Source organism: Butyrivibrio sp. INlla14 (assembly GCF_900102515.1).
GTDB lineage: Bacteria > Bacillota > Clostridia > Lachnospirales > Lachnospiraceae > Butyrivibrio.
In genome coordinates this window covers 1-57671 of record NZ_FMVS01000019.1, presented here as the reverse complement: position 1 = coordinate 57671, position 57671 = coordinate 1, and the positions used below count along the sequence as shown (strand labels likewise).

Annotated in this window: 56 protein-coding genes and 1 pseudogene (1 of these 57 running past the window's edge); 53 read left to right on the top strand and 4 right to left on the bottom strand. The window is 38.8% G+C overall.

Annotated features, from left to right (window positions below; genetic code table 11):
* From BLO53_RS12845 to BLO53_RS12750, 20 genes are all read left to right on the top strand, one after another.
* Nucleotides 1-111, top strand: the 3' end of a protein-coding gene (locus BLO53_RS12845; RefSeq protein ID WP_092062351.1) for a polyprenyl synthetase family protein. The gene continues 831 nt to the left of window position 1, outside the view; 111 of the gene's 942 nt are visible here — the last part of the coding sequence; its start codon lies beyond the left edge, outside the window; it ends in the stop codon at nt 109-111.
* A gap of 23 nt (nt 112-134) precedes the next feature.
* Nucleotides 135-1988, top strand: coding sequence for a 1-deoxy-D-xylulose-5-phosphate synthase (dxs, locus tag BLO53_RS12840; RefSeq protein ID WP_092062348.1), 1854 nt, complete (start codon nt 135-137; stop codon nt 1986-1988).
* 9 nt (nt 1989-1997) lie between these two features.
* Nucleotides 1998-2900: a TlyA family RNA methyltransferase gene (locus BLO53_RS12835; protein WP_092062345.1), complete on the top strand. Its 903-nt coding sequence runs from the start codon at nt 1998-2000 to the stop codon at nt 2898-2900.
* A 2-nt stretch (nt 2901-2902) separates the two neighbouring features.
* Complete coding sequence (locus BLO53_RS12830; RefSeq protein ID WP_092062342.1) at nt 2903-3751, top strand: NAD(+)/NADH kinase; 849 nt, start codon at nt 2903-2905, stop codon at nt 3749-3751.
* A 44-nt stretch (nt 3752-3795) separates the two neighbouring features.
* Nucleotides 3796-4245 (top strand): arginine repressor, encoded by a 450-nt coding sequence (locus tag BLO53_RS12825; RefSeq protein WP_092062339.1) that lies wholly within the window; start codon nt 3796-3798, stop codon nt 4243-4245.
* 59 nt (nt 4246-4304) lie between these two features.
* Complete coding sequence (gene recN, locus BLO53_RS12820; RefSeq protein WP_092062336.1) at nt 4305-5996, top strand: DNA repair protein RecN; 1692 nt, start codon at nt 4305-4307, stop codon at nt 5994-5996.
* Nucleotides 5968-6675: a DUF1836 domain-containing protein gene (locus BLO53_RS12815; RefSeq protein WP_330388912.1), complete on the top strand. Its 708-nt coding sequence runs from the start codon at nt 5968-5970 to the stop codon at nt 6673-6675. Before recN ends, BLO53_RS12815 begins: the two co-directional genes overlap by 29 nt.
* Before the next feature lie 31 nt (nt 6676-6706).
* Nucleotides 6707-9304: a UvrD-helicase domain-containing protein gene (locus BLO53_RS12810; protein WP_092062333.1), complete on the top strand. Its 2598-nt coding sequence runs from the start codon at nt 6707-6709 to the stop codon at nt 9302-9304.
* A 123-nt stretch (nt 9305-9427) separates the two neighbouring features.
* A complete protein-coding gene (locus BLO53_RS12805) occupies nt 9428-9691 on the top strand; it encodes a hypothetical protein (RefSeq protein WP_026488321.1) in 264 nt (87 codons plus the stop codon).
* 181 nt (nt 9692-9872) lie between these two features.
* A complete protein-coding gene (gene rlmD, locus BLO53_RS12800; RefSeq protein ID WP_092062330.1) occupies nt 9873-11276 on the top strand; it encodes a 23S rRNA (uracil(1939)-C(5))-methyltransferase RlmD in 1404 nt (467 codons plus the stop codon).
* 546 nt (nt 11277-11822) lie between these two features.
* Entirely contained in the window at nt 11823-12617 is a 795-nt protein-coding gene (locus BLO53_RS12795) for a hypothetical protein (RefSeq protein ID WP_092062326.1), read from the top strand.
* A gap of 13 nt (nt 12618-12630) precedes the next feature.
* Complete coding sequence (locus BLO53_RS12790; protein ID WP_092062323.1) at nt 12631-13407, top strand: metallophosphoesterase; 777 nt, start codon at nt 12631-12633, stop codon at nt 13405-13407.
* On the top strand, nt 13401-13838 hold the full coding sequence (locus tag BLO53_RS12785) for a DUF4869 domain-containing protein (protein ID WP_092062320.1): 438 nt from the start codon (nt 13401-13403) through the stop codon (nt 13836-13838). The genes BLO53_RS12790 and BLO53_RS12785 overlap by 7 nt, the downstream gene beginning before the upstream one ends.
* 199 nt (nt 13839-14037) lie before the next feature.
* Nucleotides 14038-14982, top strand: a complete 945-nt coding sequence (locus BLO53_RS12780; protein ID WP_092062317.1) for a hypothetical protein — start codon at nt 14038-14040, stop codon at nt 14980-14982.
* Nucleotides 14976-15722, top strand: coding sequence for a hypothetical protein (locus tag BLO53_RS12775; protein WP_092062314.1), 747 nt, complete (start codon nt 14976-14978; stop codon nt 15720-15722). Before BLO53_RS12780 ends, BLO53_RS12775 begins: the two co-directional genes overlap by 7 nt.
* A 315-nt stretch (nt 15723-16037) precedes the next feature.
* Nucleotides 16038-17429 carry an MATE family efflux transporter gene (locus BLO53_RS12770; protein WP_092062311.1) on the top strand — a complete coding sequence of 464 codons (1392 nt, stop codon included), beginning with the start codon at nt 16038-16040 and terminating at the stop codon, nt 17427-17429.
* Nucleotides 17430-17612: 183 nt separating this feature from the next.
* Nucleotides 17613-17927 carry a MerR family transcriptional regulator gene (locus BLO53_RS12765; protein WP_092062308.1) on the top strand — a complete coding sequence of 105 codons (315 nt, stop codon included), beginning with the start codon at nt 17613-17615 and terminating at the stop codon, nt 17925-17927.
* Nucleotides 17906-18310, top strand: coding sequence for a hypothetical protein (locus BLO53_RS12760; protein WP_092062305.1), 405 nt, complete (start codon nt 17906-17908; stop codon nt 18308-18310). Before BLO53_RS12765 ends, BLO53_RS12760 begins: the two co-directional genes overlap by 22 nt.
* A 244-nt stretch (nt 18311-18554) precedes the next feature.
* Nucleotides 18555-18980 (top strand): hypothetical protein, encoded by a 426-nt coding sequence (locus BLO53_RS12755; protein WP_092062302.1) that lies wholly within the window; start codon nt 18555-18557, stop codon nt 18978-18980.
* A 30-nt stretch (nt 18981-19010) separates the two neighbouring features.
* Complete coding sequence (locus BLO53_RS12750; RefSeq protein WP_242875375.1) at nt 19011-20807, top strand: ABC transporter ATP-binding protein; 1797 nt, start codon at nt 19011-19013, stop codon at nt 20805-20807.
* A gap of 4 nt (nt 20808-20811) precedes the next feature.
* Here the strand turns inward: BLO53_RS12750 and BLO53_RS12745 are convergent, their stop codons facing one another.
* A complete protein-coding gene (locus BLO53_RS12745; protein ID WP_092062299.1) occupies nt 20812-21969 on the bottom strand; it encodes a PqqD family protein in 1158 nt (385 codons plus the stop codon).
* 288 nt (nt 21970-22257) lie between these two features.
* On the opposite strand from BLO53_RS12745, the gene BLO53_RS19270 reads away from it, so the two are divergent.
* The 13 genes and pseudogenes from BLO53_RS19270 (at nt 22258) to BLO53_RS12680 (ending at nt 35589) form a co-directional block, all read left to right on the top strand.
* Complete coding sequence (locus BLO53_RS19270) at nt 22258-22434, top strand: hypothetical protein (RefSeq protein ID WP_176757279.1); 177 nt, start codon at nt 22258-22260, stop codon at nt 22432-22434.
* Nucleotides 22410-22622, top strand: coding sequence for a helix-turn-helix domain-containing protein (locus tag BLO53_RS12740; protein WP_026527516.1), 213 nt, complete (start codon nt 22410-22412; stop codon nt 22620-22622). The genes BLO53_RS19270 and BLO53_RS12740 overlap by 25 nt, the downstream gene beginning before the upstream one ends.
* Nucleotides 22616-23053 carry a DUF4869 domain-containing protein gene (locus tag BLO53_RS12735; RefSeq protein ID WP_026527517.1) on the top strand — a complete coding sequence of 146 codons (438 nt, stop codon included), beginning with the start codon at nt 22616-22618 and terminating at the stop codon, nt 23051-23053. Before BLO53_RS12740 ends, BLO53_RS12735 begins: the two co-directional genes overlap by 7 nt.
* Nucleotides 23054-23226: 173 nt before the next feature.
* On the top strand, nt 23227-23829 hold the full coding sequence (locus BLO53_RS12730; RefSeq protein ID WP_091821196.1) for a DUF6088 family protein: 603 nt from the start codon (nt 23227-23229) through the stop codon (nt 23827-23829).
* A 1-nt stretch (nt 23830) separates the two neighbouring features.
* Nucleotides 23831-24055 (top strand): annotated as a pseudogene (locus BLO53_RS19955) (nucleotidyl transferase AbiEii/AbiGii toxin family protein); the annotation flags it as partial.
* Between the two features lie 14 nt (nt 24056-24069).
* Complete coding sequence (locus BLO53_RS12720) at nt 24070-24831, top strand: nucleotidyl transferase AbiEii/AbiGii toxin family protein (protein ID WP_092062293.1); 762 nt, start codon at nt 24070-24072, stop codon at nt 24829-24831.
* A 640-nt stretch (nt 24832-25471) separates the two neighbouring features.
* Nucleotides 25472-27244 (top strand): MATE family efflux transporter, encoded by a 1773-nt coding sequence (locus tag BLO53_RS12710; RefSeq protein WP_092062287.1) that lies wholly within the window; start codon nt 25472-25474, stop codon nt 27242-27244.
* Nucleotides 27245-27312: 68 nt separating this feature from the next.
* Nucleotides 27313-28812: an ABC transporter substrate-binding protein gene (locus BLO53_RS12705; protein WP_092062284.1), complete on the top strand. Its 1500-nt coding sequence runs from the start codon at nt 27313-27315 to the stop codon at nt 28810-28812.
* Nucleotides 28813-28857: 45 nt separating this feature from the next.
* Nucleotides 28858-30621, top strand: a complete 1764-nt coding sequence (locus BLO53_RS12700) for an MATE family efflux transporter (RefSeq protein WP_176757278.1) — start codon at nt 28858-28860, stop codon at nt 30619-30621.
* Between the two features lie 32 nt (nt 30622-30653).
* Nucleotides 30654-31547, top strand: a complete 894-nt coding sequence (locus tag BLO53_RS12695; RefSeq protein WP_092062278.1) for an ABC transporter permease subunit — start codon at nt 30654-30656, stop codon at nt 31545-31547.
* Between the two features lie 31 nt (nt 31548-31578).
* Nucleotides 31579-32490, top strand: a complete 912-nt coding sequence (locus tag BLO53_RS12690) for a carbohydrate ABC transporter permease (RefSeq protein ID WP_176757277.1) — start codon at nt 31579-31581, stop codon at nt 32488-32490.
* Between the two features lie 72 nt (nt 32491-32562).
* Nucleotides 32563-33306, top strand: a complete 744-nt coding sequence (locus BLO53_RS12685; protein ID WP_092062272.1) for a zinc dependent phospholipase C family protein — start codon at nt 32563-32565, stop codon at nt 33304-33306.
* Between the two features lie 297 nt (nt 33307-33603).
* A complete protein-coding gene (locus tag BLO53_RS12680; RefSeq protein WP_176757276.1) occupies nt 33604-35589 on the top strand; it encodes a methyl-accepting chemotaxis protein in 1986 nt (661 codons plus the stop codon).
* A gap of 19 nt (nt 35590-35608) precedes the next feature.
* Here the strand turns inward: BLO53_RS12680 and BLO53_RS12675 are convergent, their stop codons facing one another.
* The gene (locus tag BLO53_RS12675; RefSeq protein ID WP_092062268.1) at nt 35609-36391 is read right to left on the bottom strand and encodes a MerR family transcriptional regulator; all 783 of its coding nucleotides are present in this window, start codon (nt 36389-36391) and stop codon (nt 35609-35611) included.
* A gap of 120 nt (nt 36392-36511) precedes the next feature.
* Between BLO53_RS12675 and BLO53_RS12670 the strand changes: the two genes are divergently transcribed.
* The 19 genes from BLO53_RS12670 (at nt 36512) to BLO53_RS12580 (ending at nt 55305) form a co-directional block, all read left to right on the top strand.
* Nucleotides 36512-36946, top strand: a complete 435-nt coding sequence (locus BLO53_RS12670; RefSeq protein ID WP_092062265.1) for a chemotaxis protein CheW — start codon at nt 36512-36514, stop codon at nt 36944-36946.
* 11 nt (nt 36947-36957) lie between these two features.
* On the top strand, nt 36958-37422 hold the full coding sequence (locus BLO53_RS12665; RefSeq protein ID WP_092062260.1) for a chemotaxis protein CheW: 465 nt from the start codon (nt 36958-36960) through the stop codon (nt 37420-37422).
* Between the two features lie 602 nt (nt 37423-38024).
* The gene (locus tag BLO53_RS12660) at nt 38025-38780 is read left to right on the top strand and encodes a YveK family protein (protein ID WP_092062257.1); all 756 of its coding nucleotides are present in this window, start codon (nt 38025-38027) and stop codon (nt 38778-38780) included.
* Nucleotides 38780-39652: a class B sortase gene (locus BLO53_RS12655; protein WP_176757275.1), complete on the top strand. Its 873-nt coding sequence runs from the start codon at nt 38780-38782 to the stop codon at nt 39650-39652. Before BLO53_RS12660 ends, BLO53_RS12655 begins: the two co-directional genes overlap by 1 nt.
* Nucleotides 39653-39658: 6 nt before the next feature.
* Nucleotides 39659-40672: an LCP family protein gene (locus BLO53_RS12650; protein WP_092062251.1), complete on the top strand. Its 1014-nt coding sequence runs from the start codon at nt 39659-39661 to the stop codon at nt 40670-40672.
* A 66-nt stretch (nt 40673-40738) separates the two neighbouring features.
* Nucleotides 40739-41476, top strand: coding sequence for a hypothetical protein (locus BLO53_RS12645; protein ID WP_092062248.1), 738 nt, complete (start codon nt 40739-40741; stop codon nt 41474-41476).
* A complete protein-coding gene (locus tag BLO53_RS12640; protein WP_092062244.1) occupies nt 41469-42311 on the top strand; it encodes a tyrosine-protein phosphatase in 843 nt (280 codons plus the stop codon). Before BLO53_RS12645 ends, BLO53_RS12640 begins: the two co-directional genes overlap by 8 nt.
* The gene (locus tag BLO53_RS12635; protein ID WP_092062241.1) at nt 42298-43017 is read left to right on the top strand and encodes a CpsD/CapB family tyrosine-protein kinase; all 720 of its coding nucleotides are present in this window, start codon (nt 42298-42300) and stop codon (nt 43015-43017) included. The genes BLO53_RS12640 and BLO53_RS12635 overlap by 14 nt, the downstream gene beginning before the upstream one ends.
* A gap of 172 nt (nt 43018-43189) precedes the next feature.
* Nucleotides 43190-44545, top strand: a complete 1356-nt coding sequence (locus BLO53_RS12630; protein ID WP_092062238.1) for a glycosyltransferase family 4 protein — start codon at nt 43190-43192, stop codon at nt 44543-44545.
* A complete protein-coding gene (locus BLO53_RS12625; protein ID WP_092062235.1) occupies nt 44475-45056 on the top strand; it encodes an acyltransferase in 582 nt (193 codons plus the stop codon). The genes BLO53_RS12630 and BLO53_RS12625 overlap by 71 nt, the downstream gene beginning before the upstream one ends.
* A 16-nt stretch (nt 45057-45072) precedes the next feature.
* Nucleotides 45073-45969, top strand: a complete 897-nt coding sequence (locus tag BLO53_RS12620) for a glycosyltransferase family 2 protein (RefSeq protein ID WP_092062232.1) — start codon at nt 45073-45075, stop codon at nt 45967-45969.
* On the top strand, nt 45966-47102 hold the full coding sequence (locus tag BLO53_RS12615; protein ID WP_092062229.1) for a glycosyltransferase family 4 protein: 1137 nt from the start codon (nt 45966-45968) through the stop codon (nt 47100-47102). The genes BLO53_RS12620 and BLO53_RS12615 overlap by 4 nt, the downstream gene beginning before the upstream one ends.
* 19 nt (nt 47103-47121) lie before the next feature.
* A complete protein-coding gene (locus tag BLO53_RS12610) occupies nt 47122-48228 on the top strand; it encodes a glycosyltransferase family 4 protein (RefSeq protein ID WP_092062226.1) in 1107 nt (368 codons plus the stop codon).
* Nucleotides 48225-49388, top strand: a complete 1164-nt coding sequence (locus BLO53_RS12605) for a glycosyltransferase (protein ID WP_092062223.1) — start codon at nt 48225-48227, stop codon at nt 49386-49388. Before BLO53_RS12610 ends, BLO53_RS12605 begins: the two co-directional genes overlap by 4 nt.
* Before the next feature lie 28 nt (nt 49389-49416).
* Nucleotides 49417-49971, top strand: a complete 555-nt coding sequence (locus BLO53_RS12600; protein WP_092062220.1) for a serine O-acetyltransferase — start codon at nt 49417-49419, stop codon at nt 49969-49971.
* A gap of 30 nt (nt 49972-50001) precedes the next feature.
* Nucleotides 50002-51486: an O-antigen polysaccharide polymerase Wzy gene (gene wzy, locus BLO53_RS12595; protein ID WP_092062217.1), complete on the top strand. Its 1485-nt coding sequence runs from the start codon at nt 50002-50004 to the stop codon at nt 51484-51486.
* Between the two features lie 44 nt (nt 51487-51530).
* Complete coding sequence (locus BLO53_RS12590) at nt 51531-52520, top strand: glycosyltransferase family 2 protein (protein ID WP_092062214.1); 990 nt, start codon at nt 51531-51533, stop codon at nt 52518-52520.
* Nucleotides 52521-52527: 7 nt separating this feature from the next.
* Nucleotides 52528-53961, top strand: a complete 1434-nt coding sequence (locus BLO53_RS12585; protein ID WP_092062212.1) for a lipopolysaccharide biosynthesis protein — start codon at nt 52528-52530, stop codon at nt 53959-53961.
* Nucleotides 53962-54072: 111 nt separating this feature from the next.
* Entirely contained in the window at nt 54073-55305 is a 1233-nt protein-coding gene (locus BLO53_RS12580; RefSeq protein WP_092062209.1) for a nucleotide sugar dehydrogenase, read from the top strand.
* Between the two features lie 65 nt (nt 55306-55370).
* On the opposite strand, the gene BLO53_RS12575 is transcribed toward BLO53_RS12580, so the two are convergent.
* Nucleotides 55371-56234, bottom strand: a complete 864-nt coding sequence (locus BLO53_RS12575) for an Rpn family recombination-promoting nuclease/putative transposase (RefSeq protein WP_092062207.1) — start codon at nt 56232-56234, stop codon at nt 55371-55373.
* A gap of 248 nt (nt 56235-56482) precedes the next feature.
* Here BLO53_RS12575 and BLO53_RS12570 point away from each other — a divergent pair, with 248 nt between their 5' ends.
* A complete protein-coding gene (locus BLO53_RS12570; protein WP_092062204.1) occupies nt 56483-56914 on the top strand; it encodes a VanZ family protein in 432 nt (143 codons plus the stop codon).
* 135 nt (nt 56915-57049) lie between these two features.
* Here BLO53_RS12570 and BLO53_RS12565 read toward each other — a convergent pair whose 3' ends face one another.
* The gene (locus BLO53_RS12565) at nt 57050-57316 is read right to left on the bottom strand and encodes a hypothetical protein (RefSeq protein WP_092062201.1); all 267 of its coding nucleotides are present in this window, start codon (nt 57314-57316) and stop codon (nt 57050-57052) included.
* Nucleotides 57317-57671: the final 355 nt, after the last annotated feature.

The following is a 57671-nucleotide window of genomic DNA, read 5'->3' as shown; positions in this document are numbered from 1 at the left end:
TCCAAGGTAAAAGAGCTATCGGATGAGGCTATGAATATTTTAGAGGAGCTTGGATTTAAGGGAAGCTTTCTTGATCAGCTCTTTAACTACCTCATCTATAGACAAAAGTAATACGAAATGAAGGGAGCGGAGAAATGCTTCTTGATCAGATAAATAAAACCGGGGACATCAAGGATATTCCCAAGTCGAAATATCCTGAGCTTGCCCAGGAGATAAGACAATTTTTAATAGAAAAGCTATCTGTCACAGGTGGACACCTGGCATCTAATCTTGGAACTGTAGAGCTTACTATGGCTCTCCACGTTGCACTTGATCTTCCTGAGGATAAGATAATCTGGGACGTAGGACATCAGTGCTACACTCATAAGCTTTTAACTGGCAGAAAGGATCAGTTCGACCACCTGCGCCAGTTTGGCGGCATGAGCGGCTTTCCTAAGAGAAGCGAGTCAGACACCGACTGTTTTGATACAGGACACAGCTCTACCTCTATTTCTGCAGGTCTTGGAATGGTCAAGGCCAGAGACCTTAAGGGAGAGGATTATACAGTTGTTTCTGTTATTGGAGATGGCTCTCTTACTGGAGGCCTTGCTTATGAAGCTCTCAACAACGCAGCCAAGCTTGAGACCAACTACATCATAATCCTCAACGACAATGAAATGTCTATTTCTGAGAGCGTTGGCGGAATGAGAAGATACCTTGATTCTGTCCGTACTGCAGAAGGCTACCTTAACCTTAAGTGGGATGTTTATGAACAGCTTCGTAATTCCAATCCCAAGATGGTTGACAGCATCAGACGTGCCAAGAACAGCTTTAAGCAGCTCTTTATACCAGGAATGGTCTTTGAAAACCTTGGAATTACTTATCTGGGACCTGTTGATGGACATGATACCCAGGCTCTTGTCAGAACCATAAAGGAAGCCAAGAAGGTCAAAAAAGCTGTCATGATCCACGTTATGACCAAGAAGGGCAAGGGCTTTGAGCCTGCAGAGAGGCACCCTGCAAGATTCCACGGAACAGAGCCTTTCCTTATAGAGAACGGGCTTCCCAGAAATCCCAGGACTACTGCTAATTACCAGGATATTTTCAGTACTGTAATGTGTAAGCTAGGGGCAAGGGATGACAAGGTGGTTGCCATCACAGCTGCTATGGCAGATGGTACGGGACTTAAGAGATTCCGCAACATGTATCCTGACAGATTTGTGGATGCAGGAATAGCAGAGGAACACGCTGTTACCTTTGCGGCAGGCATGGCTATAGGCGGGTACAAGCCTGTGTTTGCGGTTTATTCATCTTTTTTACAAAGAGCATATGATCAGATATTAGAAGATGTCTGCCTTCAGAATCTTCCAGTTGTGTTTGCTATAGACAGGGCAGGACTTGTGGGAAGTGATGGAGAAACCCATCAGGGAATCTTCGATCTTTCCTATATGTCGACTATGCCTAACATGCATATCATGGCCCCAAAGAATAAATGGGAACTTTCAGATATGCTAAAGTTTGCGGTGGATTTTGACGGACCTATCACAGTCAGATATCCAAGAGGCAACGCTTATTCAGGGCTTCAGGAGTTCAGAGCTCCTATTGTCATGGGCAAGTGCGAGCCTATTTATGAAGAGAAGGATGTATGTCTTTTGGCTGTAGGCAGCATGGTCAAGATCGCTGAAAAGACAAGAGAAATCCTCAAGGAAAATGGCATTAAGTGTTCACTTGTTAATGCCAGATTTGTAAAGCCTATTGACACTGACTATATCCACGCAGCCAGCAAGACTCACAAGTTGTTTGTAACAATGGAAGAAAACGTGGCTACAGGCGGCTATGGAGAGAAAGTCAGAAAGTATATCGATGAGAACAGGATTGATGCATCCGTCTTATCAATTGCAATACCAGATAAGTTTGTGACACACGGAAGCGTAGACCAGCTCTACAAGGAGCTTTCAATGGACCCTGAGTCTGTTGCAAACCGTGTACTTGAAGAAATTAGGAAATAAGGAAAGATTATGGCAAAAGAAAAAGAGAGGCTGGATGTTCTTCTTGTAAACAGAGGACTTGCGCCTTCAAGAGAAAAGGCCAAGACACTTATAATGGCCGGAGAAGTTTTTGTCAACGGACAAAGAGAGGACAAGCCTGGAACAACCTTTGAGGAAGCCAAGATAACAAGCCTTGAAGTCAGGGGAGATACACTTCCCTACGTGAGCCGAGGCGGGCTCAAGCTTGAAAAGGCTGTCAATAACTTTGACTTTTCTCTTGAAAATAAGATTTGTATGGATATTGGAGCTTCTACAGGCGGATTTACTGACTGCATGCTTCAAAATGGTGCATCCAAGGTGTATTCGGTGGATGTGGGCCATGGCCAGCTGGACTGGAAGCTTAGAAGCGATGACCGCGTAGTATGCATGGAGAAGACCAATTTCAGGTATATGGTAAGGGACGACATTCAGGACGACCTGGACTTTGCTTCCTGCGATGTATCTTTTATCTCCCTTACGAAGATTCTGTTGCCAGCAAGAAGGCTTCTTAGAGACAGAGGCGAGATGGTATGCCTTATAAAGCCTCAGTTTGAGGCTGGCAAAGAAAAAGTCGGTAAAAAGGGAGTTGTAAGAGACCCCAAGGTTCATGAGGAAGTTGTCCATAGGATCATTGATTTCGTGGATATAGCCGGTTTTGATGTTCTTCATCTTGATTATTCGCCTATTAAGGGGCCGGAGGGTAATATTGAGTATCTGGTCCACATCAGCAAGAACCCAGAAGCTAATGACAGGGTAAAAGAGCTGACTGAGGCTGAGGGAGAGAAGACACTTAAAGTTGTGGAGGAGCAGGGCGATGGCTTTTCACATAGCCCTGAAATGGAAAAGCTCATTGCAGAAACTGTTGCAAGAGCGCATGGGAGCTTAGATAAATAATTATGGATTGCTTTTGCTTAGTTACTAACAAGGACAAGGACAAGAATCTTGAAATGACTATGCACATCAAGGAATACCTTGAAAGTCATGGCAAGAAATGTGTAATAGCAGAAAACATAGACAAGCAGGAATCAGATAACAAAGTATCTAGAGATTTTTTAAGTGTGATACCAGAAGAGGCAGAATGCTGCATAGTCCTGGGCGGAGACGGAACAATGCTGCAGGCAGCAAGAAGCGCAGCTTACCTTGATGTTCCGCTTATTGGTGTAAACTTGGGTACACTTGGATATCTTGCAGATGTAGAGGTTGGAAATGTTGATGATGCTCTGCGTCAGCTCCTTGCAGGTGACTATGATATAGAAGACAGGATGATGCTCTATGGAGTTGTTGATGACAAACACGACTACGCCCTCAATGACATTATTATTACCAGAGCTGGAGAGTTTTCTATTATCAACTTTGACATATATGTAAACGATATGTTTCTTTGCAATTATCACGCAGATGGAATTGCAATTTCAACTCCGACAGGTTCAACAGGTTACAGCCTGTCAGCGGGAGGTCCTATCGTTGAGCCTTCAGCCAATATGATCCTGATTACTCCTATCTGTCCACATACTATTAATTCAAGGAGTATGGTTCTTTCAGATAAGACCAAGATAACAGTGGTCATGAGAGAGGGCAGAGGTGGAGCTGTGCAGAAGTCAATTGCTTATTTTGACGGAAGCGGAAGGCTGGAACTTCAGACAGGCAGCAGGATTGAAATAGAAAGAGCTAATAAGACAACCAAGATAGTCAAGCTTAACAAGGTAAGCTTTTTGCAGGCTCTTGGTAAGAAATTTGATAAATAAATGATGTAATGATTTACTGGATATTGTGAGTGGGGTACTTTTGTATGAAAAAAAACAGACATGACAAGATAATTGAGCTTATAGCCAAATATGAAGTCGAGACTCAGGAACAGCTGGCAAGTCTTCTTAAGGATGAGGGCTACGATGTTACTCAGGCCACTGTTTCAAGGGATATCAGGCAGATGAAGCTCAGCAAACAGGTAACAGAGGACGGCAGACAGAAGTATGTTTATTCATCTGCAGATCCTGAAGCTATGCAGGACAAGTATGTAAGCGTACTAAAGGCCGGATTTGTTAAGATGGATCTGGCTCAGAATATTCTCGTTATCAAGACAGTTTCAGGAATGGCAATGGCTCTTGCAGCAGCAATTGATGCTATTGAAATGCCGCAGATTGTTGGATGCATAGCGGGAGATGACACTATTATGATAGCTATAAAGACTAACGAGGAAGCCCTGGAAGTAATGGATAAATTCCGTGAAATGCTGGAGTGAGTTAGTTCTTTTTACTATAAATAAGACGGGGTTCTCATTTCGAAAAAGGATGAGGAAATATGTTATACAGTTTACACGTTAAGAATCTTGCTCTAATTAAGGAGCAGGAGATTGAGTTCTCCAAAGGACTTAATATCCTTACTGGAGAAACTGGTGCAGGTAAATCAGTAGTCATTGGCTCTGTGAACCTGGCGCTGGGAGGAAAGGCCGATGCAGGCCTTATAAGAACCGGGGAGGAATATGCTCTTGTAGAGCTTGTCTTTGGGCTTGAGAATGAAGCTCAGAGAAAGCTACTGGAGGCTATGGATATCCAGCCTGATGAGGATGGAACAGTAGTCATACAGAGAAAGCTCATGCAGGGTAGAAGTGTATCTAAGGTTTGCGGGGAAAACGTCACTGCAAGACAGTTAAAAGACATTTCTAATATTCTGATAAATATCCACGGACAAAATGATCATCAGGAGCTCCTTCACAAGAACAAACATCTGGAGATTCTTGATGAATATTGTATGGATGATCTTAAAAATCTTCCGGCCCAGCTTAAAGAAAATCTGCGTGTTCTAGAGGACATCAGAGAAAAACTGGATGAAACTTCCATGGATGAAAATTCCAGGATGAGAGAGCAGGAACTTCTTGAATTTGAGGTTTCTGAGATTTCTGATGCAGAACTCGTTGCCGGCGAAGATGAGCAGCTTGAAGCTAGATACCACAAAATGGTAAATAGTCGCAAGATTTCTGAAGCTGCAGGGGTAGCTCTTTCTATGACTGGTTCTGGAGAGTCCGAGGAGAGCGCATCTGACATGATCGGAAGAGCTGTGAGGGAACTGTCATCTGTTTCTTCCTACGACAGCGAGCTTGAGGATCTTCTAAGCCAGCTTTCGGATGTGGAAAATCTTTTGACTGATTTCAACCACTCTCTGTCTGGCTATATTAGTGACCTTGAGTTTGATGATGAAGAATTTCACACGGTTGAGGACAGGCTAAATGTGATCAACCACCTCAAGGACAAGTATGGTGGCAGTATAGAGGCAGTTCTTTTGGAACTATCAAGGAAACAGGAAAGGCTCGATACCTTATCAGATCTTGATGCCCACAGAAATAAGCTACAGGCAGAGCTCAAGGCCCAGGAAGAGAAAGTTCTTTTGCTGTGTAAAAAGATCTCAGATATCAGGAAGAAGGCTTCTAAGGGGCTTGAGAAAAAGCTTACGGAGGCGCTTATTGATCTGAATTTCCTGGATGTTCGATTTGAGATTTCTATAAAGAGCGATGAAAATAGCGTTACTTCCAAGGGGTATGATAGCGTAGAGTTCATGATATCTACAAACCCAGGGGAGGATCTTCGTCCTCTTGAAAAGATTGCAAGCGGTGGTGAGCTTTCAAGGATAATGCTGGCGCTCAAGACTGTAGTTGCCGACAAGGATGACATTAGTACTCTTATCTTTGATGAGATAGATGCGGGAATTAGTGGCAAGACTGCATGGAAGGTTTCCAAAAAGCTTGGGCAGCTTTCGAGGGAGCACCAGATCATTTGTATCACGCATCTTCCGCAGATTGCAGCCATGGCAGATGAGCACTTTATGATCGAAAAGAGCTTGTCAGATGGAAGGACTGTGACTAATATCTACGCCCTTTCTGAAGAGGCTTCCATTGGAGAACTTGCAAGACTCCTTGGAGGTGACAAGATTACTGATGCAGTGGTGCAAAATGCTCAGGAAATGAGAAATGAAGCTCTTGAGAGTAAGAGAAGTTAAGTTTTTGGGGTGTGCTACGAGGATAGTAATAATGACAATTGATAATGACAATCTAATGAACAGCATAATCGCATCTCTTGGAAGAATCGATACGATTTCTCTTGATGAGATGCCGAACATAGATCTTTATATGGATCAGCTCACGACCTTTATGGATGAGAGGCTTAAAAAGACAACACGTCATCCGGAGACCGACAAGATCCTTACAAAGACTATGATAAATAACTATGCCAAGAATGATCTGCTGCCTCCTCCTGTCAGGAAGAAGTATTCAAGAGACCACGTCATTTTGCTTATTTTTATTTACTATCTCAAGAACATCCTGTCCATAAATGACATTCAGACTCTTTTAGGGCCTTTAAATGACAGGTTCCACAGAAGTGATGACGAGCTGAACCTTAGCAGGATCTATCAGAACGCCTATGAACTTCAGAGTGAGGCTCTAGAGCCCGTTATAGAGGACCTTAAAAAGAAATATGCAAGGGCTCTTGAGACCTTCAAGGACGAGAATATCAGCGATGAAGAGAAAAAGAAGATGCAGATGATCTCTTTTATCATTGAGTTGTCCTATGATGTTTACGTTAAAAAGCTTCTTATCGAGAAAATCCTTGATAATGTGACTGAGACCAAGGCAGCAGCCAAGGAGAAGTCTAAGGATAAGGGCAAAGACAAGAAGTGAGAATTACGGATATAAAGGAATTAAGATATAGATGGGAATTTACGATACACTTAATATGCAGCAGAAAAAGGCTGTGCTTCAGACAGACGGACCAGTCCTTATTCTGGCTGGCGCAGGTTCAGGTAAGACCAGGGTTTTGACCCACAGAGTGGCTTATCTTATAGACGAATGCAATGTTAACCCCTGGAACATCATGGCTATCACCTTTACCAACAAGGCAGCCGGGGAGATGCGTGAGAGGGTAGATAAAATAGTTGGCTTTGGAGCCGAGAGTATCTGGGTTTCAACCTTCCACTCCAGTTGCGTTCGCATTCTTAGAAGATACGCGGACAAGCTTGGCTACGGCAATAATTTTACAATTTATGATACAGATGACTCCAAGACAGTAATGAAGGACATTTGCAAGAAATATCAGCTCGAGACCACAACACTTAAGCTTCGTCAGATCATGAGCAGTATTTCCAAGTGCAAGGACAATCTGGTATCTCCAGAGGAATATGCTCTGGCTACGCAGAATGACCATATAAAGGTCAAGATTTCCAAGGCCTACACTGAGTATCAGGCAGCTCTTAAAAAGAACAATGCCATGGACTTTGACGACCTTATTGTCAAGACTGTTGAGCTTTTTAAGAAAAATCCTGATGTTCTTGACTCCTATCAGGAGCGATTTAAGTACATCATGGTTGATGAGTATCAGGACACTAACAATGCCCAGTTTGAGCTTATAAGGCTTCTTGCGGACAAGTACCAGAATCTTTGCGTTGTAGGTGATGATGACCAGAGTATCTATAGATTCAGAGGTGCCAATATCAGGAACATCCTGGACTTTGAGAAGGTTTACAAGAATGCCACTGTCATAAAGCTTGAGCAGAACTACAGATCAACGCAGCAGATCCTGGATGCTGCAAATGCAGTTATCCAGAATAATTTCGGCCGTAAGGATAAAGCTCTTTGGACTGATGAAAAAGATGGCGACAAGGTTCGTTTGCGCCAGTTTGATACAGCCTATGATGAGGCAGAGTTTATTGCTTCTGATATCGGTAAGTTAAAGAGAAACGGTAAGCTATCCTATGATGAGTGCGCGGTACTCTATAGGACCAACGCTCAGTCACGACTTATAGAAGAGCGCTTTGTTCATGAGGGTATCCCTTATGATATCGTAGGTGGTACGAACTTCTATGCAAGACGCGAGATAAAAGATCTTTTGGCTTACCTCAAGACCATTGATAACGGCTCAGATGATGTGGCTGTAAAAAGAATCATCAACGTGCCAAAGCGTGGTATAGGTGCCACAACCCTTGATTATGTCCAGAACTACGCGGATGAGAGAAGAATAAGCTTCTTTGAAGCTCTCTGCGAAGCTGACCAGATCATGGCAGTTTCAAGAAGTGCTGGTAAGCTTATGGACTTTGTTACAATGATCCGCGCTTTCAGGACCAAGATGAAGACCTATTCTCTGGAAGATCTCCTCAAGGATGTCATTGATGTAGTTGGATATATGGATTATCTTAAGACCATTGATGATGAGGATGACAGCGGAGATAACGACAGAGCCCAGAACGTGGACGAACTTATTTCTAAGATTGCATCCTTCGAGGAAAAGGCAGAGGAAACAGGGGAAGAGGCTTCTCTTTCAAGCTTTTTGGAGGAAGTTGCTCTTATCGCTGATATAGATAAGATTGGTGAAGATAATGAGAAGGTTCTTCTTATGACCCTTCACAGCGCCAAGGGACTTGAGTTTGAGCATGTTTACCTTGCAGGAATGGAAGAGGGAGTATTCCCAAGCCATGTTTCTTTTGACGGAGGAGAAGAGGACCCTGAGGACATAGAGGAGGAGCGAAGACTTGCATACGTAGGTATAACCCGTGCAAAGCGCCACCTCACTTTGTCAGCTGCCAGAATGAGGAAGGTTTGGGGCAGAAATGAGTACCACCAGACCAGCAGATTTGTCTACGAGATTCCGGACGAACTTCTTGACAAGTCAGGCCTAAGAGAAAGCAATAAGCCGGCATTTCTTTTTGATGACGGCGACTCAATCGACGAGTACGAGGGAGTCGAGTCAACATATTCAGATGATTCCGCTTATAGCCGTGGCTACAACAAGAGATACAACACCTACTCTGATGAGATACCAGACAGCGACCTGGGCTATTCGGGAATAAAGCCAGCCTACGCCAAGGGTATCAGAAAGGCCAACGAAACCGCTGCTAAGGGCAGTGGATACGGTACTAGTGTGGATGGTGCAGGCTCTAAATCAGGATATGGTGGAACAGGAAATGGCGGTTCTGGTGCTGGTGCAAGGTCAGGACTGGCTAACACATACAAATTGAAGGCGTCACCTGTAAACAAGCCGCCACTTAAGCGTGCTCAGCCCAAGGATAAACCATACATCTCAAGCGTAGCCAAGACCCACACCAAGGGAAGTCTTGCTGGCCTGTCCAAGGGAATGCCTACAACTATGGGCAAGCCTGAATACAGCGTCGGCGACAAGGTATCACACATCAAGTATGGCGTAGGAGTAGTCACTGGCCTTGAAGAAGGTCCAAGAGACTATAAAGTTACCGTAGAATTTGACGACTGCGGCCAGAAGATCATGTACGCAGCCTTCGCCAAGCTCAAGAAAATCTGAGCCGGAAATGGACCTTGGGACGGAGTCAACGGTTCATTTTGGGATTCCTTGTTTTTTCTGATGAAAATAGGAATCTATGTTATACTTATTACAGAATTATTTTTTTATGAGAAAGGGGTTACCATGGAAGTAAAATCTAAGATTGATGAAATTATTGAATTGACAAGAATCAACGAGTTACTGGACAAGAGAGAAGCGGCTAATGCCAAGAAGCCTTCCAATGTGATCCTCTGGGTATTGGCTGTACTTGGTGCAGCTTCTGCTGTAGCTATCATCTCATTTTTGGTTTATCGCTATATGACACCAGCATTTGAAGATGATTACTATGACGACGATTTTGATGATTTTGATGACGACTTCGATGATGAGGACTTCATCAAAGAGTGACGTGGAAAAAGATAAAATTTGGGGCCAAGTGTGCCGGATGCTTTGGCGCAGCTTGGCTCTTATACTGTTCCAGAATAGCTATTCCTGTGAAACTGGAAACACTACATTTTTTGCTGAGTGCAGATATGTAGATGAGATATGCGAAATTATTTATTTTTGAAAGATAGAAAGATTTTTTACCGTGAAAAAGAAAGAGATTATTGAAGGAATTGTAAAAAGGGTTGATTTCCCCAACAAAGGAATCGTGGAAACTGCTGAGGGTAAGGTCGTTGTAAAGGGCGTTCTCCCAGATCAGAAGGTTTCTGTGCAAATTCAGAAGGTCCGCAAGGACAGGGCAGAGGGAAGGCTTGTTGAGGTACTTGAGGAGCCTACAGATGCTATTGAGAGCCCTTGTATCCACTTTGGCAAGTGTGGCGGCTGTAGTTATCTTACTATGCCATATGTCAAGGAATTGGGCCTTAAAGAGCAGCAGGTCAGAGCCCTTCTTAAGCCTGCCATGGACAGACAGTCTGAGCGCGTTAACTGGGAAGGAATCAAGACTAGTCCGGTTAAGTTTGCGTACAGAAATAAAATGGAATTCACCTTTGGCGATGAAGTTATGGGCGGCCCATTGTGCCTTGGAATGCACAAAAAAGGCAGCTTTTACGATATAGTTACAGTTAGCGGCTGTAGAATAGTAGATGATGATTACAGAGCTATTCTTTCTGCGACACTTGATTACTTTTCACCTATGCACGCAAATGGAGAAATCTCTTTTTACCATAGGATGAAACAGACAGGATATCTTCGTCACCTCCTTGTCAGAAAGGCTGTAAGGACAGGAGATATCTTAGTTGACCTTATAACTACTACTCAGGAGCAGCATGATCTTACTGGTTTTAAGGATGCTCTTTTGTCCCTGACTCTTGATGGCAGGATTACAGGTATCCTCCACACCCAAAATGACTCTCTTGCTGATGCAGTCATAGACGAAGGCACAGAGATCCTCTATGGCCAGGATTTCTTTTACGAGCACCTATTAGGCCTTAAGTTCAGGATTACACCATTTTCCTTCTTCCAGACAAATAGCTTAAGTGCTGAAGTTCTCTATCAGACTGTAAGAGACTACATCAAGAGCCTCTACGACCAGAAGAAGATTAGTAAAGACGGTGTAATCTACGATCTATATTCCGGAACTGGTACGATTTCCCAGCTCCTTGCGCCTGTTGCCAACAAGGTTATCGGTGTAGAAATTGTAGAAGAAGCTGTCGAGGCAGCCAAGGAAAATGCCAAGCTCAATCACCTTGATAACTGCGAATTTATCGCGGGCGACGTACTCAAGGTCCTTGATGACATCCAGGACAAGCCTGACATGATCATCCTCGACCCTCCGCGTGACGGCATCAACCCTAAGGCCCTCTCCAAGATCATTGACTACGGCGTTCAGTACATGATCTATGTCTCCTGCAAGCCAACAAGCCTTGCCAGAGACCTTGAAATCCTCCAGGAAAACGGCTACGTCATGAGCAGAGCCGTTGCCGTGGATCAATTCCCCTGGACAAATCATGTAGAAACCGTCGTCTTACTCACCAAGACAACCGCATAACCATGCGGGTTTGAGGGCAATACCCCAGGAAACAAGTCGACTAAACAGTTTTCTGATCACAAATTCTAACAAGTTATTCTAATAATTGCGGCTGACTAAGCTTTTAGTCTGCCGCAATCTTGAACTTTTGATTCTTAGCAGACGTTTTATTCAAAGCTTGTCTGCTGCAAATCCAATTTTTTTATATAGAACAGACATATTTATTGGTGTTTGTCTGCTTGATGCCTATATTTGGGAATATCAGCAGGCTAGAACAATTGAATTTGTCTGCTTGAATTTGAGGGTGCTGTATTTAAGCAGACCAAATGCCTTCAAATAGCCTGCCTAAATATGCATTTATGCATTTGTCAGCAGACATTAGGGCGCGGGATAGTCTGCCTAAGTGCAATATTTCTAGCGAAAAGGCAGACAGTACGCTGATAAACAGCCTGCCAAAACCGCAAATACATAACGATAGGCAGACAAATAAAGACACACAAGTAAAAGCAACATACAAAAGAAAAACTTGTAATAGAAATAACAAATAGAAGGAGAAGTAACAAGTAAATGAATGGTTTAAAAGAATTACTAAAACATGAGGAGGAGAAACTGCAGGCGGTAAAACTTGTTGTAGATAATAGGCTTAAGGATGTTCCAGATGGTGCATTAAGAATAACATCAACCAGAAAGAGTCAAATACAATACATGCATTGCACTGAGCAGGATAAAAATGGACAATTCATAAAGAAGGAAAATCAAGAACTGGCATTTAAACTAGCTCAAAAGTCGTACGACCAAAAGGTACAAAGGTTAGTAGAAAGGCGCATTAAACAAATCAATAAGCTTAGTGATGAATATAACGACAATGAAATTGAGGATATATATGACCGGTTACATCCAGTAAGACAGAAACTTGTCATTCCAGTAGAGAAGCCATGGGAGAAGCGTCTTGCTGAATGGAAAGATATTACGTACGTAGGAAAAGAGTTTTCTGAGAACATTCCAGTAATCTACACTAAGAAAGGGGAACGTGTCCGATCTAAATCCGAAAAGATAATTGCAGATACATTCTATGATTTAGGCATTGAGTACAAATACGAATGCCCATTGAATCTTAAGGGAGTAGGAACTGTCTACCCTGATTTCACTATTCTTAGGAAAAGAGATGGTAAAGAAGTTTACTGGGAACATGATGGTAGAATGGATGACCCGTCATATGCGGAAAAAGCAGTACGGAAGATCAACTCGTATATTGCAAATGGCTATTTCCCAGGGGATAATCTAATAGTATCTTTTGAATCTTCGGGAAATGTGCTTAACGACAGGATTATAAAAAAGATGATTTTTAAATACATTTTTTGAAAGGATTTGATAAATGAAAGTACTTGTAATTCCTGATATACACTTAAAACCTTGGATATTTGACAGGGCAGAAGAAATCCTTAGGGAAGGCAAGGCTGATATAGCAGTGTGTCTTATGGACATACCTGATGATTGGGGAAAAGAACTCAGTGTGAATCAATACCGAGATACTTTCGATAGGGCTATTTCTTTTGCCAAGGAGTATTCTGAGACTTTGTGGTGTTATGGAAATCATGATGTTAGTTATCCTTGGGGCAAGCTTGAAACAGGCTATTCGCCATACGCTGAAAGAACTGTGATTTCAAAGCTTGATGAGCTAAAGGATTCCTTACATGACAAATCTCAGATTGCATTTATACATAGGATTGATAATGTATTATTTATGCATGGTGGGCTGACTGCGGAGTATGTCAGCAGATTAAATCCTGAATTACTGGATGCAGACATAGAAGAAGTTTTGGAAGCGGTGAACAGCGCATCAGATAAATACATGTGGGATGATGAATCACCGCTTTGGTATAGACCGCAGCATAAAGATGTTGAAGCTTTTAGGAGAGAAGACTTCACTCAGGTAGTAGGTCATACTCCAGTCAAGAATATATATGAGAAAAATGGTTTCATTTCTACAGATGTTTTTTCAACATATAGTGACGGAAGGCAGATTGGAGAATCAGCTATGATCATAATTGATACTGAAACTAGGATATACGAAAAGATACCAGTTATGGGGAAACTTGGATATAAAGTTTGTACGGTTACAGTGGGTGAGGAAGATACAAAAACATGCTAAAAATTATCTTTGGTGAAACAGAAGGGGCAATGCATGTACCGTCATGGTTCAGATTTAATTTCGAAGAGGAGTGGTTTGAGGATCCTCTTGTAGCTGAAATAATGGCTGATGTAGATAAGTCGTATTATAAAGGTAATCAGCTTATTGTAAATGAAGAGCTTGGACCTATTCCGCCAGAAAGGCTTTCAGAAGGTGTACAAACACTCATCTGTATCTATAAAAAGCCTGATCTTATGTATAATGCCACAAAGTGCAGAGAGAATTGTGCCAAGTGGCTTGTTGAGATCGGGCGTAGAGAAGATGTTACTGTTAATTTGAGATATTATTTACCTTTTGATGATTGTGGTGATATAGAACTTGAAATTCTCAACGAGAGCAAGAAGGTATATACTGCTGAGGAATATAGGCATATTGCACTGAAATATGTTTGATGGCACTAGCAAATTGCTGAAAGTGGTTATTTCCATTTTGGAAATAACCACTCATCATAGTAGAAGCAGCAGTTCGTCAAATAAATTATGCAATTTATCTGACGCAAGAGGTAATTGTTTTAATTTGAATTATTTAGTTCATGGTGCTATATTTAAATTGTAAACTAAAATGATTTACAATTTAAAAAGCGAGATAATTATGAAAGATTACCTTGAAAAAGCACTTCATATGAATGTAACTTTGGACGAAGATGAGTCATTATACAAAGGATTACCACTGTTTTATAAAGGCATGTATATTCTTTATCGAGTAAAAACTAATGGCGCTGAATGGATTGCAATGCAACCCAAGAACAGTGTGGGCTTATCACAGATACGTAAGCATAGGTCTTTGCTTGAAAAAACAGTGCAACTTAACTGCGTAGTTTTCTTAGAACAAACCACATATTATTCAAAAGAAAAAATGGTTGAAGAGGGGATACCGTTTGTATTAGAGAATAGAGATGTGTATTTACCTTTTTTAGGTGTGCTTCTTTCCGGTAATGATAGACAACTGAAACCTGTACACGATATCTCTTTTCTGACGCAAAAGATGTTAATTTTGGGAATTATAGAAGGATATGAAAAGGCTACTGTTACGTATATTGCATCTCGTCTAGGCGTTTCCAAGATGGCAATAAGTAAGTGCTTTGATGAAATAGAGTATCTTGGTATAGACGTCTTGGACAGCAAGGGGAGGTACCGTGCTATTACGGTGAATCCTGATAAGAAAGCAGCATGGAGAGCAATAGAACCTTTTTGCAGAAACCCGGTTATTCGAAAGTTCAATTTGGTTGAAAATGTTAAGCTGAGCAAAATGGCAGGAATATCCGCCCTTTGCGAATATTCAATGTTATCAGATAACGCGTATCCAACATATGCTATTACCAAAGAGGATATAAATAAAAGTGGCATAAGGACAATGAAACAGGCAGGCAGAAATGATGAAATTGGATGCGTTGTCTTAGAATTAGGGTATTATATAGATTCAGTTAAAAAGAATATTCAAGACCCTTTGAGCGTTTGTTTATCATTAGATGATGAGAAAAATGATGAAAGGGTCGAATTGTCGATAGAAGAAATGTTAGAGGAGTATGTATGGTAGCAGGGTTAGAAAAATTTAAGCAGCATTTTGAAGGAGATGAGGACAAATACGTCCTTATAGGAGGTGCTGCTTGCGATATAAACTTTTCAAATAATGAAATTGCTTTTAGAGCTACAAGAGATCTGGATATGGTTTTGATTGTCGAAGCATTAACTCCGGATTTTGGAGAAAAGTTTTGGCAATTCATAATAGATGGCGATTATCAGCACAAGGCTACAAGTTCGGGAAAACCACAGTTTTTTAGATTTACTGATCCGCAAAACGCAGGATATCCGGTGATGATTGAGCTATTTGCTAGAACAGAATTTCCGATAAGAGAGCCGAATATTTTAACACCAATACATATAGATGATGAAATATCAAGCTTGTCAGGTATCCTTTTAAATGAAGACTATTATAAGATTCTTCTGGAAGGAAGAACTGTGGTCGAACATTTGTCAGTGCTTAGGCCGGAATATCTCATTTTATTTAAAGCCAAGGCATATCTGGATCTGAAAGCTAAGCGCGATGCAGGTGAAACGGTTCATTCTTCAGAATACAAAAAGCATAAAAAGGATGTTCTAAGGATAATTACTGAGTTGGTTGTTGAAAGGCCACTTTCTTTGCCTGAAACTGTGTATGACGATATTAGTAGGTTTATAGAATTGCTGGATACTGATCCATTTGATGTTAATACATTGATTAATTATGGTGTTACAACCGAAGAAGTTGCACAGAGACTAAGGGAGACCTTTCTATAAGGGGGCAACTATTTCTTAACCCCTTCATCCCAAACTATGTAAAAAGGGGTAAACATACCAAAGCCCAGTATCTACGCAGTATGTTTAAATTGTCTGCAGTAGTACCGCAAATCGAGACGGTAGTTCTTCTGTCGCGAGTCAAGTAATATAGAGCGTAACTGCCCCTTTGACATCAAAAGAAAAAGATGATATTTTAATTGAGTTCAAAAAAATAACGCTATAAATATAGCACTATGAGTTGGAAGACTATACTCCCGTGAGAAACGTACTTCCACCCATAGTGCTTTTTTATTGCTTGAAATGGATGGTGAAAAAATGAAAGAACAGATAACAAAAAATCCTATGGCGACTGAGCCCGTGGAAAAAATACTTCTGAAGATGAGCATTCCCGTTATCCTCTCCATGATGCTGCAGGCCGCATATAACATAGTGGATAGCATGTTTGTTGCCAATATGCCTGACTATGATGGCATTGTGAATGCAGGTGAAATGGCTGTAAATGCGCTTACATTGGCTTTTCCCGTCCAGATGCTATTTGTGGCATTTGGAATAGGTACAGGAGTAGGAATGGGAGCTGCCCTATCGCGAGTTCTCGGAGCAGGAAAAAAAGACGAAGCTGCCCACACAGCTGGCAATGGAATCTTCCTTGGAATAACAATGTATGTAATATTCTTTTTGTTTGGCCTATTTGGAATAGATGCATACTTAAATCTTCAATCTAACAACGAGACAGTTATACAGATGGCAGGCTCTTACTTAAGAATCTGCACCCTGTTATGCCTTGGAAATATAATGTTTGGAATCTTTGAAAAAATGCTCCAGTCTACAGGCAAGACACAGCTCTCAACAATCGCTCAGGTGACTGGCGCACTTACCAATGTAGTGCTGGATCCCATCCTGATATATGGACTTGCGGGGCTCCCTGCTCTGGGAATAAAAGGCGCAGCGATAGCTACAGTAATAGGACAGTTTGTTTCATTTTTCATGGCACTGTACTTGCAGATCTTCAAGAATAAAGAGATTGCCCTCGACTGGAGATATCTGAAGCCCGATGCAAGGATAATTGGTAACATCTACAGTATTGGATTACCGGCTATTATAATGCAGGCGCTCATGAGCTTTATGACATTTGCAGTAAATATGATCTATGTAGGCGTATCGGAATCAGCCGTTACAGCTTATGGAATTTTTTATAAAATACAGCAGTTCATATATTTTGCAGGATTTGGAATACGAGATGCCATAACACCACTAGTGGCCTATAACTATGGTATGGGATCAGAAAGCCGTGTAAAAAAGGCTATAAAATATGGCCTTATTTATATAACCATCGTCATGCTGATTGGCGTAGCCCTAATGGAGTTTGGAGGCGAAGGCCTTGCTTCAATATTCAATCTTGCTGATTATACCGAAAGCCTCTGTGTAAGGGCCATGAAAATAATAGCAATAGGATTTGTATTTGCAGGAATAAATATTGCTCTCCAGGGAGTATTTCAGGCAATGGAAGCAGGAGTTAATTCCCTTATAATATCAGTCCTTAGATTGTTTCTGGTTCCCCTTGGACTTTCCATTTGGTTTGCGAGACTTTCAAATGCTGATTTTGCCATATGGTTTGCATTCCCAATCGGAGAGATAATAGCGGCAATTGTTGCAGTTGCTCTAGTAGCGCGCTTATTCAGGAATACGTATATGAGAGTCGGAATGTAAGTCAGCGACTCAAAGTCTTTTCACTTGAAAAAATAAGAATATATCTGACGACAGATAGAACCATTAAGAGAATGATTGATAATTTCCTGCTATAATACTTAAAGAAAAAAACAAAAAGCCTGTTGACTCTTCCCTTAGGGAACCCCTTAAGGTGGATTTAGAAACAAGAAGGAGGTTCCGAAAATGGAAAAGAAAATGACATCAGGAGAAATGGCAAAGAAAGCGGGAGTATCACAGAAGGCAATACGTCTTTATGATGAAAAAGGGTTACTTAAACCCACCGAATACTCTGAAGGTAACTATCGGCTTTACGATTACGCAGCACTGCAGATTTTGGAAAAGATTGTGGCACTTAAGCAGATAGGGTTTTCCCTCGAAGAAATCAGAGATAATCTAAAGAGTGGTGAAGCCAGTGACATTAAGAGCGCGCTGGAAATTCAGCTTCAGAATATGGAGGAGAAGAAATATCAGCTGGTGTGGCACATGCCGGTAATGTAGTCGCAGAGGATGGTCTGTTTGCTTTCAACGGTGCTAACGTGGCAAACTGGAACAATCTCTTTAAAGAAGCTATTGAAGCTATAGGAGAAGACTCATCATTCATAGATGAAACAATAGCTGGTCAGACAGAGAAGAGAAATCAGTATATATCCATGATGGAGAAATATTTTGCAAGGGTGGAGTCAGTTCTTTTGCCTAATTTTTGGCATTACACAGAGGCAAAAGAAATCGTGGAGAAGATGAAGGATTACTACAGGGCTCATGAGAAAGCTATTGCCGGATATGAGAACAAGCTACTTGCATATTTTGCCGATAAAATTGAAAAAGACGGTGAGTTTGTGCTTGAGGCAAGAAGCCAGTTCTGGCATTGCTACAAAAAGTGACCGGATTCAAGAAGAGTGTCAACATTAAGAGATACATAGCCTTGCTTAAAAGGGGGCATCTTTTTCCAAAACAGAAATAGTTGTACGCTATTTCTTAACCCCTTCATTCTTCTTAAGGAATAACAATCTTTCAATTTTGTTAGATTATCGATATTTCATTGCTATTTTTTCTAAATCATTTTATAATTTCACTATCAAAAAATGGAAATGGATGATATAAAATCCATTTTATTGGGGGGATATAATGAAGACTTTTGAAGTACCACAGTTAATGGAACTTGGCCTCGAATTTACGTCTGAAGGTGTTTTTGGCGGAAGTGGAACTCCTGTTCCGAATCCACCCTGCGCATGGCTTAATGACGATAACAACAATGGCGGATCTCATACAGACGTTAGAGTACACTTCCAGAATCCATTAAATGAGGTTTGGGAGAGATTCAGTATCTATATTGATTCAATAGTACCAATTAAGAGCTTTGGAAGTTCTGAGTATACAATAACAAAAGAATCTGATACATCTTTCCGTATTGATGTTAATAGACATCTTAATGCTAACGAATGGACAGATTTCATATTCCAAGTTATTGTTGAAGGCGGCTCTATTCGTGAATCAGGTACAAGTGGTACAATGACTGAACTTAAAATAAGAGATGTACGGCCTCTTAACTAATTATTAGAGATTTTTATTGGAGCACCACATATGAACGTGGTGCTTCTTTTTTACGATATGGGGAAGATAAGATATTATTTCAACAGAATTAAAGAAGGAAAGCTAAAAGACAAGCTAATGATATTCAAGTGGATATATGGATATGCAATAAACCATATACCCGCTATTGTAATATACACTTTACTTGGCATGACCGGCATAATACTTGGTCTTTTTACAAGCCTTAATTCACGAGACCTGGTAGATATAATCACAGGACATCGCACAGGGGAACTTTTGCGCACATTTATAATCATGATTGTACTTACAGTAGTGAATACTTGTGTTTCGCAGATATCAAGTTACCTTTCCACCAAAATCAGTCTTAAGGTTAATAATGAGATAAAGGCGCAGATCTTTGAAGGAATATTAAGAACGGATTGGCAATCCCTGTCTAAATATCATTCCGGTGACCTTGTTATGAGATGCGGAAGTGACGCTTCCAATATTGCATCAGGAATTTTGACACTTGTACCAAACCTTATAATCTATATTTTCAGATTTGCATCCGCTTTATATATGGTTTGCATATACGATTGGACATTCGCTATTTTTGCGCTTGCCAGCATCCCGATAACACTGATCAGTTCGCGCTATTCTATGAAGATGATGAGAAAGAGCGGAATGGGAACTATGTCAGCATCCGCTAGAATGAACGGTTTTCATCAGGAGACCTTCTCGAATATTCAGACAATAAAAGCTTTTGATATGCTGTCATATCACATAGACAGGCTAAAAGAAATACAAAAAGGATATACAGAAGCTACGCTTAAGTACCAGAAGATATCAATGCTCAATACTTTTATACTGACATTTGTATCTATGCTTGTATCCTACTCTGCACAGGCATGGGGCGTATACAAGGTCTGGAGCGGAGCTATCACATACGGAACAATGACCATGTTTATAGGCCTTTCAAGTTCTCTTACAGGCTCAGTTTCTAATCTTATCAGTTTTGTACCAACATCTCTTAGCTTGTTTAACTCAGCTGACCGAGTTAAAAGCATACTGGACCTTCCAAGAGACGATTATTCCAATGCCGAAGAGGTTGAAAGATTTGGGCAGGAGCATGCAGGTAAGGGAATAGGAGTAGAAGCCAGGAACGTGTCATTTGCTTACGAAGGTGCAGAAAATGTCTTTTCCAAGGCTGAATTTAATGCTAATCCTCATGAGACAGTTGCATTTGTCGGACCTTCAGGCGAAGGAAAGACAACTATGCTAAGACTACTTCTTGCTATAATAAGGCCCGGTGAGGGACAGGTGCGTATAACGACCGGTGATGGGGAACTTGAAGATAGTCTCTATGCAACAGCTGCAACGAGAAGTCTTTTTGCATATGTTCCACAAGGAAATACAATGTTCTCGGGAACTATAGCTCAAAATATGAGAAATGTAAAAAAGGATGCAACGGATGACGAGATCATCAAAGCCCTGAAAATGGCTTGTGCGTGGGACTTTGTCAAGAAACTTCCTGAAGGCATAAACAGTGAGATGGGAGAGCACGGCAGTGGCTTTTCAGAGGGACAGGCCCAGAGGTTGTCTATTGCCAGAGCAATCCTTAGACAGTCGCCTATACTTCTTCTGGATGAAGCAACCTCTGCTCTTGATGTATGGACAGAAAAAGAGGTCCTTAAGAATATCATGGCAGATGAATATCCTAGGACCACTATTATTACTACACATAGACCTTCAGTATTAAAACAATGCGATAGAGTATATGCTATCAGAAACGGCAACTGTTGTAAGTTATCTGATGAGGAAATCAGCGAGATGGAAAGCATCGCCTGAATACTTAAGCTGTTGTACTATCGATTTGGAACTTTATGAATGCAGCTGCATCATCTGAGGTGTTGCAGCTGTAATTCCATACTGGATAGTCAGCGCTAACTTCCTGCGCGAAGCGAATAACGCTTAAGGACATCTCACTATTCCACATCGGAGAGATGATTCGGTTCATAATAGCCAGAGCTTTAGCTTCCGGCTGCAAATGACTTACAAAATTCTTGGGATCCTGACGAAGCAGTACTATTCCTTTAAGCTCATAGTCTTTAGCATCATAGATTCCTGAAGTTCCACACCATGGCATGCCATACGCATATATTTTGCCATCATCACCTTTTCCCAATAGATTCAAATCGCCGTTGATCTGTCTTACGCCGTACAATCTATTCCAAAGCGCTGCATGTGTACTTTTGCCGATTCCGGATCCGGCAGAAAAGAGAAGAGCCTTGTGATCATACTCAACGGAAACCGAATGTATGGCAAATAAGTTATGGATTCTTGCCATATAAAGGAAAGCGTGACGAATAGCCCAGAATACTTCTTCCTTGGCATTATCAGTATCTTTAACAAAAACAGATACCATCTGTCCGTCCGGTGATATATGAAGCTCGTCAACATGCTCCCATAACGGGAAAATGAGAATATATTTATCACATGTTTTTATGACGGATACCTCTTTATCACGAATGATCAGTTCACCGGATTTATGTATTACAGGTGCAATATGATAGACATAAATATTCTGGGTTTTATCAGCTGAGCAAGTGTATTCATCATCAGCAAAAGTCATAAAGCTATCATCAAACAGTTCTTCCTTGCCGAACAAATTTACGCAGATACCGGCAATATTCATGCTGACATATTTCTTGAGTTTAAGTTTTTTATAAAAATCAGTATCTATAACCATTCCTGAATAACAAAGGGAATCCATAAAGCTTTGAATGGAACGCTTTGCGTCAGGGCGATCTGCCTCGTCTATCTCAAAGTGTTCATAGCAACTATCAAAGATTTCTTCAATTGTCAGATCTTTGGAGAGTAAATTCCAGATAAAAACACCGGTATCATTTAGAAATAAGCTTTTCTTCCTATCTGCTGCGCTTTGACCATGCGTTAGCAGACAAGGAGTGTCGCCGATATATTCAAGAGTAAAATCGTTATTTCTGATCATAGGTTCCCCACTCTTAAGAAAATAAGGTTTAATACGAATAATACCAGCATATTATAGCATATTAATTTTCAACAAATTAAATATATGCTTGATGAGGTTAATAAAGAATTTGCTCAGCATATTAGAATTGCATGTCTAACACAGGATCATAAGAATATGCCTATGTGGAATTATTATGCACAGGGACATAAAGGGATTAGGTTCTTGACTAATACCTCCTTAAGAGTGACGTATAGTATGCCCACTACTTGGGACAAAAACTATATGTTCAGATAAGGAGGTATCACAATGACAGAAGCAATGGCGCGCCAGATAACGCAGCTAAGAATGAAAGGTCTTGGTTACAAATCAATAGGTATTGTAGTAGGAACTTCACGTGAGAATGTCAGGTATTTTTGTAAGACACATGGTCTTGCAGGTGATGTTGAAGGAGCATTCTTATGGATGATAAAGCTAAAAAAATAAAAGAACTACGTGAAAGTACTGGCATGAACCGCAAGGAGTTTTGTGAGTATTTTGATATCCCTTATAGAACTGTCACTGAATGGGAACGTGATATGCGCCATGCTCCGGACTATGTAGTAAGGCTTTTGGAGTACTACATAAGAATGGAAAAGCTGTTTAAAAAGGATGAGGACGATAAAACATGCTAAGAATTATCTTTGGTGAAACAGAAGGAGCTATGCATGTACCATCATGGTTCAGATTTAATTACGAAGAGGAGTGGTTTGAGGATCCTCTTGTAGCTGAAATAATGGCAGATGTAGATAAGTCGTATTATAAGGGAAATCAGCTTATCATAAATGATGAGATGGGGCCTATTCCGCCAGAAAGGCTTTCAGAAGGAGTACAAACACTCATTTGTATTTATAAGATGCCTGATCTTATGTATAACGCTACAAAGTGCGGAGAGAATTGTGCCAAGTGGCTTGTTGAGATTGGACGTAGAGAAGATGTTACTGTTAATTTGAGATACTATTTGCCCTTTGATGATTGTGGTGATATAGAAATTGAAATTCTCAATGCGCACAAGAAGGTTTATTCTGCTGAGGAATATAGGCATATTGCACTGAAATATGTTTGATGCCAATAGAAAAATGCTGAAGGTGGTTATTTCCATTTTGGAAACAACCACTCATCATAATAGCCGCAGCAGATCGTCAGATAAACTGCACAATTTATCTGACGAAACAGGGTGTTTGCGTATTGAAAAAGTGTCACGATAATTGTATAATAATCGTGACAGGAGGCGTAAAAATGGCTACGACTATTTCTAATGAAATCAACAATAGAATATTAGAAGCAGAAGATGGCGCTATTTTCCTTACATCTGATTTTTCGGACTTAGCAAGTAATACTACGGTTAGGAAGTGCCTTGGAAGGCAAACGGAAAAAGGCAATATCAAAAGGGTTATGGATGGCGTATATGAAAAGCCACGTTATAGTTCTTTCTTAAAAGAAATACTTCCTACAAATCCAGAGGCAGTTGCTTATGCTATAGCCAGGGGATATCACTGGAATATTTCTCCTGCAGGTGATGTTGCGCTTAATAAGCTGGGGCTTTCTACGCAGGTTCCTTCTGTTTGGGTTTTTGTTAGTGATGGCCCATATAGGGAGTTTGAAATAGAGAATGCGAAGCTTTCGTTTAAACACAGGACTAATAGAGATATCAGCAATATGTCGACCTTAACCGTGATGATTATTGAAGCCTTAAAGACATTAGGAAAAGAAAGAGTAGATGAGAGCATAATAAAAACTCTTAGAAATAAGATTGCTCATGAGGATAAGGAGTTGATCCTTATGGAATCGGCTGACAGCGCGGAATGGATACATGAAACTATAAGGAAGGTTTGTTGTTAATATGAGAAAGGTAGCCACAGCAAGTAATCAGGATAGAAGGGACCTTTTTGAAGCAACTGCTGCAAAGGTAGGAATAAGAGCAGATGCAATAGAAAAGGACTTTTGGATTTGTTTCCTGATAGATCATCTTTTTAATGAAAGCAGTTTTAAGGAAATATTTGTATTTAAAGGTGGGACAAGCTTATCGAAATCTTACCATGCTATAGAAAGGTTTTCTGAGGATATAGATTTAATTCTGGATTGGAGAAAGTCACTGAGGGAAAGGCTGACCCATGGGATAACAGATCCAAAACCAAACAGGATCAATATAATAAGGAACTTAATTCTGAGGCAGCTTCTTTTTATAGAGAAGTGCTGGTACCAACATTGGAAAAAGAACTGTCGGATAAATTTGGAAAGACAGGCGTTATCGCTGTGGACACTGAGGATGAGATGGTTGTTAATTTCTATTATCCACAGCTATTTGATGTTGATTATCTGCGTCCTGTGGTAAGACTGGAGATTGGACCTCTGGCAGAGTGGATGCCATCACACCATACTGAGATTATACCATTTGCGGCAGAAAAGTATCCGGATGTATTTGAGCAGAAAACCACAACTGCATTAACTATAGATATTGAGCGTACTTTCTGGGAGAAGATTACGATTCTCCATAAACTATCTAATTTCCCAGAAGGTAAGCCTTTGCCTGCAAGGTATGCAAGACACCTTTATGATGTATACTCTATGGGAAACTCAGCGGTTAAAGAGTCTGCATTTGGAAGAAAAGAACTATTGGAAAAGGATGTTGCCTTTAAGCAGAAGTTCTATTATTCCAAAGGTGCTCATTATGAAACAGCTACATTAGCAAATGTACAGCTTATTCCAAGAGAAGATATAATGGCGGATGTTAAAGCTGACTATAAAGCTATGGAAAATATGATCTATGGCACAGTTCCTTCTTTTGATGCGATTATTGAGTATCTTTATAAGCTTGAAAAAGAGATACATAGCCTTGTTTAAAAGGGGCAACTTTTTCCAAAATGAAAATAGTTGTCCGCTATTTCTTAACCCCTTCATCCCAAACTATGTAAAAAAGGGTGAATATACCTGGGTCCAGTATCTACGTAGGATGTTTAAATTGTATGCAGTAGTACCGCATGTCGAGACGATGGTCCTTTTGACTAGGACCAAAGGGACGACGTCAGAAGGCTAATGCTGTCCATGCGATAGCTGTTCCAATTGCGATTTAATGATTATATGTGCGGTCCGCCTGTCTGGCGGACTGCTACTATTCTTTCATTCTAAAGATAGGCAGTGATAATTACTTATCTGATTACTGCTGATATTCCAAAGTTTAACTTCATATGGTCTGATTTCTGCTACCTGAGCAATTTTGTCAATAGTGGCAGTTGATTATACGGGGTGGTGTTTGTATGTGTCGAGGCTTTCTGTGAGTATTTCAACAGTCTATTGCCATTTCATGTTATATACTGTGTTATAGATTTTTTCTGTCTACGCTTCGCTCCGGTCGGCACAGAGCAATCGTCCACCGGACGATTTGTGCCATTGCTTTTGCCCTTATGAACATCAGATGATCACATGGGATGATTGCGAGTAATCGTGATATGGTATAATAAATACAGGGAAGGATATAAATGTGATGAGCAAGCGGATTTACATCAGTAAAATACAGCAACGTATGTTTTTTCTGTCTTTCGCAACTGCCTTTATAGCCGCTTTCACGCAAACACTCGCAGTGCTGATCGACAATATCATTGTATGTGCGTTTTATGGAGAAACAGAGATCGCGGCGGTTACTGTTGCCGGACCTTTTTTTTACATATTGGAAATACCCGCGGCAGGTCTTGCTGTGGGAATTCAGACTGTATGTGCGAAAGACATCGGTGCAGGTCAGGTGGACAAGGTCAACAGGCTTTTTAACCAGCTCTTTTTCTTTATAGGTGCTGTGATGCTTGCATTGACCGTACTTTCTTTTCTGTTTACACCTCAGATGGCAGTTATGTTCGGTGCAAGAGGGAATACGGCTGTTCTTTTACCGTTAGCTGAGCAATACATTTATGGCCTTTCATTTGAAATCGTTCCATATGTGTTATTTTGTATCATGACGCCGGTGGTAATACTGGACGATGGAGGGAGGCTTGTGTCCATTGCCTCGGCGTGCGGATGCATTACAGATATAGTTCTCGACCTTCTCAGTGTTCGCTTTGGATGGGGGCTATTTGGTATTGGAGTCGCCTCCTCTGCGGCAGCGGCTGTCTATTTTCTCATAACGATGCTGCACTTTGTAAGTCAGGAGAATGTTATAAAGTTACACTTTGTCAGGATGCAATTTAGTGAATTAAAAGATGTTTTTATTGCCTCTGCGCCAAAAGCTGTTCTTTCATTGGCTGATACGCTTCGGTCTGTCCTTTTTATTTCACTCGTGTCCATAACGGGAGGCGTCGTGGGAGCCTGCGTTTTGTCCATAAACGGTACTATAGCTTATATGGTTATGATCATAGCAAAAGGAATTGCCGGTGCTGTAGGAATTATGACAGGGATCTGCTGGGGAGAAAAGAACGGAGATGATCTGGAAGGAAATGGAGTTCTGGCTCATCGATATACCCTGGTTGCAGTCATTTGTGTTGTTACGGTCCTGTTGATATGTGCTCGCCCGTTGTCATATGCTTTGACGGAAAGCGACGCTTCGGCAGAGCTGTTGAGGTTTGCCATATATTTAATATGTTTAGGGACGCCGTTTTCCATTCTGGTACAAGCCAGAATCAGTTATCTGCAGGCTATTGAACATGTCCGTGAAGCACAGTGGATGGGGATTGCGTCCAATCTGGTCATTTTGACTGTAGCTGCATTGTTGTATGTCGTGCCGTTCGGCGTCCGAGGGGTGTTCATGGCATTTTCTACTGCGCCGATACTGACGCTGCTTGTCAGCTTGGTCATTCACAGAAAACGATCAGGAAAAGCGTTTCCTGCCGGTGCTGACTATCTTGAATTAGACGACAGCTTCTACACCAAACCCGGCGATGTGATTTCCTATCCTCTGGAGTCTATTGAGGATTGTGCCCTTGCCAGTGAGCAAGTCGTATTGTTTTGCCGGGGACATAAGATCGAGGACAGAAAATGTTTCCTTGCCGGCGTATGCTTTGAAGAATTGACAACGAACTCAATAGAGCATGGAATTAAAACCAGTAAGGGAATCAAAACTGCAGATATCCGGGTGGTCATTGACGGTGGTGATGTTATCATTCGTTTGCGGGATGGCGGTCGAGCATTCAATCTAAAGAATTTTGCTGAGCGTATGGAACGAGATGATAATTCGGAATCAGGAATCGGAATAAAGATAATTATGAATTCGGTAAAGAATGTAAGCTATTACAGGACTTACGGAATGAATACGACGATCATTAAAATTTGATCACAAAAGGAAGTGAACTCTTCTTAGAGTTCTTACATGCACTTTTTTTAATACCTTGGGAGCATTATATGAAAAATCAGTTTACATCTATTCTTCTTATTTTATCGGTAATAGCAATTGTGCTTTCAGGATGCGGAAACTTATCGTCAGGTACAGCAGGTAAAGATATTAGTGATTCCTCTGATAATCAGGAAAGTGATAAAGTCGAGATAGAAGTTTATCACTGCACCTTTAATATCGCATCTTGTGACAGTACAGAAGTTCAGGCAATTGAGAATGCAATAAATGACTACATTGCAGACAAGATTGACGTAAAAATCAAGCTCACGGATTTAGGTCAGGGTGAATATGAAGATAAATGTAACCTTGCCATAGCAAACGGTGAAGCTAATCTTTTCTGGACCGCAAGTTGGATGGAAGCCTTATCTACCGATAATCTTGTTTCACGAAAAGCAGTATATGATTTAAGCGAATTAATTGCCGGAACAGATTTACAGGCTTCTATACCCACGGAAGTATGGGATTCTTCCCGATATGACGGAAAAGATTACTTTATCCCCTGTTATAAGGAATCACCTGAAGGATATGATCTGGTTTATCCCGTGGAAAAGGCGTCAAAATACGGATGGGATTTATCCGGAGTGAGGAAACTGTCTGATATAGAGCCTATGCTTGAACAGATGAAACAGGATGGAGTGAAATACCCTCTCCTTACGCAGATGATGCCAGTCTTTAGTAAACTCTACCTTGATGAATATGAATTCATCCTGGGAAGCACGCTTATAGCTGTTGATCGTGATACAAATGAGGTGATAGATTGTCTTACTCTTCCTGAGTACAAGGAGTTTTTGCATCTTATGAGCAGATGGGGCGAAAAGGACTATATAAGTGATGAAGAGGCTACCAAAACTATTCCTGAAAATACAATTAGTACTACTGACTGGGGGTTTGCGCTCTGGTGGGACGTGCCTGTCAACGAGGTGGCTTCCCTAAACTACGGACAGGAATGCGATGTGATCCATATGACAAAGAACTACCTCAACTCCTCCAGCACATTGGGCTCCTGCTTTGGTGTATCATCTGCAAGTACTGAGGAACAGGCAAAAGCTTGTGTAGACTTTATGGAGCTTATGTATACTGATCCAACGCTCGCGGGATTATTTACCTTCGGGATAGAAGGAACCGATTATGATCTTGAAAACGGATTTGTTGTAAAAAAAGGCGGACTCTATGATCACAGCTCTTGGGAATCAGGCTCTATAGCAACAGTGCCTCTTGAGGCAGGTGAGCCTGAAAACAAAGTGGAATTATATGAGACGTTTAACAAAAAATCCGAGGAAGCACTTGCTAACGGCTTCAGATTTGACTTTTCTACTGTAGAAGCCGAATGGGTCGCATGCAACAGCATATACGATCAATACGGCTACGTACTGGAGCAAGGAGGATATGCTGAAAAAGAGGTAGAGGACATATTTGAAAAATACAGATCAGAACTTGATGCTGCCGGATACCAAAAAGTTCTTGCCGAAACCATAAAGCAATATGATGCATGGAAAGCTTCAAAATAAGAGATATCTATATTTCTCATGATATCGTGGAGAGGAAAGTATAGTGTGGCTTCTGATAATGTGGTGATTAAGAAACTTTTTTTTAAACTGTTGCCTGTACAAATTATGCTCATAGGTATGGGATCCATAAACTCCATCATTGATGGAACTATTGCCGGACGTTATATCGATGAGAGGACAGTAGGTGTTATCGGTCTGTTTTTCGTTATAGTAACAATAGTATCGGCTATCAGTTCTGTAATACTCGGCGGGGCTGCAGTTCTAAGTGGAAATTATATTGGAACCGGAGAAATTGAAAAAGCCAATGGAGTCTACTCACTTTGCATTTTCTTATCACTTATGCTTGGCATAATAACAACGGCGGTATGCTTCTGTTTTCCCGAACAAATTGCCATTTTTTGCGGCTCTGATGAGTCCTTAAAAGAGAGTGTTGCACAGTATTCAAGAGGATACTCTCTGGGCTTTATCCCGATGTTCTTATCAGCACCGCTTTCTCATTATCTTCAGATTGAGAATCAGAGCAAGCGAAACTATATCGGTGTAGTTGTAACAATAATCTTTAACATAACGCTGAATGTTATCTTTATTACTGTGCTTGATATGGGTGTGATCGGACTGGCATATGCAACGAGTGCCTGTAATTGGATATTTTTTCTCATACTTTCCTCATACTATTTTTCAAACAAAGCACAACTAACATTCAGTGTCGGCAATATCCTTTGGAAAAAGACAATTGAACTGATCAAGATAGGAAGTCCGGGGGCTCTTTTGGAGTTTCTTTTAGCTGCAAATGGGCTTACTATTAACAGAATTATTCTGAGATATGGAGGAGAGCCGGCTCTTTCCGCGAGGGCTTCTCTGAATATGCTTGGGGGATTTTTTGTCGCCTTGGGAATGGGATGCGGCACAGTCATAAGAACGCTTTCCAGTGTTTATGTGGGTGAAGAGGATCGAGATTCAATTAAGTATCTGATAAAGCTTGCACTGACTAAAGTAATGGCTATGATGTTTGCAATTATGTTTATTATGATGCTGCTTTCCGGACCAATGGCGCTCATATTCTTTCCGGATCATACGTCTGATACTTATATCCTTACGAAACAACAGTATTTGATATATGCACTTGCCTTGCCGCTGATCCTGCTGGTTCAGGTACAGACCAATTATCTGCAGGCAACCAAAAACAACATTGCAGTTCAGGTCTCATCTATTGTTGACGGTTATTTTGGGACTGTCATTCCTGCGCTTATACTGGCTCCGATAATTGGTATTTTAGGCATATGGTGGTCAGATTTTATTGGTGGACTGATAACGGCAATGGTTTACCCTGTTTATGCCGTCTTCTATTGGAAACATATCCCGAAGAATAAAGATGAATGGCTGTTATTTAGGGATGATTTTGGTGTAAAGGATGATGACAGGCTGTGTATTGAAATAACCGGTATGGAAGACGTTATAGGATCTTCCGAGAGAATACAGAAATATGTCACAGATAAGAAATATTCAGGACGGATAGCTTATTTTTCAGCACTTGCCATGGAAGAGATGGCTGGCAATATTGTTAGGCATGGTTTCAACGCCGACAATAAAAAACACGGTTTGGATGTACGGGTTATCCCAACGAAAAACGGCATAATGCTCAGAATTAAAGATGACTGTAAACCCTTTGATCCTGTTGAAATAAGCAGAATCTTCAATTCTGAAGATATGTCCAAAAACATCGGGATACGTATGATATCAAAAATAGCAGATGAATTCACATATCAGAATATGTTTGGGCTCAATGTCCTGACTATAGTAATCAAATAGCGATATTTTTTCAAGTGAGGTACGCAGATTTCATGAAAAAACACAGGAGAAACAGAGCACTCACAGTAATGGCACTTCCGGCATTTCTTACCCTTTTCTTTTTTGATTATGTTGTGATGGGTGGTCTGGTTTTAGCTTTTAAAAATTTTGATTACAGACTGGGTATACTGAAGAGCCCGTGGAATGGATTGGCAAATTTCAAATATCTTATTGCATCCAAATCTACTTTTTTTACTATTACGCGGAACACCATCATGTATTATTTAATTTTTACAGTCGTTGGGATGATCCTTGAAATCAGTCTGGCTATAGCAATGGATCAGCTTATATTTAAAAGAATCAGCAAAGTGATGCAGAGCATACTTATTGCTCCGGTTTTTATTTCTTTTACAGCTGTGCAGTTTATAGTTTATGCATTTCTGAATCCGGATATGGGACTGGTAAATAACATTTTTAACTTGTCGACGAGATGGTACCTTGAGGCAAAGCACTGGCCGTTAATACTGACTGTTGTAAAGATGTGGAATGGCACAGGTTATGGGGCGGTGCTGTACATGTCGGTTCTTGCGGGAATAGATCCGGAATTATATGAATCGTCTCAAATCGATGGGGCAGGAAAGTGGCAACAGATATGGCACATTACACTCCCTGCACTTAAATCCATGGCTACAGTGATGCTCCTTTTATCAGCAGGAGGAATCCTTCACTCGGATACAGGTTTATTTTATCAGGTAACAAGAAACAGTGGATCGCTGTATGAAACCACACAGGTACTTGATTCGTATATTTTAAATGCGGTTTTCCATAGTTCCAATTATGGATTTACAGCCGCAGCATCTTTTTTTCAATCCGTTGTAGGAACTATACTGATCCTCATTGCCAATACTTTCGTGCGAAAAACTGATCCTGACAATTCATTGTTCTGATAAACTCACTGGTCCAATGTTAAAGAAAAGAATGGGTAAAATACACAATACACATAATAAAAAGATAACTGTAGGACAGATCGTCCTTCTTTTGATATTGCTGTTGATAACTATAACTACTGCGATTCCGATTCTGTTTGTTATTGTAGCTGCATTTACCGATGAAAGTGTTTTGCTGAAAGAGGGATTTTGCCTTCTTCCATCAAAACTGTCGCTGAATGGCTTCAAAGCGGTTTTAAAATATGAAAAGCAGCTCTTCATATCCTATGGGGTAACGATATTTATCACAATTGCAGGAACCGCATGGGGATTATTTGTTATGAGCATGTACGGATATGTTTTGACTGTGATGGATTTTCCCATAAGAAAGTTTTTGACAGTCTTTCTTTTGATACCTATGCTTTTTAGCGGCGGACAGCTATCTATGTATATCGTATACACTTCACTTTATCATATGAAAGATAATATTCTCTTACTGATATTGCCTCAAAGCGTACAGACGATGTATGTGATTATTTTCAGAACATATATTATCAGCAGTGTACCGAAAGAGATAATGGACTCTGCCAGGATTGACGGTGCAGGAGAGTATACCATTTTTTTCAGAATGATATTCCCGCTCATTAAGCCGGCACTCGCAGCTGTTGGTTTTATGACAGCAACAATGTACTGGAATGACTGGCAGAATGCTCTGCTCTTCATGGAGAGTGATAAAAAGAAACCTTTGCAGCTTCTTCTTATCAATATACAAAAGAGTATAGAGGCAATTTTATCCAATAGGCATATACCTTCGTCTGCGCTTGCGGCAATGCAGGGAAGGATTCCTCAATACTCTGCAACAATGGCAACTGTGGTCACTGTAATTTTGCCTGTCATTATAGCATATCCGTATTTTCAGAAATATTTTATAAAGGGGCTGACTATTGGTTCAATCAAAGGTTGATTGGCTTTATGGCCCTAGGGGATGGAGTCAGCGGTTCATTTTTGACCGGTATAAAGTAGAGGAGAACTTATTATGGCAGGACAGATCACACATATGGAAATTGCCTACAAACTAATAGACAGACTGGCAATTTCAGAGAATATAGAGGAGTTCATCCTCGGCTCAGTGGCGCCCGATTCGGTGCACTTTGACGAGGATTACCTGAGCAAGAAGATCCATTCCCATTTATTTGAAAATTGCGGACCATGGGGAGATACGCAGAACTACGATAACTGGATATTGAACATAAAAGCCTTTTGGAACAAATACGTGGTAAAAGAAAAAGACAATGTCAAAAGATCTTTCTATATCGGAATAGTTGTGCATTGCCTCACAGACTATTGGAATGATCTATCGATCTGGCGCACCCTGCAAAAAGAGATGATTCCTCCAATGACCATAGACGAATTCAAAGAGGTCTATTACCCTGAATCAACCAGAATAGACAGGTGGCTCTATCAGAACATAGATGACGCTGATGAGATCATGGAACTTCTTGAAAACTCGCATGAAACAGATTTTGAAGACTATCTGAAAGCTGAATGCATTAAGAAGATGAAAAGACATCTCATAGACGTGCAGTACAATCTCCCGGATCCTATTGACGTATCTGCCCACAAATACTATAAAGCTGATATGATGCGAAAGTTTGTAAGGGAAGTCCCTGACAGAATCATTAATCAGATAAAAGAGTTTGAAAATGCCTCTCCGGTGCAGATGCAGCTTGTAAATGATGACTATTCGGTAAATACGAAGACTACCACGCCACAAATATAGCAATTTATGGCCTATACAGGCGTGAACTTACTGCACTCAAAGAGTATGAGAAATATCTGATCATGACAAAAAAGTAAAAAATGGTCCGTGACCCTGTCCCTAGAGATCATCAAAAAAGCCTCTACACTAGATTTTATCTAGCGCGGAGGCTTTTTCTATTGCATAAAATTTATCAATTTTATATTTTTTTTAAAATTTTATGTTGACATGGTGGTAACAACCGGGTTTATAAAAATTCGTGCATGCGTTGAAGAAAATAATAATAACCATAAACACAATTTCGGAGGAATAAGAAACATGAAACTGACAAAGTTCACAAACAGCGTAAAGACAAAGTTAATTTCGCTTATGTTATTGATAGCAATCATACCACTTACTGTTGCAGTAGTTGTTAGCTATAGCAGCTCAACAGCAAGTGCCAAGGAAACAGCAAAAGAAACTATTGAGTGGCAGGCTAAATTCATAGAGTCTGAAGTAGATAAGATGCTCAATAATTCTCTTACAGCACTTACAAGCTTTGCTTCATCTCCACTTACAATATCTTTCCTTAAGGGAGAACTTACAGACGCATCTGCAGTTAAGCAGCAGATGGTAGCTATAAATGAGGCTTTTGAAGATAACAACACAATCGTTATGTCAGATACTACAGGAATGATGGTCCTTAGAAGCGATGACGGAGCACTTAAGAGTATCGCAGAAAGAGACTACTTCCAGAATGCAATCAAGGGAACACCATTTGTTTCTAACGTATTTGTAAGTTCAGTTACAAACTCAAGAAACATCTGCATCGCAGTGCCTGTCGTTGATACTGAAAGTAAGAAAGTCCTTGGTGTAGTTCATAAGACTTTTAATCCTAACGACATTCATGAGCTTCTTTCAGCAGAGGCCGACGAAGCTTTCCTTGTTGATAAAAATGCCGACATGGTAGCTCATTCTGATTTTGAGATTAGTGCAACAGATGAAGCTCAGAACTTCTCATCATCACCATACATGTCTTCAAATGATGAGACAGGCTTCTACATTAGTACAGCCAAGGGATATCCAGTTTATCTGTGCTATGCCAAGAACGCACTTTCAGGATTTACAGTATGTGCAGCTATAAGCGAAGCAGACGTTGTAGCGGCAGCAGCAAAGGGAGCAAACAGAATCATCATTATCGGCGTGATCATGGTAATTATCGTACTTGTGCTTTCTCTTTTCATAGCAAGCAGCTACACAAATCCTATGCTGGAAGTAAACAAACTTCTTTCATCACTTGCAAATGGTGAGTTTAAGAAAATAGATAAATACACAAAGAGAAGCGATGAATTCGGCCAGATGGTCAACAATTCAAACTCTGTTATTGACAAGCTTCAGAGCATTGTTGGACACATCAAGGAGTCTTCAAATACTGTAAACACATCTTCAGAGGAACTTTCTGAGATGGCCAACCAGATTGCTTCCACAACTGAGAGCGTTGCAGAGGCAGTTCAGGACATCGCTTCAGGTGCATCAGAGCAGGCAAAAGAGGTACAGAACTCAGTTGAGAATGCTGGCATGATCACAGAGGCTATTGGAAACGTTCAGGGTTCAGCAAACAGCCTTAACACACTTGCTGACCGTATGAGAAATGCATCAGAGACTTCTAGCGAGTCTTTGTCAAACTTCCACGAGACAAGCGAAGTTATGACTGGCAAGATCGAAGATATTGCCAAGAAAATCGCAGCTACACAGAATGCCGTAGCTGACATAAATGCAAGAGTAGAGGGAATTTCAGGAATCGCTACTCAGACAAACCTTCTTTCACTTAATGCTTCTATCGAGGCTGCAAGAGCTGGTGATGCCGGTAAGGGCTTTGCTGTAGTTGCAGAAGAAATCAGAAAGCTTGCAGATGATTCAGAGAAGCTTGCAAAAGAGATCCATGAGGTAATGGAGACACTTCTTGATGAGTCTACATCAGCTGTTAAGGCTGCTCATGAGATTATTGAAGAGAATAAGTCACAGCAGATCGCCCTTGCAGATACAATCGATGCTGTAAACGGCATGATAGGCGACATTGAAAAGACTGTAGAAAGCGTTACACAGATTTCAGGCGAGACAGATACATGTGTAACCTCAAACCAGAGCGTTTCTAACGCTATGGCATCTCTTTCAGCTATTTCAGAAGAAAATGCTGCTGCAACAGAGACAACAGGCGCATCTGTAGAGGAACTTTCCGCTACTGTAAGCACACTTGCTGAATCAGCTACAAATCTTAAGGATATAGCAGAGAAGCTCAACGAGGAAATGCAGTTCTTTAAGTAATCAGGGGACAAAAGAGGTATCATTCAAGCCTTGAGAAAGTGAAATAATATTGATGATACCTCTTTTCCTTGTCATAGAACCTGGAAATCAAAATAGCGTATATTGTGTCAAACTCCTTTGAATACATCCTGGTTATGGATCTTTTAAAATCAGAGGCAATAGTCTCGTCAATAGGAGTTCGACCAATCACATCCACAATCTGGCAGACAATGTGAGCTTTTTTAATGTGCGTTCCCTTTTTGATCTTAAGGAAATCCGCATATGTCTTTTCTGTAATAAGGCCATAGCAGTCCATATCATGATTCTGGCCATTTATGTAAAGAGCTGTGGAAAAGAACTGTGAATGCTCGAAAGCAGCCCGCATTGATGGGAAATATTCATTGTCAGAGTCAGTTGTGTAGGGGATGAAAAAGAGATCCACCATGTCCGCCTCTGAAATTTCACCAATATGGTTCATGGCACTTTTAAGATAGGGCAAATCCCTTTTTGCTTTATCAAGAAGAAGCTGATACTGCTGTATGAGGTTTGTGTAATACTCAGTATGGTTTTCCATCATATCAACAATTTTTGGAAAATCCATATCGAAAATTGCGTCCTTGGTGTCGGAAAGAGCAAAGCCAAGTGAGCGGTATTTCAGAATATCTACAAGCGTGCTCACATCCCAATAGCTATACTCCCTATAGCCATTATCCGGATTGATGTATGGATCTAAGAGCCCAACACGCTCGTAGTGGCGCAGAGTCTCTCTGGTTATATTGAAAATCTGGCAGATTTGCTTGGTGGAATACTTGGATTTTATCATGTTTTTTCCTCTATTCGGAAACCGCTAATTTACTATGTAAATAGCTAAATCCTTATACAATATACATTATACCGTATTAAATATAAATGAAAAAGAAACAATAAAGGAGCGAGAAAAGAAATGGAACTGTGCGAACTTATGACAATTGATAAGGCCCCTGAGACAGACTCTCAAGCCATAATAGCTCACGTTGGGGGAGAAACCTTTGCAATTCCGCTTTCATCAATTCTTTCAATTGAAAAAATAGTTATAGCCGAAATATCATCAGTAGACCAGGAAGCAGTAATATACCATAGAGGAATGGTTATTCCTCTTGTATACCTTGATAAGCTCTTTGGAATCAAGTCTGATGATACTGATAAAGACCATATCATCGTTGTAGTATGCAGATATAAGGAAACATACTTTGGCTTTGTTGTGGATGGCCTTGAAGGACAGCAGGAAATTGCAAGTAAACCACTTGGAATTCTTGACGATAGTGAGTTCTTTAGCGGCGCTTCTATCCTTGAAGATAAACTTGCCCTGATCCTTAATGTTGGATCATTTGTGGCATAAGGAGGTTTAAAATGTCAGAATTAGCAATATGTGAGAATGTAGCAAAACCTCAGATTCAGGAGGAAAACATATACATAACCTTCATGGTTGGCAACGAATTATTCGGAATAGATGTATCCTGCGTAGATACAATCATCCAGATGCCAGCTATTACAAGAGTTCCTGCAGCTCCTTCATACTTTGAGGGAATCATAAATCTTCGTGGTGAGATTATCCCAATCATGAGCCTTGGCAGGAGATTTAATTCTTCTGAAGATACGATTACATCAAAGTTAAGCGTCATAATCCTTGATATGGGCGATAACAAGCTCATGGGTGTGATCATAGATGATGTAAGAGAAGTAGTGACTTTTAATGAGAATGAGATTGAAGAGCCATCACCATTTCTCAAGAAAGAAATAACCTTTATAAGAGGCGTGGCTAAAAAAGACGACGATCTGATATCAATTCTTGATGTTGCTACACTTATAGCTTGAGAAAAAGGTGTAGATGTCAAAAGTAGATTTTTACATCATATGATATACGAATTGCTCCATGACTAACGTCATTTTCGCAATTCTACAAATATTCGGAAACCGCTAATTTACTACGTAAATTGCTAATTCCTCATATTTGTTCGGGTCATAAAGTCAAAATGCTTAACATGCAAGCATGTACACATTTTTGACTTTTGACACCTATATCATATAATTATAGAAGATAAACCGTCGAAAATATTACAAATTTGTTAGAATATTCAGAAAGCAATATATAAAAGAGTCATCAATCAGTTAATTCAAATCTGATTGATGGCTTTTTTGTTGCTTAAAATCAATGAAAAACTGTAAATATGCATGGTTACGGGAAATATTAATCGAAACTGCATAATAATACATAACATAATTATGCTAAAAATACTAAGATGCATCACAAACAGTAACGAAATACAGTAATATATAATGCTTAAACGCGAATAAAAATACGGTATAAAGGAAATAACTATAAACAAAATATAAAAAATCTATAAAATATTACTTGAAAAATTATTATTTCATATTATCATTAGTTTGATGAAATTTAGTATTGGAGATAGATTTTTATGATTGAAACAAATGCAATTAGCACTATTGAGGATGATGACGAGATTGACTTTGCGGAGCTTTTCTTTGTCCTCAGACAGAAGATTTGGATTATTATTTCATGTGGTTTAATAGGTGCAATAATTGCATTTTTATACACAATGTTCCTAATCAAGCCATTATATCAGTCTTCATCCATGATTTACATCTTTTCTAAGACAACTACTCTTACATCTGCAATTGATCTTCAGCTTGGTAAGCAGCTCACTGTAGATTTTGAGATTCTCGGTAAGAGTAGACCAGTACTTGAAAGAGTAATATCTGACTTGGAGCTTGATACAGATTACGAGTCACTTCTCAGGATTGTTACTGTTGAGAATCCTTCAGATTCAAGAATTATCAAGATAACTGTCAAGAATCAGGATCCACAGCTTGCATGTGATATTGCTAATAGCTTGGCTGGAAATCTTGCATCCAGGGTAGCCGAGGTTACTGGAACCGACAAACCTTCTTCTGTTGAAGAGGCCGTGGTTGCAGCCAGACCTATAAGCCCTAGTAAGAGTAAGAATACTATGTTAGGCGGAATGGTAGGAATATTCCTAGCTATAGCTGTGATTCTTGTTATGTACTACAGCGATATGTCAATCAGAAGTGAGGATGATGTTAGAAAGTACCTGGGACTTGGAACACTTGCAGCTGTTCCATATGAGAAGAGTATTTCTGCAGGACACGAATCAAGATCCTCTAAAAAGAAGAAAGCTAAGAAGAGAAAATGATGAGTAGGAAGAAAAAATACTATTTATGTTTAGCACTTATTTCACTCATCGTCATTGCTGGAATTGGTACATATCTATACGTTGACAGCAGAAATAGCAGGCAGGAGATGAATGAACTTTCATCCATGGCCTACTCTAGCTTAGAACAGAGCGATGATGCTCTGGAGAATTCCTCAGCAGCTGCGTCATCAGACATAAATCTTAATGACAGTTATACTTCAGCTTCAGAAGCTACATCAGAAGCTGCTATAGAGGAAACATCAGAACAAACAAGCAATTCATCTAATATCGACATAGTCAGTCTACAGAGTGTTAATCCTGATATTTTCGCCTGGATCAATATTCCAGGAACCCTTATAGATTATCCGATAGTGCAGCATCCTACGGATGATACCTATTATCTAAGTCACGGACCTGAGGGAATGAACTCTTCACATGGATGTCCATTCATCGAAAGCTGTGATTCCATTTCTTTACAAGACTTCAACACTGTGGTTTATGGACACAATATGAATGATGGCTCCATGTTTGCAGGACTTCATAAGTTTGAAGATAAAGATTTCCTGGCGAGCCATAGAGAAATCACCATCAGCACTGCTGATCACGAGATGTCCTATAGGATTTTTGCTGCGGTCATGTACAGTGATACTTATATACCTTACTACTATGATGACTTAGTAGAGGCAGATAGATTGGCATTTTTGGATTCACTTAGTACCGATTGCGTCTCATCCAGGAGCATAATTCTTGATGATGAGAAGGTCGGCGCTGATGATCATATAATCACGCTCAGTACCTGCGATAGGAAGTTGCGTGATAACAGATTTATAGTGGTTGCTGTTTTAAAGAAAATCGATGGAGTGGATGTTTAAGAGCAGATGAACAACAACAAACCCAAGATAATAGTTGCGGCGTCACTGGTGGTATTAGCTATCTTTGGAGTAATGGCTGCAGAGGCCTACTCCAATAATTTAAAGGCCGACGGTGTAAAGAGATTGAATAGCGATTCTGCAGAAGAAGCAACTGTGGCCGGAGCTAGCAGGCCCTATACTAAGGACGGCTTTGATGGAAGCATTACCTACGAAGGTGTGAGGTATGAACCAAACTCACATATTGATACTGTTCTCTTCCTGGGAATTGATAGTAGTGATCAGGAGAGAGAGGGCATAGGTATTACAGAAGGTGGTAGAAGTGACACCATCATCTTGTTTGTAATAGATAATGACAAGAAACTCATCACACCTCTTGAGATTAACAGGGACACCATGGTTGATGTAGATATTTACGATAACGATGGTAATTATCTAGCTAAGGGAACTGAGCAGCTCACAATGCAGTACGCCTATGGCAACACACCACAGAAGGCCAGTAGCCTCACCAGGGAGAAGGTTTCTGATCTCCTGGGGAGAAAGAGAATAGGAAGTGTGATTTCACTGACCATGGATGGAATCGAGCCAATCGTTGATTCTATCGGAGGTGTAACGTTGAACCTCATGTCAGATGAGACAGATTTAAACCCTTCTTATGTAGAGGGTGCAACAATCCATCTTGATGGTACAGCAGCTAAGGCCTTCGTTCATAACAGAGACGTTACAGTCAGAGGTAGTAATATTTCCAGAATGACCAGACAGACTCAGTTTATGCTGGCGATGTTTCAAACTATACAGAGTCAGGGTAGCTCTATAGTAGAAACCATGGAAGATGCAGCAGGAGATTACCTCTACGAGGATATCGATGCAGACAGTGTTGATCATCTGACTCACTATGAGTATTCAGGAGAGGTGCTAAAACTTCCTGGAGAAAACGTGGAGACAGGTATCCACGATGAATTTTACCTTGATGATGATAAGTTAACCCAGCTTATTCTAGATCTTTTCTATATCAGATCCTAAGCACAGCTTAACTTTCAATCAAATATAAAGACAACAAGATTTAACTTACAGGGAGAGGAAGAAGTTATGAGGAAAAATGTTTTAGTAAGCGCTGCACTTGCAGTAGTAATGATGGCCAATGTGCTCTTTACAGTAGACGCACAGGCAGTTAGTAGAACAACAACTGTTGAAATCACAGGAGTTTCACGTACAGCAGATGGTGCTGGTGATGGACAGGTCCTTGGTGCGCGAAGAGGTGCAGAAGCAAGTACTGGTGTAACAGCTTCAACAATTGTTAATCAGGAGGCTGCAAGTGCAGTTAATAACGTAGAAATTGTAGCAGCTCTTGTAAATGATTATGTAAAAGCAGTGGCTGAAGCTGGTACTGCAGCAGGACAGGCTAGTAATACAGCTGGTTCAAATGTTTCTACTACTGAAGTTAAGGCTGCTGATATTTCTGTAGTAGATGCTATGGAGCTTAAGGTTGATGCAGGAGTAGAAGTTTCTGCAGAAAATCCTTTATATGTATCATTTAGCGTTCCTGGAGTTACTGAGAACACAAGAGCGTGGGTTCTTCATTATGGCGCAAATGGATGGGAAATTGTTCCTACAACAGTAGTTGATGGCAAGGTTATTGGTATGTTTACAAGCCTTTCTCCTGTAGCTATCGTTGTTGATAAGAGCACTTTAAAGGGCGCAGTACTTGGTGCAACTAGAAAAAAGTCTCCTAGAACAGGTGATAACTTCTGGCTTCTGATCATTGCAGGGGCAGGTATTATTTCGGCTTCAGCAGTAGCACTTCAGAAGAAATACTTCAATGATTGATTTTGGGAGGCCTGTTATAGGTCTTGCAGATATTCACTGTCACATAGTTCCATTTGTAGATGATGGAGCTGAGGATTATGAGGAAGCACATGAACTTATCAAAGATGAGTATTCTCAAGGAGTTCGGACGCTGGCAATGACAGTTCATCTTAGATACGGAATGTTTGATACTCCTGTCAGTAAAGCAGAGAAGCACTTTGAGAAGTTAAAAAATTGGCTTTCTGAAACAGATATGAATGACATGGAACTCTTTATTAGTCGTGAGTATTACTGCGATGAGAGATTTGAAATGTTGCTAGATGGATATGCTAATGACAGTGATGAAGTGATCTTTGATGGGGAAAAGCTTGTCCCCAAGGAAGAAATTAGACCTTTTGGTAAACATAAATGCATTTTACTAGAGTTTTCCTCTATCAGAATGCAGGATAGTGAATTTGAAATATTTATCAAGAAAGCTTCGCAGGCAGGACTAACGCCTATAGTAGCACATGCTGAGCGTTGTCCTGCTGTGCAGGATAGACCTACGATTGTTTACAGGATGAAAGAACATGGAGCTTTAGTTCAGGTAAATTGCGAGTCACTTTTATCCAAGACAGATTCCAAAGAGAGCCAGACAGCTCAGGGACTTGTCAAACATAAACTGGCAGATATTGTTTCATCAGACTGTCATAATCTGAGAGACCGTCTGCCTGAAGTAAGGAAATGTTACTTACTCTTAAAAAAGAAATACGGTATCAGCACGGCTGATGATCTTATGAGAGAGAGGGCAGTATCACTAATCTATGGTGATGAAGTAGGCAATTGTAAGGAGTTATTTGTAGATGTTAAAAATTAAGCTTGAAAAAAAAGAACTTCCCTTTGCTATGGCAGAGGAAATCAAAAACCTCAGAACAGGAATCAGTTTCAGTGGTGAGAATTTAAAGACACTGCTGTTTACAAGTTGCACTCCAAATGAAGGAAAGAGCACAATTGCTCTTGAGACAGTAAGATCCTTTGCAGAGCTTGGTAAGAAAGCTCTTTATATTGACTGTGATCTTAGAAAATCAATCTTTAACAGCAGAGTTCTTGAGGGCAGGCCAAAGTTTGGCCTTACTCACTTCCTTACAGGCCAGTGTGATTTAGAAGATATTATTTATAGAAACGAAGATAAGGAAGATGCTATTTACTTTGATTTGATACCTGCAGGTCCTATTAGTAACAGCCCAACAGAACTCATTGCATCTGATAAATTCAAAAATACTCTTAAGGAACTACGTGATGAGTATGACATCGTAATAATTGATACTCCTCCTCTTGCTTCTGTAGGAGATGCTGCAATTATGGGAGCGATAGTTGATGGATCAATCCTTGTAGTTGAAGTAGGTAATGCTGACTACAGACTTGTGCAGAAAGTGAGAGATAAGCTTGCGGCATCAGGAGCAAGAATTCTCGGGGTAGTTCTCAATAAAGTAGATAAGTCTAATAAGAGTTATGGATATTATAAGCGCGGTTACGGTTATGGCTATGGTTATGGCTATGGCTATGGACACAGCGAAAAATGATATTGGTGATTATTCTTAAGAATTTATCCTAATTTGCAAATAAAAAAGTGTTTGTTTTTACGCACATTTTTGTGCGCTGTGTTTTTTGTACTCAAAATAAGGGTATTTAGGGAAAACTGGTGTAAAAAAGAGAAACGGAATAACGACAGCAGAATTATGGGAGGAGATAATTATGAGGAAGCAAAAGAAACAGAAATTACTAATTTATGCTCATTATTATGCACCGGATGTTGCTTCTACAGGGCAATTGCTTCAGGACATGGCAGAAGGTATGCTTGATGTATTTGATGTAACAGTCATTTGTACTGTGCCATCCTATGGTGGAAAAATAGCGCCAGAATATAAGGGTGAAAAATATTATAAAGAAAAAATAAATGGCGTAAAGGTAATCAGAATAGCTGTTCCTGAATTCGCTAAAACCAATAAAGTTTCCCGAATTAAGAATCTTCTTGCTTACTATTTTGGCGCTAAAAAGGCAACAAAGCTTGTTGGTAAGCAGGACTATATTTTTACTATATCACAGCCTCCAATTCTTGGTGGAATGCTTGGCGTATATGGTAAGAAGGTGCTTAAATCATCAGATGGGAAGTCTCCTCTTTTTGTATATTGTATTCAGGATTTTAATCCGGAACAGGTAATAGCAACTGGATATGTAAAATTCAAGTTTATTCTTGATATAGCTAAGTGGCTGGATAATAGAAGCTGCGTCAAGTCTGATCTTGTAGTTACTGTTGGAAGAGATTTGGAGCAGACATTGATTGGAAGATTTGGTAATAAAGCAGTACCAAAGCATACAATCATAAATAACTGGGTCGATGAAAACGAAATACATCCACTTGCTGCTAATAGTGAAGGTGTAGAAGAATTTAATGAGACCTATGGCTTGAAAGATAAGTTTGTTATCATGTATTCCGGAAATATTGGGCTGTACTATGACCTTGATGGACTTATTGAGGTTATGGCTAAGTTTGATGGAGCTAAGACACCTGATGGCAGAGAGGTTGTGTTCGCTTTCGTCGGGGCAGGTGCAATGCTCGGTAAGCTCAAGAAGTATACTGAAGAACATTCTTTAAAGAATATGGTCTTTATACCCTATCAGGATAAAGATAAGCTTATATATTCTCTTAATGCGGCGGATGTACATTGGTGTGTTAGCGCAAAGGGAATAAAGGGAGTATCTTGCCCATCAAAGTTTTATGGGATAGCAGGCGTAGGAAAACCAGTAATTGGTGTTCTTGAAAAGGGTGCAGAGATAGAAATGCTCATAGAGGAAATAGGTTGTGGTAAGCTTGCAGAACCTGGAGATTATGATACTATTGAGGAGATTGTTGACTGGTTTATATCAAATGCTGACAGCTCAGAACTAGTTGAAATGGGAAGGAAAGCTCATGAATATCTCATGGGACATTTGACTAAAAGTTTATCAATCAATAAATATAAGAAAGCGATGTTGACTTATGAACAGCAACTACTTCAAACTCCTGCTCAAGTTACAGAAAGTGAAATACGGGAAGGAATTACTGCTTAAAGGTATTCCAGTAATATTTAATAAGAAAGGCGCAGAAATAGCAATTGGTGATGGATGCACCATCAAGTCCTCATTTCTATCTAACCTTGTAGGATTATACAGTCGAACTATTATTGTAACTCGTAGGCCAGGTGCTTACATTAGGATAGGTAATAATGTAGGTATATCTGGAGCTACGATTTATGCCCGTAAGGGAATAACAATAGGTGATAATACAGCAATTGGTGGAAACGTTAAGATACTTGATAATGATTTCCATCCAATAGAATTGGAAGAGAGAAATAATCTTTTAAATGATAAAAATGGTGGTAATTCTGATTTGGTTCCTGCCAAAGAGATTCATATTGGCAGGAACTGTTTTATTGGATGCAATTCTATTATTTTAAAAGGAACATTTTTAGGAGATGGCTGTGTAGTAGGCGCTGGAACAGTTGTGGCTGGGGAATTTGCTCCCAATTGTGTAATTGTGGGAAATCCAGCAAAAGTAATCAGAACACTTGATACTAATTGATTTAGGAGTAAACAAAATGGTTGACTTAACAGTTGTCATTCTTACGAAGAATGAAGAAAAAAATCTTAGAAAGTGTGTAGAATCCTTTAGGGGAATTGCTAAGAGATTTGTCATAGTTGATAGTGGTTCTACAGATGGCACAAGAGAATTATGTGATAATTTGAACTTGGAATTAAGTAGAATAGGAGCTTCTTTAGATTTCTATTACAATGAATGGATATCATATGCTAATCAGTTGAATTGGGGATTACAGCATACTGGAATCAGCACAGAATGGTCTATGAGAATGGATGCTGATGAGGAATTAATGGAAGATCTAGCTAAAGAAATAGAGAAAAGGCTTCCTACTGTGAAGTCCCCTATAAATGGAATAGTGTTGAGGCGGCGAGTGTATTTTATGGGGCGATGGATTAAACATGGTGGTAGATATCCAGAATTATTATTGAGAATATTTAGAACTGGGACGGCCTTGTGTGAAATGAAAATAATGGATGAGCATATGGTTCTTTCTGAAGGAACAACAATTGAGTTTAGACATGATTTAAAAGATAATAATCAAAAAGATTTGGACTGGTGGACTTCTAAACATAATTGGTATAGCAATCGTGAGGTACTAGATCATCAAATGAGATTAGCTGGAGATGCTTTTGTTGATGCTGGTGGATCTAGTAGTCAGGCTAAGATGAAAAGAATCTTTAAAGATGGTGGTTACTATAGGTTGCCTAAATTTTTTAGGGCACATCTTTACTTTATATATCGTTATTATCTAAAGCTGGGTTTTTTGGATGGACCAGAGGGAAAAATTTTTCATTTTTTACAGGCATATTGGTATCGTTTTCTTGTGGATGCAAAGTTATTCGAGTGTGACAAAAATGGAAATAAAATGAAGGAACAAGGAGCATTGAAAGCGTGAAAACTGTTTTGATATTAAATGGCCAGTATCTTCCTGGGTATAAAGGAGGAGGTCCTATTCAGTCTTGCGTAAATATTATAGAAAATCTTGGTAGTGATTATAAATTTAAAGTATTATGTGCGGATCGGGATTATAAATCGGATAAACAATATGATGGAATTACAGTTAATGCGTGGAATAAGGTAGGTCAGGCAAATGTCTATTATATGAGCCCGGATGTGCAATGCTTAAGTGGATTTTTGAAAATATTAAATGATACAGAGTATGATGCTTTATACTTAAATGGTTTTTTTTCTCCGATTTTCACAATAAAGCCGCTTATTTTAAGAAGTTTGGGTAAGCTGAAAAATAAACAAGCAAAAATCGTAATTACTCCTAGAGGGGATTTTACGGGAGGCTTAGAGAATAAAAAGATAAAAAAATATGGATATATTGCTACGGTAAAGTTATTAGGCCTCTATAGAAATTTACTTTGGCATGCTACAAGTGATATAGAAGAAAGAGATATAAGAAGATTGTTTCCGAATGCGAGAACTTATATGATACCAAATCTTCCAGCTAAGTATTTGCCAAAAAAGATAATGACTGAAAAAAAACCTGGGAAATTAAGATTGGTTTTTGTATCACGTATATTTCCCAAAAAAAATATTAAGTATGCTCTAGAGATATTGCAGCAAATAACAGATGGAGAAATAGTTTTTGATATTTACGGGCCGATGGAGGATAAAGTATATTGGGAGGAATGTTTAGGTATTATAAAAAATATGCCTAGTAATATTAGTGTCAGTTATTGCGGTGAGGTAGCCCATGATAAAGTTTCAGAGGTATTTTCAAACTACCATGCATTTTTCTTTCCTACATTAGGTGAGAATTATGGACATGTAATAGTCGAGGCAATGATGAATAATTGTTTATGTATTTTGAGTAAAGGCGTTACTCCTTGGGATGAATATATTGATTTATTAGATTTGGGGGCTTCGTTGTCGGATACTATTCATTTTATTGAAATTATTACTAGGTTGATTCATGCGGATGAAGTGCATTTTGAAAAAATGATTGGAATTAGTAATAAATTTATTAGTGATAGGATTAATTCTGAACAAGATATTAAGAAGTATAAAGAGCTATTTTAATAACAATTTTGGTGATTAGATGAAGGTTATATATATTACTACAGCACCAGCTCCATATAAAGTGGAAATGCTGGAAATATTAGGAACATATTGTGATTTGGATGTTGTATTTGAAAAAAATAGTGAGTCATATAGGGAGGATAGCTGGTTAAGAACTGATTTTAAAAATTTTAAGGCTCACTTTTTAAAGGGAATTAGAATTAAAGACTCTATTATAAGTTGGGATATAATATCACTTATTAAAAAAAATCGTTATGATTGTATAATTGTAGGAGTGTATTCAACGCCATCAGAATTACTTTCGCAAGTTTATTTTTGGATTCATAAAATTCCGTACGTGCTGAGCTCGGATGGTGGTTTTGTGAAGAAAGAGAAAAGAATTGCGTATTTGATCAAAACATTTTTTATTAGTAAGGCTACTTATTACCTTAGTCCTAATGAAAGTAGTTCAACTTATTTAATGCATTATGGTGCTAGAAAAGAAAATATTTATCTTTATCCGTTTTCTTCTGTTAAAGAATCAGAGATATTAAGTAGCCCTGATAGCTTTGAAGTTCGAAAAGCATTTAAAGAAAAAAACCGAATGAGTGAGAAATATTCTGTTTTATTTGTGGGCCAGATTATACCAAGAAAAGGCATTGATATTTTGATTAAGTCAGCTAAAAGATTAAGTGATATTGGTGTGTATCTCGTAGGTGGAAGTATTACTGAGGAGTATAAAAGGTTAATTGAACAATTTGACATTACTAATATACATTTTATCGGCTTTAAAGATAAGAATAATCTAGCAGATTATTATCGTGCTTCAGATGTGTTTGTTCTCCCTACGAGGGAAGACGTTTGGGGATTGGTTGTGAATGAGGCAATGTCTTTTGGACTTCCGGTTATTACTACGTCGAAATGTAATGCTGGAATAGAAATGATAAAAAATGAAAACGTAGGCACTATTTTAAAAAACAATAACGAAAAGGAATTGGCGGATAGTATATTATCATGGGTTAACAAACGTAATAAAGATAATGATGAGGAAGTATTAAGTATTGCAAAAATGTATACTATAGAAAAATGTGCTTTTGCTCATTACGAAATTATAAAGAAACTATTTGGTGAAGGTAATTTGAAATGAAAAATAATATTAAACAACCATTTCGAGTATTACATATTATTCCTGGTTATGGAGGCGGCATTTCTTCTCTTGTTAGAAATCTTGTTAATGGCATAGATGATAGTTTGGTGCAAATAGATATAGCTGGTTTTACAGACTATCCAGCTAAGTTTGAAAATGAAGTAATTAGTAAAAATGGTAGGCTTTACACTTTACAGAATGTTCGATTTCATAATTTATTTAGATGTGTAAAGGAGTTCTGTAAGATTGTAAAAAATGGAAACTATGATGCAATGCATTTGCACTTAACAGATAAGCAAGCTTGTTATTTTTCATTACTTGCGCGTATTTGTGGAATGAAGAGAATAATTGTGCATGCACATATTTCTGATGCAAAAGGTAGTGATAGTATATGTTTTAAAATCAAGAACAGATTAGATCAAGTGCTGACTGGTTTTGCTGCAACTCAGTATGCATCATGTAGTAAAATTGCGTCGGCATTTAGATTTGGTAATAAAATTGTGAACCGTAATCTTGTTATGCATATACCTAATAGTATAGATGAGAAACAATATTTTATAGATGTTGATGAATCTATAAATAAGCGGTATTTAAAGAAGTTAAAAATTGATGCTGGATCATTGGTCATAGGACATGTTGGCTTTTTTGGTTATCAAAAGAATCATCTTTTCATGTTTGAATTGGCAAAAAAATTAATAGAAAGAAATGTTAATTTTGTTTGGGTTTTTGTAGGAAGTGGATATAATTTTGATGAGTATAAGCAATTGGCCGAAAAAATGGGATTATCTGACTGTATCAGGTTCCTTGGGAGAAGAGACGACGTTAGGAATTTATATAATATAATGGATGTTTTTGTTTTACCTTCATTTTTTGAGGGATTGCCAACCGTTGCTATAGAGGCACAAGCTAGTGGTGTTCCATGTGTAATTGCAGATACTATTTCTGAGGAAACAGATTTGGGACTTGGTTTGGTTAAGCGCTTATCTTTAGATTCTTCTGTAGATCTGTGGTGTGACGAGATTATAAGAATGTCTAAAACGGATGTTCCAGATATTGCGCAGCGTAAAGCTTTGATAGAAAAAAAATGTTTTACAAGAAAAATGGCTGCTAATTTGTATACAGATTTTCTATATGGCAGGCTTAGTTCCTACAATTTGTGATTGATTATTTGAATGGGTTGATTTAGTTATGGGCGCAATTGATTTGATTAAAGCAGATAAATTTAGATATGTAGGTAAAGATAGAAGTTTTTTGCATACATATTTGAGATATGAGGGGTTCAGATTTTCTGTATGGCTTAGGATTTGCCATTCATTAAATAGAAATAAGCTTACAAAATATACCATGTTAATGGCTGCAAGACTAGTATACAAACACTACAAATATAAGTATGGTTATGATATTCCGTATCAATCTGAGATTGGCCCAGGATTATGCATATATCACTTTGGCGGGGTTGTCTTTTCAGCAAAGAGCGCTGGCAAGAATTTGACAATTTCTCAAAACACGACAGTGGGAATGAGAATCTATGATGGAGAAAAGAAATATCCGGTAATAGGAGATAATTTGTATTTGGCGCCAGGAGCAGCAATAGTTGGAAATGTAGTTGTGGGGAATAATGTTGCAATTGGAACAAATGCTGTTTTGCTTGAAAATGCTTGCGACAAGTCAGTATATATTGGTATTCCTGGAAAAAAGGTGTCTTTAAATGGCTCATTACAATATATTAGTAATCCTGTCTAAGAGAGATATAAAGAGAGTAAGGGTGTAGTGATGCTTAAAAGAAGATATATGTTTTTTTTAATATTTCAAATGTTTGTTTGTCTATTTGCTTATTGTATTATTTCGTGGGATTTTCAACAAATCACTATAGAAAAGCAATTAGGGATTATTTCAATAGTAAGCTTGATTGGATACAGCATTTTTTTGAAAAGAAGTAAATTGAATATCTTTACTGTAGGAAACATTTTTATTGTTTTTCTTTATCTTATGAATTTAGGGCTTCCTATCGCAAGATTGTGTGGATGGATAAACACAGAAGATGCGATACGTTTTATGGATAGACGTATTTATAGTATGGGATGTGAAATATTTAACAGATTTATAGTGTATGCTATATGCATTATCTCATTTATAGAATTGGGATATACATACTTTTGTTTGAATGACAAGAATAATAAATGTATTCATTATAGATATATTGATAGTTATGATGATGGAAGCAATTTTGAAAAGAAACTAAAACATATTCATCTAGGAGGAATTATTCTTGTAATTCTAGGATTTGTGCCATATATATATTTAGAATATTACTATATTCTTGGGTCGCTAATATATGGTTATCAAAACGTAGATAATCCATATATTAGTAGTGGAAACGGTATTGGCTTGTTAAGTAATTTGATGACAATTGGACTGATTATGTTGGCGATTTCATTTCAAAAACAAAAGCGGGCATTTGATTTGCTTTTCTTTTTTGTTGTGAGTTATCACTTGATCCGTATGTATTTGACGGGGGATAGAAGTACGGGGCTCATGATTATTTTTGTATGGGCTTTGATGCGACATAAATATATAAATCCTATTAAGGGAAAAAAGATAATACCGATGATTGGGTTAACATATATAGCGATGATGTTTTTGAAAACAATTGAAATGACAAGGTCTCTTGGTGGAATGGATGTTTATGAGGCTATTTCAAAGCTTTCGGATAGCAACATATTGGGAGAAACAGTCTTTGAATATGGGGGGAATGTTTGGAGCGGACTAATGGTTATGTATAGTGTGCCGACTACTTCTTCGTTTAGATTTGGCTTGACTTATTTTGCTGCTGTGATAGGTAAACCTTTTAAAATTCTAGGGATTACAGATAAGATTTGGAAATATGCCGATTTTTCGAACTTTTTAATGCAAGAAGAAAGGGGACCTCTAATAAATTCATTAACTGCAGCTATGGGAGGCTCGTTTATTGGAGAGTTATGGTTTAACTTTGGCTGGGTTGCTATTGTAATAGCTTCGTTTTTCGGAATTTTTTTAGGGTGGCTTTCGATGGCATGTTTTGATAGTGATTCGGATCCATTTTTGTCAAGCTATCTGTTATATATTTCAACATTATTATTATGGTGGACTAGACAGTATTTCACTTCTGTTGCATGGGACGCGTTAGTGTATGGAGCTGTACTATTATTGTTAAAACCCTTGGTTAAACTGATAGAAATAAAGCTTTTAGTGTATTTTGATTATAAAAGTAATCAATAGTAATGGTGATGTGAATGTAGCATTCTTTGAGGAGTATTTATTTAATGAGATTGGCAATTGTTATTCCTGGATATAATTGTGGCTGTTATGTAAAAAAATGTATAGATAGTGTATTATGCCAGGAATTTAAGAATTATAGTATTTTTTTTGTCGATGATGGAAGTTCGGATTCTACTGCAGGTATTGTTAAATCATATAATGATAGCAGGATTATCTATATATGGCAGCCTAATTCAGGCGTGAGTGCTGCTAGAAATAGGGCAATTAATGCTATCAGTGAAAGACAAGAAAGATATGATTATATAATGTTTATGGATGCTGATGACTGGCTTGAGAAGGGTGCGTTGAGCAAAATATTTATGGAATCATATGAACATGAGGAAGACTATATTTTTTTTAATTGGAATGAGTATCATTGTGTAGGCAATGAAATGCTGACTGTTCAACATAAAATTAGTGATTCCTTTTCTTCTGAAGTTTGTGTAGAAGATATTAAAAAACATTTTTTGAGATCGCGAACTGGAGGAAGCCCTTGGGGAAAACTTTTTAAGACGGAAATAATTAAGAATAATATTATTCGATTTGATGTAAATTTGCCTTATGCAGAGGATTATTTATTTAATTTAGAATATTTGAATCATGCTAATACTTGTTTTTATATTAATGAATATTTATATGGATACAATTGTTGTAATGAGGGCGGGAGAGCTAAAATACGAAGAAATTTAATTGATATTACTTCCCATGTTGAACAGCGAAAATATTCCTTATTTGGAAATAATAAACAATATAAGAGGATTATGGATGCCGAATTGATAGAGAGAACAGCTATTGGAATACTTAATCTCAAAAATTTTATGGATGATGAGATAGACAAAAGAGAAGAAATAGGAAAAGCGATAGGATTTTTATTAAAGCAAGAGATAGGCACCAAGGATATTCTTATATCTAGTTCTAGTTTAAAAGCTAAGTTTATATGTTTATTATTCTATGAGATGAATAAATGCTCAAAAAACATATTATTAGACAGATGAGAGGAATTTGCTTGAAAATATAATGAATTATAAAAACAAATTTATTAAGGATTTTTTGGTTATCCTATTAAGTAATGGGATAATTTTAATAAGCAATATATTTACAGGTCTGATTATTCCAAAACTTTTAGGTGTGAATAATTATGGTTATTATAAAATTTTTACTTTGTATTTGGGGTATGCTCCTTTATTCCATATTGGCTTTGTTGATGGAGTTCTGTTAAAGCATGGAGGTGAAAATTATAATATATTGAATCGAGAGAAATTTCGATTTAATACAAGATTTTTTTTCATTATGCAAACTAGTATTTCATTGATTATTGTAATAATGTCGTTATTGGTGCTTGGAGGCATTTATAAATTTATAGCTATTATGGTTGGAGTAGATATCTCAATTACTAATATATCTTCTTACTATCAATATATTTCTCAATGTACTATGCGTTTTAGAGAATTATCATTACGAAGATTTCTACAGTCATTTTTAAAGATATTATTAGTGGTCGTTTGCTATGTGCTATATAAAAAAAAGATATTGCTAGAATTAAGTAGCTATTATTACATTATAGCTTTAGTTTTAATTGATTTATTATTGTTGGTTTGGTATGTCTTTACCTATAGAGAAATAACATTTGGGAATGCTGAGCATTACAATAGTGCAAAGGAAAGAATAATAGAGTACTTTAAAAGTGGAATAATAGTAACAATTGCATTTCAGTTATCAAACTTAGTTTTCTCATTAGATAGGCAATTTGTATCACTACTATTTGATACTAATGTATATGGAACTTATTCATTTGCTTATAGTTTGGTTTCTATGGCCACTGTTATTATTAGTGCCATTTCATTGGTTTTATTTCCTACTTTAAAAAGAAAGTCGGAAGAAAGCATAGTTAGGGATTTTGCTGATAGCATTGCACTCATTTCGGGTTTAGTATTTCTTGCGCTTATTGGCTATTATCCGTTGTCTTCTTTTATTCGGTGGTATTTACCTAATTATGAGGATTCACTATTGTATTTAAGAATTGTTTTTCCGGGGCTAGCAATTTCAAGTTGTATTACTACGATTATTTTTACATATTATAAAGTTTTGAATAGACACTTGAAATATTTTAGGATTTGTTTATTCATTTTAGTTGTTTCTGCATTATTAAATGGATTGGCGTATTATATTTTTAAGACGCCTGCAGCGATATCTTGGGCTTCAATTATTACTTTAGGTATATGGTTTTTGATGGGGCAGGCATATTTCATAAGAAAATATAAAGTGAAGTGGATAAGTAATTTTATATACATGATACTTATGTCATTTGCTTTTTATTTTTCTAGCAAAGAATTATCTTTTTTTTCTTTACTAAAATATTTTGTTGCTTATGTAATAAGCACATTACTAATTCATTTTAAAACAATTAGAAGGATTGCTAGAATGATTGAAAAGTAATTTTTTGCGAATAGAGGATATATAGTAGGAAGTAAACCAAGTAGAAACTCCTAATGCATGGGGAGAAGCCAGACATTAGGAGTTTTTTGATGGCTAGAGGAGGATAATAAAATGAAAATAGCAGTAGCGGGAACAGGATATGTTGGACTGTCACTGGCAGTTCTTTTGTCACAGCACAATGAGGTGACAGCGGTTGATATCCTTGAGGAGAAGGTTGAGAAGTTAAATAACTGGATATCACCTATTCAGGATGAGTATATTGAGAAGTTTTTGAAGGAGCACGAGGAGAGGAAACTTAATTTTAAGGCCACAACAGATGGTGCGTTAGCTTATGCAGATGCTGATTATGTTATTATTGCAGCGCCTACAAACTATGATCCTGCCAAGAACTTTTTTGACTGTTCAGCGGTTGAGGCGGTAATTGACCTGGTTCTTAAGTCCAGCAAGACTGCTACAATGATCATCAAGTCTACAATTCCTGTAGGTTATACCAAGAAGGTAAGAGAGCAGTTTAAGACAGATAGAATTCTCTTTTCACCAGAGTTTCTGCGTGAGTCCAAGGCTCTTCATGACAATCTTTATCCTAGCAGAATTATTGTTGGATGTGATGATGCAAGCCGCGATAAGGCAGAAGTTTTTGCAAATCTCCTGGTAGAGGGCGCTGAGAAAGAGAACATCGATACTCTTTTCATGGGATTTACAGAGGCAGAGGCTGTTAAGCTTTTTGCTAATACATATCTTGCACTTAGAGTCAGCTATTTCAACGAACTTGATACATACGCAGAGCTCAAGGGCCTTGATACACAGAAGATCATTGAGGGTGTTTGCCTTGATCCCAGAATTGGAACACACTACAACAATCCTTCTTTTGGTTATGGCGGATATTGCCTGCCAAAGGATACCAAGCAGCTTCTTGCAAACTTCCAGGATGTGCCGGAGGATCTGATCAGGGCTATTGTTGAGAGTAACCGCACTCGTAAGGATCATATTGCAAATATGGTTTTGGAGAAGGCAGGCTACTACACAGAGTCTTCAATGTGGAATGCTGAGAAGGAGAGACCAATAACAGTAGGTGTTTATAGGCTTACTATGAAGTCCAATTCTGATAACTTCAGACAGAGTAGTATTCAGGGCGTTATGAAGAGGCTTAAGGCCAAGGGCGCAACTGTAATTATCTATGAGCCAACGCTTCCTGATGGAACTACTTTCTTTGGATCACTTGTTGTTAATGATATTGAGAAGTTCAAGAGTGGGTCAGACAGCATCATTGCTAACAGATATGACTCAGTTCTTGATGATGTTCAGGATAAGGTTTACACAAGAGATATCTTTAAGAGAGATTGATGGAATAAGTTTTAAGTGAAATTGAGAATCCCTGCTCGAAAGAGCAGGGATTGCTATATAGGGCTTTATGGCTTAATACCATTATCCTCTAGAAGTTTACGGAGGCGGGCGTTTTCATCAGCAAGGGTTGCGTTTTCATCAGTAAGGGCTGCGTTTTCATCAGTAAGCTCTTTTATCGTGGCTTCTCTTTTGGCCTGATAGCGGAGAAAATCATCACGTTCTCTGGCAATTTTGCGGATGTTCTCATCAGTGTTAGAGAGATATAGTGATTCAACAGCAGAAGACATGCATTCATTATTCTGTGCAATCATTTTAAGTTCCTCCCAGGTTTTGGATTTGAAGAGGCGAACCCACTTTGTTATGCCGTAGTCAATATCATCTTGTGTAGCGAGCTCTTCATGGATTAATTCTATCACAATAAGATTGAGCCTGTCAGTATAAAGGTAATTATCCTTGGCGTTTCGTAGCTGATAAGTTGCATAAAATTCAGGATGATTTTCAAATAGTGTAAAGTCAAGGAAGCCTACATGGTATACAGGAAGAACATTTTTGTAATCATCTCCGCGGTTGATGTTATCGTATTCACGGCAGATGTAGGCTACTGACCTGAACTGCCAGTTACCATAATTATTGAGCTGCATCTCGATGTTTATGATAGTGTCATTATTCAGAGTCAGCAGGATATCCATACGGTATTCTTTGTCGGCGATACTTACGCCGGGTTCAACAACATTTTTTATCTCAATGTCTGTAATTGAATCCTGTTCTAGGTGAAGTACCGATGAGAGAAGGCCTTTGAGAGCAAATTTGTTTTGCTGAAAGACTATTCTGAACATGTAGTCGTTGGTCATTCCGACTTCGACTGGGCCTGTGGCATTTAGGTAATCCGTTCCGGTAAATTCGTTAATGATTTTTGATTCTTGTTGCATTGGTAAATCCTTTCTTTATTTTTTCTACAATGCTTGCAAGCTGCTGTAGGAAAGTACTGGCGATTTGCCAGGTATGATGGCTTATTTGTCAACAGATCTGTTGACTGAAGGTTTAAGCCAGAATCTATGCTAGCACAAAATTTTTAAGATTTACCATCGAAATTTCTTAAGATTTTCTTAATGTTGATTTTTTTGCCTTCAGGTTGTCTAATATTACATAGACAAAAGCAATTGTGGGGATTATATGAATGAATATGCTGGAAAAGAGGATAAGGCAGGTTTTGCCAATTGTAATCATGCTTATCGTGATTGCGGTGCTGACTACGCAGTCTCCAAGTGAGACGATTAGTGTTTCGAGGGAATTGCAGGATTTGTGTAAGGGAATAATTCCAAATGCTTCAGGTAGATGGACTACAGATATGCACTGGTTCAGGTCACTTCTTCATTTGCCGTTGTATTTTGTGCTTGGGATTATAGCCGCTTTTTCTTTTCGCCAAGTGTGGGTATCCCTGGGAATCTGCAGTTTTATTGCATTGGCAGATGAAACGTTGAAAATCTTTCTTCCAACCAGAGAGTTTGAAGTGAGAGACATCATATTTGATGCCTTTGGATTTCTTGTAGGAATCGGGGTGGTCGTATTGTGCAGATGGCTAGGGGATAAGCGTAAGATATGTGAATAAGTGATATCGTAGGTGGTTACCTGCTACTATGAAGGAAGTGTAAGATTTCTTAATTATGATTTTGTGTTTAGTGAAATAGAGGGTATGTAAAAAAATAATCCCTGCTCGAAAGAGCAGGGATTGCTATATAGGGCTTTATGGTTTAATACCATTATCCTCTAGAAGTTTACGGAGGCGAGTAATCTCATCAGCAAGGGTTGCGTTTTCATCAGTAAGGGTTGCATTTTCATCAGCAAGAGTTGCATTTTCATCAGTAAGCTCTTTTATCGTGGCTTCTCTTTTTGCCTGATAGCGGAGAAAATCATCATGTTCTCTGGCGACTTTGCGGATGTTCTCATCAGTATTAGAGAGATATAGTGATTCAACAGCAGAAGACATGCATTCATTATTCTGTGCAACCATTTTAAGTTCCTCCCAGGTTTTGGATTTGAAGGCGCGATTTACGCTTTTGTCTGCAAGTAGTCATTGTTTGTTATGTTCTTTCTTTGTGAATTTCCTCGATAATTAACTATCGAATCGAGAAAATCGGCACACAAAATCTTGAGAAAAGCCGAAAAACGGCGTGAACTTCCTGAAGAAAGTTCCACTCAATGAAAAGTGAGGTGAAACTCGAGAAGGAAAACTCGTAAAAACCGCGTAAAATCGGCATTTTCTGGGCAAAAAAGCTTGCGTACAGCAAGAATGTGAATTTCCTCGATAATTAACTATCGAATCGAGAAAATCGGCACACAAAATCTTGAGAAAAGCCGAAAAACGG

Coding starts and splice junctions, on each gene's coding strand:
- dxs (WP_092062348.1), top strand. CDS start 135: ATGCTTCTTGATCAGATAAATAAAACCGGGGACATCAAGGATATTCCC.
- BLO53_RS12835 (WP_092062345.1), top strand. CDS start 1,998: ATGGCAAAAGAAAAAGAGAGGCTGGATGTTCTTCTTGTAAACAGAGGA.
- BLO53_RS12830 (WP_092062342.1), top strand. CDS start 2,903: ATGGATTGCTTTTGCTTAGTTACTAACAAGGACAAGGACAAGAATCTT.
- BLO53_RS12825 (WP_092062339.1), top strand. CDS start 3,796: ATGAAAAAAAACAGACATGACAAGATAATTGAGCTTATAGCCAAATAT.
- recN (WP_092062336.1), top strand. CDS start 4,305: ATGTTATACAGTTTACACGTTAAGAATCTTGCTCTAATTAAGGAGCAG.
- BLO53_RS12815 (WP_330388912.1), top strand. CDS start 5,968: ATGAAGCTCTTGAGAGTAAGAGAAGTTAAGTTTTTGGGGTGTGCTACG.
- BLO53_RS12810 (WP_092062333.1), top strand. CDS start 6,707: ATGGGAATTTACGATACACTTAATATGCAGCAGAAAAAGGCTGTGCTT.
- BLO53_RS12805 (WP_026488321.1), top strand. CDS start 9,428: ATGGAAGTAAAATCTAAGATTGATGAAATTATTGAATTGACAAGAATC.
- BLO53_RS12795 (WP_092062326.1), top strand. CDS start 11,823: ATGAATGGTTTAAAAGAATTACTAAAACATGAGGAGGAGAAACTGCAG.
- BLO53_RS12790 (WP_092062323.1), top strand. CDS start 12,631: ATGAAAGTACTTGTAATTCCTGATATACACTTAAAACCTTGGATATTT.
- BLO53_RS12785 (WP_092062320.1), top strand. CDS start 13,401: ATGCTAAAAATTATCTTTGGTGAAACAGAAGGGGCAATGCATGTACCG.
- BLO53_RS12780 (WP_092062317.1), top strand. CDS start 14,038: ATGAAAGATTACCTTGAAAAAGCACTTCATATGAATGTAACTTTGGAC.
- BLO53_RS12775 (WP_092062314.1), top strand. CDS start 14,976: ATGGTAGCAGGGTTAGAAAAATTTAAGCAGCATTTTGAAGGAGATGAG.
- BLO53_RS12770 (WP_092062311.1), top strand. CDS start 16,038: ATGAAAGAACAGATAACAAAAAATCCTATGGCGACTGAGCCCGTGGAA.
- BLO53_RS12765 (WP_092062308.1), top strand. CDS start 17,613: ATGGAAAAGAAAATGACATCAGGAGAAATGGCAAAGAAAGCGGGAGTA.
- BLO53_RS12755 (WP_092062302.1), top strand. CDS start 18,555: ATGAAGACTTTTGAAGTACCACAGTTAATGGAACTTGGCCTCGAATTT.
- BLO53_RS12750 (WP_242875375.1), top strand. CDS start 19,011: ATGAACGTGGTGCTTCTTTTTTACGATATGGGGAAGATAAGATATTAT.
- BLO53_RS12745 (WP_092062299.1), bottom strand. CDS start 21,969: ATGATCAGAAATAACGATTTTACTCTTGAATATATCGGCGACACTCCT.
- BLO53_RS19270 (WP_176757279.1), top strand. CDS start 22,258: ATGACAGAAGCAATGGCGCGCCAGATAACGCAGCTAAGAATGAAAGGT.
- BLO53_RS12740 (WP_026527516.1), top strand. CDS start 22,410: ATGGATGATAAAGCTAAAAAAATAAAAGAACTACGTGAAAGTACTGGC.
- BLO53_RS12735 (WP_026527517.1), top strand. CDS start 22,616: ATGCTAAGAATTATCTTTGGTGAAACAGAAGGAGCTATGCATGTACCA.
- BLO53_RS12730 (WP_091821196.1), top strand. CDS start 23,227: ATGGCTACGACTATTTCTAATGAAATCAACAATAGAATATTAGAAGCA.
- BLO53_RS12710 (WP_092062287.1), top strand. CDS start 25,472: ATGAGCAAGCGGATTTACATCAGTAAAATACAGCAACGTATGTTTTTT.
- BLO53_RS12705 (WP_092062284.1), top strand. CDS start 27,313: ATGAAAAATCAGTTTACATCTATTCTTCTTATTTTATCGGTAATAGCA.
- BLO53_RS12695 (WP_092062278.1), top strand. CDS start 30,654: ATGAAAAAACACAGGAGAAACAGAGCACTCACAGTAATGGCACTTCCG.
- BLO53_RS12690 (WP_176757277.1), top strand. CDS start 31,579: ATGGGTAAAATACACAATACACATAATAAAAAGATAACTGTAGGACAG.
- BLO53_RS12685 (WP_092062272.1), top strand. CDS start 32,563: ATGGCAGGACAGATCACACATATGGAAATTGCCTACAAACTAATAGAC.
- BLO53_RS12680 (WP_176757276.1), top strand. CDS start 33,604: ATGAAACTGACAAAGTTCACAAACAGCGTAAAGACAAAGTTAATTTCG.
- BLO53_RS12675 (WP_092062268.1), bottom strand. CDS start 36,391: ATGATAAAATCCAAGTATTCCACCAAGCAAATCTGCCAGATTTTCAAT.
- BLO53_RS12670 (WP_092062265.1), top strand. CDS start 36,512: ATGGAACTGTGCGAACTTATGACAATTGATAAGGCCCCTGAGACAGAC.
- BLO53_RS12665 (WP_092062260.1), top strand. CDS start 36,958: ATGTCAGAATTAGCAATATGTGAGAATGTAGCAAAACCTCAGATTCAG.
- BLO53_RS12660 (WP_092062257.1), top strand. CDS start 38,025: ATGATTGAAACAAATGCAATTAGCACTATTGAGGATGATGACGAGATT.
- BLO53_RS12655 (WP_176757275.1), top strand. CDS start 38,780: ATGAGTAGGAAGAAAAAATACTATTTATGTTTAGCACTTATTTCACTC.
- BLO53_RS12650 (WP_092062251.1), top strand. CDS start 39,659: ATGAACAACAACAAACCCAAGATAATAGTTGCGGCGTCACTGGTGGTA.
- BLO53_RS12645 (WP_092062248.1), top strand. CDS start 40,739: ATGAGGAAAAATGTTTTAGTAAGCGCTGCACTTGCAGTAGTAATGATG.
- BLO53_RS12640 (WP_092062244.1), top strand. CDS start 41,469: ATGATTGATTTTGGGAGGCCTGTTATAGGTCTTGCAGATATTCACTGT.
- BLO53_RS12635 (WP_092062241.1), top strand. CDS start 42,298: ATGTTAAAAATTAAGCTTGAAAAAAAAGAACTTCCCTTTGCTATGGCA.
- BLO53_RS12630 (WP_092062238.1), top strand. CDS start 43,190: ATGAGGAAGCAAAAGAAACAGAAATTACTAATTTATGCTCATTATTAT.
- BLO53_RS12625 (WP_092062235.1), top strand. CDS start 44,475: ATGAACAGCAACTACTTCAAACTCCTGCTCAAGTTACAGAAAGTGAAA.
- BLO53_RS12620 (WP_092062232.1), top strand. CDS start 45,073: ATGGTTGACTTAACAGTTGTCATTCTTACGAAGAATGAAGAAAAAAAT.
- BLO53_RS12610 (WP_092062226.1), top strand. CDS start 47,122: ATGAAGGTTATATATATTACTACAGCACCAGCTCCATATAAAGTGGAA.
- BLO53_RS12605 (WP_092062223.1), top strand. CDS start 48,225: ATGAAAAATAATATTAAACAACCATTTCGAGTATTACATATTATTCCT.
- BLO53_RS12600 (WP_092062220.1), top strand. CDS start 49,417: ATGGGCGCAATTGATTTGATTAAAGCAGATAAATTTAGATATGTAGGT.
- wzy (WP_092062217.1), top strand. CDS start 50,002: ATGCTTAAAAGAAGATATATGTTTTTTTTAATATTTCAAATGTTTGTT.
- BLO53_RS12590 (WP_092062214.1), top strand. CDS start 51,531: ATGAGATTGGCAATTGTTATTCCTGGATATAATTGTGGCTGTTATGTA.
- BLO53_RS12580 (WP_092062209.1), top strand. CDS start 54,073: ATGAAAATAGCAGTAGCGGGAACAGGATATGTTGGACTGTCACTGGCA.
- BLO53_RS12575 (WP_092062207.1), bottom strand. CDS start 56,234: ATGCAACAAGAATCAAAAATCATTAACGAATTTACCGGAACGGATTAC.
- BLO53_RS12570 (WP_092062204.1), top strand. CDS start 56,483: ATGAATATGCTGGAAAAGAGGATAAGGCAGGTTTTGCCAATTGTAATC.
- BLO53_RS12565 (WP_092062201.1), bottom strand. CDS start 57,316: ATGGTTGCACAGAATAATGAATGCATGTCTTCTGCTGTTGAATCACTA.